This window comes from Pseudomonas sp. R9.37 (assembly GCF_963878885.1).
In the GTDB taxonomy this organism is placed as follows: domain Bacteria; phylum Pseudomonadota; class Gammaproteobacteria; order Pseudomonadales; family Pseudomonadaceae; genus Aquipseudomonas.
In genome coordinates this window covers 684088-740564 of the sequence record NZ_CAWNZA010000022.1, presented here as the reverse complement: position 1 = coordinate 740564, position 56477 = coordinate 684088, and the positions used below count along the sequence as shown (strand labels likewise).

Annotated in this window: 52 protein-coding genes, 7 tRNA genes and 1 riboswitch (2 of these 60 only partly in view); of the genes, 13 read left to right on the top strand and 46 right to left on the bottom strand. The window is 61.1% G+C overall.

What is annotated here, in order from left to right; translation table 11 throughout:
• Positions 1-130, top strand: partial view of an NAD(P)/FAD-dependent oxidoreductase gene (locus AACU78_RS15620; RefSeq protein ID WP_106576691.1) — the 3' end only. It extends 1154 nt beyond the left edge of the window; the window shows 130 of its 1284 coding nt (coding positions 1155-1284); its start codon lies off the left edge, out of view; it ends in the stop codon at positions 128-130.
• Between the two features lie 158 nt (positions 131-288).
• Here the strand turns inward: AACU78_RS15620 and AACU78_RS15615 are convergent.
• The 19 genes from AACU78_RS15615 to leuC form a co-directional block, all read right to left on the bottom strand.
• Positions 289-365 (bottom strand) — tRNA-Asp (locus AACU78_RS15615).
• A gap of 105 nt (positions 366-470) precedes the next feature.
• Positions 471-547 (bottom strand) — tRNA-Asp (locus AACU78_RS15610).
• Between the two features lie 55 nt (positions 548-602).
• Positions 603-678, bottom strand: a tRNA-Val gene (locus tag AACU78_RS15605).
• Positions 679-785: 107 nt separating this feature from the next.
• Positions 786-1550 carry an SDR family oxidoreductase gene (locus tag AACU78_RS15600; protein WP_106576690.1) on the bottom strand — a complete coding sequence of 255 codons (765 nt, stop codon included), beginning with the start codon at positions 1548-1550 and terminating at the stop codon, positions 786-788.
• 11 nt (positions 1551-1561) lie between these two features.
• A complete protein-coding gene (locus tag AACU78_RS15595; protein ID WP_099583998.1) occupies positions 1562-2773 on the bottom strand; it encodes an O-succinylhomoserine sulfhydrylase in 1212 nt (403 codons plus the stop codon).
• A gap of 65 nt (positions 2774-2838) precedes the next feature.
• Positions 2839-4344, bottom strand: a complete 1506-nt coding sequence (gene purF / locus AACU78_RS15590; RefSeq protein ID WP_058426877.1) for an amidophosphoribosyltransferase — start codon at positions 4342-4344, stop codon at positions 2839-2841.
• 41 nt (positions 4345-4385) lie between these two features.
• Positions 4386-4943: a CvpA family protein gene (locus AACU78_RS15585; RefSeq protein ID WP_003192538.1), complete on the bottom strand. Its 558-nt coding sequence runs from the start codon at positions 4941-4943 to the stop codon at positions 4386-4388.
• A 254-nt stretch (positions 4944-5197) separates the two neighbouring features.
• Positions 5198-5875 carry an SPOR domain-containing protein gene (locus AACU78_RS15580; protein WP_106576689.1) on the bottom strand — a complete coding sequence of 226 codons (678 nt, stop codon included), beginning with the start codon at positions 5873-5875 and terminating at the stop codon, positions 5198-5200.
• Positions 5859-7166: a bifunctional tetrahydrofolate synthase/dihydrofolate synthase gene (gene folC / locus AACU78_RS15575; protein ID WP_106576688.1), complete on the bottom strand. Its 1308-nt coding sequence runs from the start codon at positions 7164-7166 to the stop codon at positions 5859-5861. Before folC ends, AACU78_RS15580 begins: the two co-directional genes overlap by 17 nt.
• Positions 7163-8083, bottom strand: coding sequence for an acetyl-CoA carboxylase, carboxyltransferase subunit beta (gene accD, locus AACU78_RS15570; protein ID WP_106576687.1), 921 nt, complete (start codon positions 8081-8083; stop codon positions 7163-7165). The genes folC and accD overlap by 4 nt, the downstream gene beginning before the upstream one ends.
• 243 nt (positions 8084-8326) lie before the next feature.
• A complete protein-coding gene (locus tag AACU78_RS15565) occupies positions 8327-8959 on the bottom strand; it encodes a phosphoribosylanthranilate isomerase (RefSeq protein ID WP_106576686.1) in 633 nt (210 codons plus the stop codon).
• 64 nt (positions 8960-9023) lie between these two features.
• Entirely contained in the window at positions 9024-9848 is an 825-nt protein-coding gene (gene truA / locus AACU78_RS15560; protein ID WP_106576685.1) for a tRNA pseudouridine(38-40) synthase TruA, read from the bottom strand.
• A gap of 234 nt (positions 9849-10082) precedes the next feature.
• On the bottom strand, positions 10083-12677 hold the full coding sequence (locus AACU78_RS15555) for a FimV/HubP family polar landmark protein (protein WP_106576684.1): 2595 nt from the start codon (positions 12675-12677) through the stop codon (positions 10083-10085).
• Positions 12678-12838: 161 nt separating this feature from the next.
• Positions 12839-13849, bottom strand: coding sequence for an aspartate-semialdehyde dehydrogenase (locus AACU78_RS15550; protein WP_106576683.1), 1011 nt, complete (start codon positions 13847-13849; stop codon positions 12839-12841).
• 240 nt (positions 13850-14089) lie between these two features.
• The gene (gene asd, locus AACU78_RS15545; protein WP_058412147.1) at positions 14090-15202 is read right to left on the bottom strand and encodes an aspartate-semialdehyde dehydrogenase; all 1113 of its coding nucleotides are present in this window, start codon (positions 15200-15202) and stop codon (positions 14090-14092) included.
• A gap of 64 nt (positions 15203-15266) precedes the next feature.
• The gene (leuB, locus tag AACU78_RS15540) at positions 15267-16349 is read right to left on the bottom strand and encodes a 3-isopropylmalate dehydrogenase (RefSeq protein ID WP_106576682.1); all 1083 of its coding nucleotides are present in this window, start codon (positions 16347-16349) and stop codon (positions 15267-15269) included.
• Positions 16350-16401: 52 nt separating this feature from the next.
• Entirely contained in the window at positions 16402-17166 is a 765-nt protein-coding gene (locus tag AACU78_RS15535) for a class I SAM-dependent methyltransferase (RefSeq protein WP_106576681.1), read from the bottom strand.
• Positions 17167-17302: 136 nt separating this feature from the next.
• Positions 17303-17947 (bottom strand): 3-isopropylmalate dehydratase small subunit, encoded by a 645-nt coding sequence (leuD, locus tag AACU78_RS15530; RefSeq protein ID WP_106576680.1) that lies wholly within the window; start codon positions 17945-17947, stop codon positions 17303-17305.
• A 10-nt stretch (positions 17948-17957) separates the two neighbouring features.
• Positions 17958-19376: a 3-isopropylmalate dehydratase large subunit gene (gene leuC / locus AACU78_RS15525; protein ID WP_106576679.1), complete on the bottom strand. Its 1419-nt coding sequence runs from the start codon at positions 19374-19376 to the stop codon at positions 17958-17960.
• 148 nt (positions 19377-19524) lie between these two features.
• Here leuC and AACU78_RS15520 point away from each other — a divergent pair, with 148 nt between their 5' ends.
• Positions 19525-20415, top strand: a complete 891-nt coding sequence (locus AACU78_RS15520) for a LysR family transcriptional regulator (RefSeq protein WP_106576678.1) — start codon at positions 19525-19527, stop codon at positions 20413-20415.
• 65 nt (positions 20416-20480) lie between these two features.
• Entirely contained in the window at positions 20481-23759 is a 3279-nt protein-coding gene (locus AACU78_RS15515) for an EAL domain-containing protein (protein WP_106576677.1), read from the top strand.
• 3 nt (positions 23760-23762) lie between these two features.
• On the opposite strand, the gene AACU78_RS15510 is transcribed toward AACU78_RS15515, so the two are convergent.
• The 7 genes from AACU78_RS15510 to AACU78_RS15480 form a co-directional block, all read right to left on the bottom strand.
• Complete coding sequence (locus AACU78_RS15510; protein WP_106576676.1) at positions 23763-25046, bottom strand: hypothetical protein; 1284 nt, start codon at positions 25044-25046, stop codon at positions 23763-23765.
• 98 nt (positions 25047-25144) lie between these two features.
• A complete protein-coding gene (locus AACU78_RS15505) occupies positions 25145-26095 on the bottom strand; it encodes a CsgG/HfaB family protein (RefSeq protein ID WP_256586925.1) in 951 nt (316 codons plus the stop codon).
• 87 nt (positions 26096-26182) lie between these two features.
• Positions 26183-27190, bottom strand: coding sequence for a hypothetical protein (locus tag AACU78_RS15500; RefSeq protein WP_146151415.1), 1008 nt, complete (start codon positions 27188-27190; stop codon positions 26183-26185).
• Between the two features lie 364 nt (positions 27191-27554).
• On the bottom strand, positions 27555-28514 hold the full coding sequence (locus AACU78_RS15495) for a tRNA dihydrouridine synthase (protein WP_106576674.1): 960 nt from the start codon (positions 28512-28514) through the stop codon (positions 27555-27557).
• Between the two features lie 55 nt (positions 28515-28569).
• Entirely contained in the window at positions 28570-29004 is a 435-nt protein-coding gene (locus AACU78_RS15490) for an acyl-CoA thioesterase (RefSeq protein WP_106576673.1), read from the bottom strand.
• A gap of 38 nt (positions 29005-29042) precedes the next feature.
• On the bottom strand, positions 29043-29876 hold the full coding sequence (locus AACU78_RS15485) for an alpha/beta hydrolase (RefSeq protein ID WP_106576672.1): 834 nt from the start codon (positions 29874-29876) through the stop codon (positions 29043-29045).
• Positions 29877-29891: 15 nt separating this feature from the next.
• Entirely contained in the window at positions 29892-30431 is a 540-nt protein-coding gene (locus AACU78_RS15480) for a TetR/AcrR family transcriptional regulator (RefSeq protein ID WP_083357717.1), read from the bottom strand.
• A 160-nt stretch (positions 30432-30591) separates the two neighbouring features.
• Between AACU78_RS15480 and AACU78_RS15475 the strand changes: the two genes are divergently transcribed.
• Entirely contained in the window at positions 30592-31152 is a 561-nt protein-coding gene (locus AACU78_RS15475; protein WP_106576671.1) for a hypothetical protein, read from the top strand.
• Between the two features lie 89 nt (positions 31153-31241).
• On the opposite strand, the gene AACU78_RS15470 is transcribed toward AACU78_RS15475, so the two are convergent.
• From AACU78_RS15470 to uvrB, 6 genes are all read right to left on the bottom strand, one after another.
• Positions 31242-31317: transfer RNA gene (locus AACU78_RS15470), tRNA-Glu, on the bottom strand.
• 79 nt (positions 31318-31396) lie between these two features.
• Positions 31397-31472: transfer RNA gene (locus AACU78_RS15465), tRNA-Ala, on the bottom strand.
• A gap of 50 nt (positions 31473-31522) precedes the next feature.
• A tRNA-Glu gene (locus tag AACU78_RS15460) sits at positions 31523-31598 on the bottom strand.
• A gap of 78 nt (positions 31599-31676) precedes the next feature.
• Positions 31677-31752: transfer RNA gene (locus tag AACU78_RS15455), tRNA-Ala, on the bottom strand.
• 147 nt (positions 31753-31899) lie between these two features.
• Complete coding sequence (gene gltX / locus AACU78_RS15450) at positions 31900-33381, bottom strand: glutamate--tRNA ligase (protein WP_106576670.1); 1482 nt, start codon at positions 33379-33381, stop codon at positions 31900-31902.
• Positions 33382-33567: 186 nt separating this feature from the next.
• A complete protein-coding gene (uvrB, locus tag AACU78_RS15445; RefSeq protein ID WP_106576669.1) occupies positions 33568-35583 on the bottom strand; it encodes an excinuclease ABC subunit UvrB in 2016 nt (671 codons plus the stop codon).
• Between the two features lie 343 nt (positions 35584-35926).
• Between uvrB and AACU78_RS15440 the strand changes: the two genes are divergently transcribed.
• On the top strand, positions 35927-37123 hold the full coding sequence (locus tag AACU78_RS15440; protein WP_106576668.1) for an amino acid aminotransferase: 1197 nt from the start codon (positions 35927-35929) through the stop codon (positions 37121-37123).
• Positions 37124-37418: 295 nt separating this feature from the next.
• Complete coding sequence (locus AACU78_RS15435; RefSeq protein ID WP_106576667.1) at positions 37419-37628, top strand: hypothetical protein; 210 nt, start codon at positions 37419-37421, stop codon at positions 37626-37628.
• A gap of 109 nt (positions 37629-37737) precedes the next feature.
• Here AACU78_RS15435 and ptrR read toward each other — a convergent pair whose 3' ends face one another.
• The gene (gene ptrR, locus AACU78_RS15430) at positions 37738-38610 is read right to left on the bottom strand and encodes a putrescine utilization regulator PtrR (protein WP_106576666.1); all 873 of its coding nucleotides are present in this window, start codon (positions 38608-38610) and stop codon (positions 37738-37740) included.
• Between the two features lie 102 nt (positions 38611-38712).
• On the opposite strand from ptrR, the gene AACU78_RS15425 reads away from it, so the two are divergent.
• A complete protein-coding gene (locus AACU78_RS15425) occupies positions 38713-40104 on the top strand; it encodes an aldehyde dehydrogenase family protein (RefSeq protein ID WP_106576665.1) in 1392 nt (463 codons plus the stop codon).
• 884 nt (positions 40105-40988) lie between these two features.
• Here the strand turns inward: AACU78_RS15425 and AACU78_RS15420 are convergent.
• The 4 genes from AACU78_RS15420 to AACU78_RS15405 all read right to left on the bottom strand — a co-directional run bounded on the left by AACU78_RS15420 (position 40989) and on the right by AACU78_RS15405 (position 44443).
• On the bottom strand, positions 40989-41381 hold the full coding sequence (locus AACU78_RS15420) for a YciI family protein (protein ID WP_106576663.1): 393 nt from the start codon (positions 41379-41381) through the stop codon (positions 40989-40991).
• A 135-nt stretch (positions 41382-41516) separates the two neighbouring features.
• Positions 41517-42536, bottom strand: coding sequence for a sensor histidine kinase (locus tag AACU78_RS15415; RefSeq protein WP_106576662.1), 1020 nt, complete (start codon positions 42534-42536; stop codon positions 41517-41519).
• A gap of 9 nt (positions 42537-42545) precedes the next feature.
• The gene (locus AACU78_RS15410) at positions 42546-44012 is read right to left on the bottom strand and encodes an ATPase domain-containing protein (protein WP_106576661.1); all 1467 of its coding nucleotides are present in this window, start codon (positions 44010-44012) and stop codon (positions 42546-42548) included.
• Complete coding sequence (locus AACU78_RS15405; protein WP_218911082.1) at positions 44009-44443, bottom strand: hypothetical protein; 435 nt, start codon at positions 44441-44443, stop codon at positions 44009-44011. Before AACU78_RS15405 ends, AACU78_RS15410 begins: the two co-directional genes overlap by 4 nt.
• 111 nt (positions 44444-44554) lie before the next feature.
• A riboswitch (cobalamin riboswitch) is annotated at positions 44555-44747 on the top strand.
• A 116-nt stretch (positions 44748-44863) separates the two neighbouring features.
• Between AACU78_RS15405 and AACU78_RS15400 the strand changes: the two genes are divergently transcribed.
• From AACU78_RS15400 to AACU78_RS15390, 3 genes are read left to right on the top strand one after another with little or no spacing between them, the layout of a single operon-like run.
• A complete protein-coding gene (locus tag AACU78_RS15400; RefSeq protein ID WP_106576659.1) occupies positions 44864-45874 on the top strand; it encodes an ABC transporter substrate-binding protein in 1011 nt (336 codons plus the stop codon).
• The gene (locus AACU78_RS15395; RefSeq protein WP_106576658.1) at positions 45871-46875 is read left to right on the top strand and encodes a FecCD family ABC transporter permease; all 1005 of its coding nucleotides are present in this window, start codon (positions 45871-45873) and stop codon (positions 46873-46875) included. The genes AACU78_RS15400 and AACU78_RS15395 overlap by 4 nt, the downstream gene beginning before the upstream one ends.
• Complete coding sequence (locus AACU78_RS15390; protein WP_106576657.1) at positions 46872-47636, top strand: ABC transporter ATP-binding protein; 765 nt, start codon at positions 46872-46874, stop codon at positions 47634-47636. Before AACU78_RS15395 ends, AACU78_RS15390 begins: the two co-directional genes overlap by 4 nt.
• A gap of 1118 nt (positions 47637-48754) precedes the next feature.
• On the opposite strand, the gene AACU78_RS15385 is transcribed toward AACU78_RS15390, so the two are convergent.
• The 6 genes from AACU78_RS15385 to AACU78_RS15360 form a co-directional block, all read right to left on the bottom strand.
• Complete coding sequence (locus AACU78_RS15385) at positions 48755-49252, bottom strand: GNAT family N-acetyltransferase (RefSeq protein WP_106576655.1); 498 nt, start codon at positions 49250-49252, stop codon at positions 48755-48757.
• Positions 49249-49473, bottom strand: a complete 225-nt coding sequence (locus AACU78_RS15380; RefSeq protein WP_106576654.1) for a hypothetical protein — start codon at positions 49471-49473, stop codon at positions 49249-49251. Before AACU78_RS15380 ends, AACU78_RS15385 begins: the two co-directional genes overlap by 4 nt.
• A gap of 85 nt (positions 49474-49558) precedes the next feature.
• Positions 49559-50098 carry a hypothetical protein gene (locus AACU78_RS15375; protein ID WP_106576653.1) on the bottom strand — a complete coding sequence of 180 codons (540 nt, stop codon included), beginning with the start codon at positions 50096-50098 and terminating at the stop codon, positions 49559-49561.
• Positions 50099-50298: 200 nt separating this feature from the next.
• A complete protein-coding gene (locus tag AACU78_RS15370; protein WP_106576652.1) occupies positions 50299-51243 on the bottom strand; it encodes an alpha/beta hydrolase in 945 nt (314 codons plus the stop codon).
• Positions 51243-51683: a tryptophan-rich sensory protein TspO gene (gene tspO / locus AACU78_RS15365; protein ID WP_106576651.1), complete on the bottom strand. Its 441-nt coding sequence runs from the start codon at positions 51681-51683 to the stop codon at positions 51243-51245. Before tspO ends, AACU78_RS15370 begins: the two co-directional genes overlap by 1 nt.
• Positions 51684-51741: 58 nt before the next feature.
• On the bottom strand, positions 51742-52311 hold the full coding sequence (locus tag AACU78_RS15360) for a nucleotidyltransferase family protein (RefSeq protein WP_106576650.1): 570 nt from the start codon (positions 52309-52311) through the stop codon (positions 51742-51744).
• 124 nt (positions 52312-52435) lie between these two features.
• Here AACU78_RS15360 and AACU78_RS15355 point away from each other — a divergent pair, with 124 nt between their 5' ends.
• Both AACU78_RS15355 and AACU78_RS15350 read left to right on the top strand, forming a co-directional pair.
• Positions 52436-53041, top strand: coding sequence for a hypothetical protein (locus AACU78_RS15355; RefSeq protein WP_177410070.1), 606 nt, complete (start codon positions 52436-52438; stop codon positions 53039-53041).
• Positions 53042-53762: 721 nt separating this feature from the next.
• Positions 53763-54002, top strand: a complete 240-nt coding sequence (locus AACU78_RS15350; protein ID WP_145166006.1) for a DUF6124 family protein — start codon at positions 53763-53765, stop codon at positions 54000-54002.
• A 37-nt stretch (positions 54003-54039) separates the two neighbouring features.
• Here AACU78_RS15350 and AACU78_RS15345 read toward each other — a convergent pair whose 3' ends face one another.
• The 3 genes from AACU78_RS15345 to AACU78_RS15335 form a co-directional block, all read right to left on the bottom strand.
• Entirely contained in the window at positions 54040-54339 is a 300-nt protein-coding gene (locus AACU78_RS15345) for a hypothetical protein (protein WP_017136894.1), read from the bottom strand.
• A 75-nt stretch (positions 54340-54414) separates the two neighbouring features.
• Positions 54415-54648, bottom strand: coding sequence for a hypothetical protein (locus AACU78_RS15340; protein WP_106576648.1), 234 nt, complete (start codon positions 54646-54648; stop codon positions 54415-54417).
• A 593-nt stretch (positions 54649-55241) separates the two neighbouring features.
• Positions 55242-55982: a BPL-N domain-containing protein gene (locus AACU78_RS15335; protein ID WP_106576647.1), complete on the bottom strand. Its 741-nt coding sequence runs from the start codon at positions 55980-55982 to the stop codon at positions 55242-55244.
• 125 nt (positions 55983-56107) lie between these two features.
• Between AACU78_RS15335 and AACU78_RS15330 the strand changes: the two genes are divergently transcribed.
• Positions 56108-56477 carry the 5' portion of a VOC family protein gene (locus AACU78_RS15330; protein ID WP_106576646.1) on the top strand. It continues 86 nt past the right edge of the window, so 370 of the gene's 456 nt are visible here — the first part of the coding sequence; its start codon is at positions 56108-56110; the stop codon falls past the right edge of the window.

The window sequence follows — 56477 nt, the reverse complement described above, 5'->3', positions numbered from 1 at the left end:
TCAGGCGGAGCGATTTGATGCGTTTGCCGACCTGCCGCACTACCCGTTCCCGGGCGGGCAACTGTTGCGCACGCCATTTGCGGCGCTGGGCGCCTGGTATTACGGGTTGCGGGACAAACTGGGGTTCTGACCACGCAGCGGGAGCCGGCTTGCCGGCTCTTGCAGCCGAAAGCCAAATCGCAGAAACAAAAAACCCCGGTCTCTCAACCAGGGTCTTTGCTATCGGATCAAAGTCAGCCAAGGGCTTTCTTTGTGCTTCAAGGCGTTCAGTGGACCTTGAGGCAGATATGGCGCAGCGGACGGGACTCGAACCCGCGACCCCCGGCGTGACAGGCCGGTATTCTAACCGACTGAACTACCGCTGCGTATCGCTTGACCGGCTGAGCGTAAACCCTCAACCGTCTTTAAACATCTGATCGATCAGCCTGGGCTGTTCAATCTCAAGCTCGACATGTCGAACCTGGAAAATATGGCGCAGCGGACGGGACTCGAACCCGCGACCCCCGGCGTGACAGGCCGGTATTCTAACCGACTGAACTACCGCTGCGCGTCGGTGTAACCTTTAACGTTGCGTCTTGCCCTAAGGCAAAACTCTCAAGAAGTGGTGGGTGATGACGGGATCGAACCGCCGACCCTCTGCTTGTAAGGCAGATGCTCTCCCAGCTGAGCTAATCACCCTTTGCTTCGTTGAGGCCGCGAAATTTACGCAGGTAGCGGACCTAAGTCAATAGCCTGCTTGAAGTTTTTCTGAAAAAGACAAAATTGCTTCAAGACGGCTATCTGCCCTACTCGCTGTAAATCATCTTCTTGCTCATGCCACCGTCCACCACAAACTCTTGCCCGGTGACAAACCCCGCCTGGCGCGACAGTAACCACGCCACCATCGCCGCCACGTCTTCCACCGTACCCACCCTGCCCGCCGGATGCTGGGCATGGTCGGCATCCGTCAACGGCTCGGCACGCCGGGCCGCCGGATCACGCGCATCGATCCAGCCGGGGCTGACGGCATTGACCCGCACCTCCGGCCCCAGGCTCATGGCCAAGGCATGCGTCAGGGCCAGCAGGCCGCCTTTGCTCGCCGCATAGGCCTCGGTGTCCGGCTCCGACTGACGCGCCCGGGTCGATGCCAGGTTGACGATGGCACCGCCATGGGCACGCAGGTACGGCGCGCAGTGCTTGGCCAACAGCATCGGCCCACTGAGGTTCACCGCAAGCACGCGGTTCCAATACGCCAGGTCGAGGCTTTCCAGGGTGATATTGCGCGGGTCGGCCACCGCCGCGTTGCACACCAACGCGTCCAGCCGCCCGAACTGCCCCAGTACTTCTGCGACACCCTGGGCCACTTGTTTTTCGTCGGCGACGTCCATGGTAATAAACCAGGCATTGTCGCCCAGCACCTTGGACACCTTGGAGCCACGCTCGCGGTCCAGGTCGGTCAACACCACTTGCCAGCCTTCGCTAATCAGCCACGCCGCGATCCCGAGACCAATGCCCCGCGCCGCGCCGGTCACCAGTGCGACGCGGCCGTTACCGACCGCCGCAGCATCCATGGACCACTCGATCACAAGGCCGCCAGCCCGCGGGCCAGGTCAGCCTGCAAGTCGGCCACATCTTCCAGGCCCACCGCGATGCGGATCAGGCTGTCGCGGATGCCGGCCGCTTCGCGCTCTTGCGGCGCCAGGCGACCATGGGAGGTGGTGCTCGGGTGCGTGATCGTGGTCTTGCTGTCGCCCAGGTTGGCGGTGATGGAAATCAAGCGAGTGGCGTCGATGAAGCGCCAGGCGCCCTCTTTGCCGCCCTTCACTTCGAAGCTGACCACGGCGCCGAAACCACGCTGCTGGCGTTGAGCCAATTCGTGTTGCGGGTGGCTCTTGAGGCCGGCGTAATGCACTTTCTCGATGCCATCCTGCTGCTCCAGCCACTCGGCCAGGGCCTGGGCATTGGCGCAATGGGCCTTCATGCGCAGACTGAGGGTTTCCAGGCCCTTGAGGAAGATCCAGGCGTTGAACGGGCTCAGGGTCGGGCCGGCGGTGCGCAAGAAACCCACCACTTCTTTCATCTGCTCGCCACGCCCAGCCACCACGCCGCCCATGCAACGGCCCTGGCCGTCGATGAACTTGGTGGCCGAGTGCACGACGATGTCTGCGCCCAGCTTCAACGGCTGCTGCAATGCAGGCGTGCAGAAGCAGTTGTCGACCACCAGCATCGCGCCTTTGGCGTGCGCCACTTCGGACAATGCGGCGATGTCGACCAACTCGGCCAGCGGGTTGGACGGCGACTCGACGAACAGTAATTTGGTGTTGGCCTTGATCGCCGCGTCCCAACCGGACAGGTCTGCCAGCGGTACGTAGTCCACTTCAATACCGAAGCGCTTGAAGTACTTCTCGAACAGGCTGATGGTCGAACCGAACACACTGCGTGATACCAATACATGGTCGCCAGCGCTGCACAAGCTCATCACCACGGCGAGGATGGCCGCCATGCCGGTCGCCGTGGCCACCGCCTGCTCAGCGCCTTCGAGGGCCGCAATACGCTCCTCGAACGCACGGACGGTCGGGTTGGTGTAGCGCGAGTAGACGTTGCCCGGCACTTCACCGGCAAACCGCGCGGCAGCGTCGGCGGCGGTGCGGAACACATAGCTGGAAGTGAAGAACATCGGGTCACCGTGCTCACCTTCCGGGGTGCGGTGCTGGCCGGCGCGCACAGCCAGGGTATCGAAAGCTACGCCATCGAGGTCGCTGTCCAACCGACCGGCATCCCATTCCTGACTCATGCTGCGACTCCTTACTCAATTCTTTATTTAAGATACAAAACCGGCCCCTCAGGGCCGGTGTTTACTCAATTGTTGTACAGATCGATGATCGCGCTGACCGCCTGGGTCTTGATCTTCGACGAGTCGTTGCGCGCCTGCTCGATCTTGTTCAGGTAGGCCTCGTCGACATCGCCGGTCACGTACTTGCCGTCGAACACGGCGCAATCGAACTGCTCGATCTTGATCTTGCCGCCGCCAACCGCTTCGATCAGGTCCGGCAGGTCCTGGTAGATCAGCCAGTCGGCGCCGATCAGGTCGGCCACGTCCTGGGTCGAACGGTTGTGGGCAATCAGCTCGTGGGCGCTCGGCATGTCGATACCGTACACGTTCGGGTACCGCACAGCAGGCGCAGCGGAGCAGAAGTACACGTTCTTGGCGCCCGCTTCACGGGCCATCTGAATAATCTGCTTGCAGGTGGTGCCACGTACGATGGAGTCGTCCACCAGCATCACGTTCTTGCCGCGAAACTCCAGCTCGATGGCGTTGAGCTTCTGGCGGACCGACTTCTTGCGCGCCGCCTGGCCCGGCATGATGAAGGTACGGCCGATGTAGCGGTTCTTGACGAAGCCTTCGCGGAACTTGACGCCCAAATGGTTGGCCAGCTCCAGCGCAGCGGTACGGCTGGTGTCCGGAATCGGGATCACCACGTCGATGTCGTGCTCAGGACGCTCGCGCAGGATTTTCTCGGCCAGCTTCTCGCCCATGCGCAGACGCGCCTTGTACACCGAAACGCCGTCGATGATCGAATCCGGACGCGCCAGGTAGACGTGTTCGAAGATGCACGGGGTGAGTTTCGGCGCCACGGCGCACTGGCGGGTGTGCAGCTTGCCGTCTTCGGTGATGTAAACCGCTTCGCCCGGGGCCAGGTCGCGGATCAGGGTAAAGCCGAGCACGTCCAGGGACACGCTTTCGGAGGCGATCATGTACTCGACGCCTTCGTCGGTGTGGCGCTGGCCGAACACGATCGGGCGGATGCCGTGCGGGTCGCGGAAACCGACGATGCCGTAACCGGTGACCATGGCCACGACCGCGTAACCACCAACGCAACGGTTGTGCACGTCAGTCACGGCGGCGAACACGTCTTCTTCGGTTGGCTGCAGCTTGCCGCGCTGGGCCAGCTCGTGGGCGAACACGTTGAGCAGCACTTCCGAATCGGAACTGGTGTTGACGTGGCGCAGGTCAGATTCGTAAATCTCCTTGGCCAGTTGCTCAACGTTGGTCAGGTTACCGTTGTGCGCCAGGGTAATGCCGTAAGGCGAGTTGACGTAAAACGGTTGAGCTTCGGCCGAGGTCGAGCTGCCCGCAGTCGGGTAGCGCACATGGCCAATGCCCATGTGCCCGACGAGGCGCTGCATGTGACGTTGATGGAACACGTCACGCACCAGGCCATTGTCCTTGCGCAGGAATAACCGGCCGTCGTGGCTGGTCACAATACCGGCAGCGTCCTGGCCGCGGTGCTGGAGGACGGTTAGCGCGTCATACAGCGCCTGATTCACGTTCGACTTACCGACGATACCGACGATGCCACACATGCGACGCAACCCCTACTTAATGAATCTTGACTGAACACTGCTTACTGAGGCGTTTTGGCCGGCAAGAGGTGTTCCTTGAACGGAAGATCAGCGGGTACGCTGATTCCGCTGGCCAGCCACTGACTGCTCCACCCCAGAATGAGGTTCTTGGACCAATCTGCAACCAATAGAAATTTTGGCACGAGTACCGACTCCTGCCACCACGAATCCTGCTGTACCGGCCCCAGGCTCAACAGCCCGACCGCCACGACCACCAGCAACGCGCCACGCGCAGCGCCGAAGGCCATGCCGAGAAATCGATCGGTCCCGGAGAGGCCGGTGACACGTATCAACTCGCCAATAAGATAATTGACCATTGCCCCCACCAGCAGCGTGGCGATGAACATGATGGCGCAGCCCGCGATGACGCGAGCCGAAGGTGTCTCGATGTAACCGGCCAGATAAACCGACAATGAACCACCGAACATCCAGGCTACGACTCCTGCGATGATCCAGGTCAGCAACGACAGTGCTTCTTTTACGAAGCCGCGGCTTAGACTGATCAAAGCGGAGATGGCGACGATTGCAACGATCGCCCAATCAACCCAGGTAAATGGCACAGTGCAGCCTACGTACGGATAAGGCGGCGCATTTTAGCAGAGCGCCGGGCTGTCGGTAAGCTGTGATTGCGGGTGCTTTGCAAATCAATGGGTTGAGTAGGGCGAAGGCCCCCTCAGGACCACCCAATACAATGTGGGAGGGGGCTTGCCCCCGATAACGATGGGTCATTATCAGAGAGGCTGACTGACCTACCGCCATCGGGGGCAAGCCCCCTCCCACATTGAGTGCATTCCAAGCTGAAACGGGGGTGAAATCAGCCGCGCTCAGGCTGAAAACGCACCACAAAACCATTCAGGTTCTGCTGGCGACCCAGCAGATCACGCAGGCGATCGGCCTCGGCGCGCTCGATCAGCGGCCCGATAAACACGCGATTCTTGCCATCGGCACTGCGGATATAAGCGTTGTAGCCCTGAGTGCGCAGCTTTTTCTGCAAGGCTTCGGCGCTCTCGCGATTGGCCAGGCTGGCGAGCTGGATCGACCAAGTGATCGGCAGACCATTGGGATCGATACGGCTTTGACCAACGTCTGGCTTGCCCGGCGCGGCAGGTTGCGGCGCAACCGGCTTGGGCGCTGGTGCCGGCGCGGCCGGTTTGGCGGCAACCACAGGCGCTGCCGGCGCGGGCGCAGGTGCAGGTGCAGGCTTGACCACCGGCACACTCGGCTGCACCGGTATGCTCGGCGCCTGCTGCGCAGCCACATCCGCATCACTCGGCACAGGCTCCTCAGGCAACGCCTGCGGCTCGGGCACCACCACCGGCTCGACCTGAACTTGCGGTACCGTCGGCGCCTGGGGCGCAGCCGGCGCCTCAACGACTACCTGGCGCTGCTCGTCCTGACGCGAAAACAGCATCGGCAGAAAAATCACCGCCAACGCCACCAACACCAGGGCTCCAACCATTCGCTGCTTGTATGCGCTATCCAGTAATGCCATGTGCAGCTTCCTCCGTGGAGCGCCGGGCCAACCACTCTAGCGCCTCGGCAACACAATAAAATGATCCGAACAACAGAATCTCGTCCTCGGCCGTGGCCACCGCACACTGCGCTTCAAGCGCGGCGGTGACGCTTGCATACGACGCCACTGGCGCACCAAGGTTCTGCAAGGCCGTTTCCAATTCGGCGGCCGGCCGACTGCGCGGCGTATCCAGCGGCGCCACCGCCCAAGCCTGCACATCGCCCAGCAACGGCGCAACCACGCCGCCCAGGTCTTTGTCAGCCAACAGCCCGAATACCGCCAGGCGGCGACCCACCGGTGGCGTACGCGACAGGCGTTGCGCCAGGTACTCGGCGGCATGCGGGTTATGCCCCACATCCAGCAGCAGGTTCAGGCGCTTGCCCTCCCACTCGAATGTGCGACGATCCAGACGCCCGACCACCCGAGTGGCCAGCAATGTCGCGGCAATTTGCTCCGCATGCCACGGCAGATCCAGCAGCAGGTAGGCCTGCAGCGCCAGCGCAGCGTTTTCCATCGGCAGGTTCAGCAGCGGCAGATCATGCAGCTCTACCGCCTGCCCGCGCGCATCACGCCCACGCCATTGCCAATGTTGAGCACCGATGTCGAGATTGAATTCGCGGCCGCGCAGGTAAAACGGACAATCCAACTCGCGCACCTTGTCGAGCAAGGGTTGCGGCGGGTCCAGATCACCACACAGCGCAGGCTTGCCCTGGCGGAAGATCCCGGCCTTTTCATAGGCCACCGACTCGCGGGTATTGCCCAGGTAGTCGGCATGGTCCACGCCAATGCTGGTGACCAGCGCCATGTCCGCATCCACCACGTTGACGGTGTCCAGACGCCCACCCAGGCCGACTTCGAGAACAACCACATCCAATTGCGCGCGCTCAAACAGCCAGAACGCCGCCAGGGTGCCCATTTCGAAGTAGGTCAGGGAAATTTCGCCGCGCCCGGCATCCAGTGCGGCAAAGGCTTCACAGAGCTGCTCATCAGTGGCTTCGACGCCATTGAGCTGCACCCGCTCGTTGTAACGCAGCAGGTGCGGGGAATTGTACACGCCAACTTTAAGCCCTTGGGCTTGCAGCAGCGCCGCGACAAAGGCACAGGTTGAGCCTTTGCCGTTGGTGCCGGTCACCGTGATCACGCGCGGTGCCGGCCGGCCCAACCCGAGGCGGGCCGCTACCTGTTGCGAGCGCTCCAGGCCCATGTCGATGGCTGACGGATGCAACTGCTCAAGGTAGGCGAGCCATTCGCCAAGGGTACGTTGGGTCATAGGTTTGCAGGCACCGGCGGTACAACGATCGGTTCGACTTTAGGCGCGACGTACACAGGCGTCGGCAGGCCCATCATTTGCGCCAGCAGGTTACCCAAGCGTGGACGCAGCTCGCCACGGGCGATGATCATGTCAATCGCGCCGTGCTCCAGCAGGAACTCGCTGCGCTGGAAACCTTCCGGCAGTTTTTCACGAACGGTCTGCTCGATTACGCGCGGGCCGGCAAAGCCGATCAGGGCCTTGGGTTCGCCGACAATCACGTCACCCAGCATCGCCAGGCTGGCAGAAACGCCGCCATAGACCGGGTCAGTCAGCACGGAGATGAACGGAATGCCTTCTTCACGCAGACGCGCCAGTACCGCAGAGGTCTTGGCCATTTGCATCAGGGAAATCAGCGCTTCCTGCATGCGCGCGCCACCGGAGGCGGCGAAGCAGATCATCGGGCAACGGTTTTCCAGCGCGTAGTTGGCGGCACGTACGAAACGCTCACCGACGATGGCACCCATGGAACCGCCCATGAAGGAAAACTCAAACGCCGACACCACCACGGGCATGCCCAGCAACTTGCCGCTGACGGAAATCAGCGCGTCCTTTTCACCGGTCTGCTTTTGCGCGGCGGTGAGGCGATCCTTGTACTTCTTGCCATCGCGGAACTTGAGACGGTCAACCGGCTCCAGGTCAGCGCCCAGCTCGGCACGGCCATCGGCGTCGAGGAAAATGTCGATGCGGGCGCGGGCGCCGATACGCATGTGGTGGTTGCACTTGGGGCAAACGTCCAGGGTCTTTTCCAGCTCCGGGCGATACAGCACCGCGTCGCAGGATGGGCACTTGTGCCACAGACCTTCAGGAACCGAGCTTTTCTTCACCTCGGAACGCATGATCGAAGGGATCAGTTTGTCTACTAACCAGTTGCTCATGCTTTCTTTCTCCAGTACCGGTGGCTTGAACACAGCCCCGCGTATGCCCTTGAGCTAAATTCATATGTGGCGATGACACAGGCGGGACGGGGTCAGACGTTCGACCAGCCATTTCCTGCCTGTATCCTCAGCCTTCCAGACAACCCGCAGCGCGGGTTGCCACTACGTTTCCGGGCCTCCCGCAGGCGGCGCCGATGCTGTTTTACACAGTGGTAGTTATGGACGGCGGCAGACTGCGAGCCGTCACATCACACCATTGCTGTTGCGCACCGCTTGCATGAATGCGCGAATCTTGTGGTGATCCTTGATGCCCTTGCCCTGCTCCACCCCACCGCTGACGTCCACGGCGTACGGCCGAACCTGCTCGATGGCGGCTCCGACATTCGCGGGGTTGAGCCCGCCGGCCAGGATAATCGGCTTGCTCAGCCCCTCGGGAATCAGCGTCCAGTCGAATGCTTCGCCCGTGCCGCCCGGCACGCCTTCGACATAGGTATCCAACAGAATGCCACGAGCGCCAGTATAGGCAGCACACGCGGCGGCGATGTCATCCCCGGCCTTGACGCGCAGCGCCTTGATATACGGGCGTTGGTAGCTTTCACACTCGTCGGGGCTTTCATCGCCGTGAAACTGCAGCATGTCCAGCTGCACGGCATCCAGGGTTTCGTTGAGCTCGCAGCGGCTGGCGTTGACGAACAAGCCGACGGTGGTCACGAACGGCGGTAACGCGGCGATGATTGCACGCGCCTGCAGCACATTCACCGCCCGTGGGCTCTTGGCATAAAACACAAAACCGATGGCATCCGCCCCCGCCTCGACTGCCGCCAGCGCGTCTTCTATGCGGGTGATCCCGCAAATCTTGCTGCGAACGGCTGACATGTCGTAGAAACCTCAGGGGTTGAACCGAGAAAGTCCCGGATGGTAACAAAAGCTATTCCGGGCGTCAGCCGCCAAGTTCGCTGAAACCTGTGAGGAAGTGTGGCCCGATGAAGCGATCCGGCAATTCGAACTCGTCGCGGTACTCCACGTCCACCAGATACAGGCCAAAGGGATGCGCCGTCACCCCACCTGTGCGGCGGATGCGACTTTCCAACACCTCTTTGGCCCACTCCACCGGGCGCTCGCCGGTGCCGATGGTCATCAACACGCCTGCAATATTGCGCACCATATGGTGCAGGAAGGCGCCAGCGCGGATATCCAGCACGATCATCTTGCCGTGACGGGTCACGCGCAAGTGATGGACTTCCTTGATTGGCGACTTGGCCTGGCACTGGCCGGCACGGAACGCGCTGAAATCATGCACACCGACCAAATGCTGCGCAGCCTCGGCCATGCGCTCGGCGTCCAGCGGGCGATGGTTCCAGGTGATTTCCTGGTTGAGGTGCGCCGGACGGATCTGGTCGTTATAGATCACGTAGCGATACCGCCGGGCAATGGCCTTGAAGCGCGCATGAAAATGCGCAGGCATGACCTTGGCCCAAGTGACGCTGACGTCATGGGGCAAGTTGATATTGGCGCCCATCACCCACGCTTTCATCGTGCGCTCGGCCTGGGTGTCAAAGTGCACCACCTGGCCACAGGCATGCACACCGGCGTCGGTTCGCCCGGCGCACATCAGCGACACCGGCGAGTCGGCGACCTTCGACAAGGCGTTTTCGAGGGTTTCCTGCACTGTCAGCACACCCGAGGCCTGGCGCTGCCAGCCGCGATAGCGTGAGCCTTTGTATTCCACGCCCAGGGCGATGCGGTTAAAGCCTGCGGCCGCCATTTCGGCGGCCGCGTTATCTAGATTTGCCAAGAACTGAGAGCCCGATGAGTTGCGCAAAGGCGGCCATTATAAAGGCGGAGCACGCATGAGGGGCGCTTTTGTTGCGAGGCCACGCGCCAAACCGACTGTGGGAGCGGGCCTGTTCGCGAATGCAACGTGCCAGGCGCTCAATCCGCTAACCGACACGTCACGCTCGCGAGCAAGCCCGCTCCCACATTGGCGTTACACCCCTGTTCAGATTTTGCCGAGCATTTCCTTGGCTTCACCGCGCTGGGCTTCATCGCCCTCAGTCAGCACTTCGGACAGAATGTCGCGCGCGCCGTCGGCATCGCCCATGTCGATGTAGGCCTGGGCCAGGTCGAGCTTGGTGGCCACCTCATCGGTGCCAGAGAGGAAATCAAACTCCGGCTCATCAGCGCCCAACGCCGCATCTTCGGCGGTAAAGGAAGGCTCGATGGGCGGATGCTCGAGGCTCTGGGACAGGCGATCGAGCTCAGCGTTGACGTCGTCCAGCTCGGAAGTGAAGGCATCCGGCTTGGCGGCCGGCGGCGCTTGAGGTTCGTCAGCCAGGGACAGGTCGAAGTCTTCCGGCAGGTCGAAATCATCCAGTGCGGCAGGGGTAAGGGTCGGCGGCTCAACGGCCGGCACATCCTTCATCTGATCTTCAAGGCCCGAGAGGAAGTCATCGTCCGATTGCGTGGACGACGGCGCGTCCAGCTGCAGGTCCAGATCGAAGTCCGACACATCATCCGGCGCAGGCTTGGCTTGCGTCTGGCGCTGCAGGACAGACTCGAAACTCGACTCATCCTTGGGGCTGACCACGGCCGGCGAAGCGGCTTCCAGATCGTCCAGGCTCAAGTCGAAATCCGTGTCGAACGCGTCGGGTTCCGGCGCCGGCGCTGCCGGTTTGTCTTCGAGCAAGTTCTTCACGTATTGAGCGTCCAGCGCCGCCGCGGCCACCGCAGCACTGACGCCCGCGGCCAACACGGCCATGGCCGGGAAGCGACTCTTGAGCTGCTCGACCTGGGCGTGGTTTTCGCCCGTGGCCACCAGTTGACGCTCTTGCGTGACGAAGCCGTCCTTATCGCTTTGCAGACCGTAGACTTCCATCAGCTTCAAGCGCAGGTCACTGCGCTTGGGCTCGCGCTTGATCGCCTGCTCCAACACATCGGCGGCCTGATTCAGGTGACCACGGTCGATATGGGATTGGGCTTGTGCGAGCGCATCGCTGGAATTTTCCGGGGCCACGGCGACGGCCAACGGCGCCAGCACGGAAGCCACGCTCGGCACCACGACAGGCTCAACCACCGGGGCAGGTGCAGGCGCGGCCGCCAGCTTGACGTTCGGCGGCGGCACTTCCAGGCCTTCGAAGCTGTCCGGTGGCAGGTCGTGATCCACATTAGGCGAAAACTGTGGTTCTTCAGCCAGCGCCCGCGCCATACGCAGGTGCTTTTCCTCTTCGAGGCGGGCATTGCGGTGACGGGCCCACAGCAGCAGGAGCAACAACACCAGCAAGCCGGCAGCACCGCCGATGACCCCGAGAACAATCGGGTTGGTCAGCAGATCGTTGAATTTACCTTCGGTGCTGCTGGCAGGCGCGGCATCCGGCTTGATCGGCTCGGGCGTAGCTACCACGGCAGCCGGCGTCGCATCGGGCGCCGGCGCAGTCGCTGCAGTCGCCGCGGGCTCACCTGGCAGCTGCGCCGGGATGGCTGCCGTCGCCGGCGCAGTGCCCGGCACTGCCGGGTTACCGCCCTGAGCCTGCAACTTGGCCAGTTGATCGTTTTTCAATTGAATCAGCTTTTGCAGCTTGTCCAACTGGCTTTGCAGGTCGGCCGCGCGGCTTTTCAGCTCGGCATTGTCGCGGCGCGTGGTGTCCAGCTCTTCCTGGGTCATCGCCAGCTTGTCGCTCAATGCACGCCCGTCAGCGGCCCTGCCCTTGGCACCTTTCTTGGCGGACTCGGCCGACACCAGGCTCAAGTTGTCCTTGGCATTGGTGCTCGAGGGCGCATCGCCTGCCTGGGTGCGCCGAGTGGCGTCCAGTTGCTGCTTGCCGGCGGCCTGATTATTGGCCGTGCGACGGCCCTCGCGCCAGGCGGCATTTTGCGCAGTGACTTCGGCAATCGCCTCCGGCTGCGGCAGGCTGGTGGCTTGCTGTCGATCCGGAAGACGCAGCACCTGGCCGGTTTTCAGGCGGTTGATATTGCCGTCGATAAAGGCATCAGGGTTGAGCGCCTGGATCGCCAGCATCGTCTGCTGGACCGACGCGCCGTTGCGGTTCTTCGCGGCAATTTCCCACAAGGTATCGCGAGACGTCGTGGTGTGCTGCGCAGCTTTGCTGACCGTGGGCGCCGTGCTGGCAGGTGCCGACTGGGTCGGCGCACTCAAGCGCGGTGCAGGTGCGCTGGCGGTCGGTGCCGGCTGCTCGAACTTGGCCGGGTCGAGCAGCACACTGTAGTCGCGCATCAGGCGGCCGTTGGGCCATTGCACTTGAAGCAGAAAACGTACGTAGGAATCAGGCAGCGGCTTGCTGGAGGTGACGCGCACCACACTGCGTCCATTGGGGTTGATTACCGGGGTAAACGTCAGGTCATTCAGAAACGCCTGGCGATCCACGCCGGCGTCCACAAACGCCTGGTCAGACGCCAGGCTCGGGGTGATCTCGGAGGCAGTGAGGCCGCCGACATCGAGCAATTCGATTTCCACCGCCAACGGCTGGTTCAACTTCGACTTGAGGGTCATCTCCCCAAGCTGCAGCGCCTGCGCCATACCGGAAGACAGCGCCGAGGCGGCCGCTATTGCTAACACCAGTTTGCGAACTTGAACCATAGCCTCATCCTTTGTTTGAACACTCCCCGGCCTGCGAGAAGGTTGGTAACCGCTGCCATAAGGCATGGCGAGCCGATAGGTTACCGACGCGCTTCTGTTTCGCTTGGGGCCAAGCATAGCGCTTGGCTAGAATCAATCTACAAATTGCCGCCAAGTATCTTTTACACAAGGCCTTTTATCAACAACTGCGCCAGCTGCACGGCGTTCAATGCCGCGCCTTTGCGTACGTTATCTGACGTCAGCCACAGATTTAGTTCCGCCGGGTCGTCCACGCCCGCACGCACTCGGCCAACGTAGACCACATCCTGGCCGACCGCATCCCCAACGGCCGTGGGGTAGTCGCCCTCTTCCACCAACTCGATCCCCGGCGCTGCCTCCAGTGCACGGTTGACAGCGGCCAGGTCGACCGGCGCGCCCAACTGCAATGACACTGTCAGGCTATCGCCAAAAAACACCGGGGCTTGAACGCAGGTTGCGGAAATCTTTAGCAGAGGTGTTTCCAGCACTGCACGCAACTCGTGTACGAGGCGCTTCTCCAGGGCTGTATGACCCTGGGCGTCAGGCGTGCCGACTTGCGCCAGCAGGTTGAAGGCCATCTGCCGATCGAAGAACTTCGGCTCCAGCGGGCGCACGTTCAGCAACTCGGCGGTCTGCCGGGCCAGCTCGCTGACGGCCTCGCGGCCCTGGGCCGAAACGGCCAGGTTGGCAGTGACGCTGACGCGCTGGATCTCCAGCAGGCCGCGCAACGGCGCCAGAACCACCGCCAGGTTGGTGGCCGACGGACTCGGGCTGCCGAGCTGGAAGGGCTTTTTCAGGCCCTTGAGAATATGCGCGTTGGCTTCCGGCACGACCTGAGGTGCCTGATCGGCCGGCAAGGCGCCGGAGAGGTCGATCACCGAGCAACCGGCCGCCGTGGCGCGTGGCGCGAAACTCAGGGTCACCGCCGGGCCTGCCGCGAAGAAGGCCAACTGGGCTTTTTTGAAGTCGAACTCATCAACTTCCTTGACCCGCACGTTCTTGCCGCGAAACGGCACCGAGGCGCCGGCCGAGTTGCTGCCCGCCAGCAGATACAGGGTGCCTACCGGAAAATCCAGCTCTTCGAGAATCTGCACCAGGGTTTCACCCACGGTGCCGGTTGCACCGATCACGGCGATTTCAAAGGTCTGGGTCATGGTGGCTGCCTCGGGCATTGCGGGGGGAGCGGCACTTTACCGGGTGGTGGGGAGTGAGGCAATTGACCTTGGGATCGTGGTATGGCTGCTGGCCTCATCGCGGGCAAGCCCGGCTCCCACATTTTGATATGTGAACACATTCAGAATGTGGGAGCTGGCTTGCCTGCGATGAGGCCCTGAAGGGCAACAAAAAACCCGCGCCTGTCACCAGTCGCGGGTTTTTCGTACAGCTCTATGCGATCAACGCTCCAGCAAAATCCGCAGCATGCGACGCAGCGGTTCAGCCGCGCCCCACAGCAGTTGGTCGCCGACGGTGAACGCGCCCAGGTACTGAGTGCCCATGTTCAGCTTGCGCAGACGGCCAACCGGCACATTCAGGGTACCGGTGACCTTGGTCGGGCTCAGCTCCTGCATGCTGATGTCGCGGTTGTTCGGCACCAGCTTGACCCATGGGTTGTGCTGGCTGATCAGCCCTTCGATATCGGCGATCGGCACATCTTTGTTCAGCTTGATGGTCAGCGCCTGGCTGTGGCAGCGCATGGCGCCGATGCGCACGCAGATGCCGTCCACCGGGATCGGGTTCTTGAAGCGACCGAGGATCTTGTTGGTCTCAGCCTGGGCCTTCCACTCTTCGCGGCTCTGGCCGTTCGGCAATTCCTTGTCGATCCACGGGATCAGGCTACCGGCCAAAGGCACGCCGAAGTTTTCGGTCGGGTAGGCATCGCTGCGCATGGCTTCGGCCACACGACGGTCGATGTCGAGGATCGCGCTGGCAGGGTCAGCCAGTTGATCGGCAACGGCCGCGTGGGTGGCACCCATTTGCTTGATCAGCTCGCGCATGTTCTGCGCGCCGGCGCCGGAGGCCGCCTGATAGGTCATGGCGCTCATCCACTCGACCAGGCCAGCTTCGAAAAGGCCACCCAGGCCCATCAGCATCAGGCTGACGGTGCAGTTGCCGCCCACATAGTTCTTGGTGCCAGCGTCCAACTGCTGGTCAATAACCTTGCGGTTCACCGGGTCGAGGATGATCACGGCGTCGTCCTGCATGCGCAGGCTCGAGGCGGCGTCGATCCAGTAACCCTGCCAGCCGGCTTCGCGCAGTTTGGGGAAGACTTCGCTGGTGTAGTCGCCACCCTGGCAGGTCAAAATCACGTCGAGGGTTTTGAGCTCTTCAATGCTGTAGGCGTCTTTGAGCGGAGCAATATCCTTGCCCACGGACGGCCCTTGGCCACCCACGTTCGACGTGGTGAAAAACACCGGCTCAATAAGATCGAAATCCTGCTCTTCCAGCATCCGCTGCATGAGCACGGAACCGACCATACCGCGCCAACCGATCAGACCTACACGTTTCATCGCAACTACACCTTGTTAAAAAGTGGGCCGCCTTGCAGCAACAACTGCAAGCGGGCCCGAGAGATTACAGATTCCGCAGCGCGGCGACTACTGCGTCGCCCATTTCTTGCGTCCCAACCTTGGTGCAACCCTGCGACCAGATGTCGCCGGTGCGCAAACCCTGGTCCAGTACCAGGCTCACAGCCTTCTCGATTGCATCCGCCGCTTCACTCAGGTTGAAGCTGTAACGCAGCATCATCGACACCGACAAGATGGTCGCCAACGGGTTGGCAATGCCTTGGCCTGCAATGTCCGGTGCCGAACCGTGGCACGGCTCGTACATGCCCTTGTTGTGGGTGTCCAGCGACGCCGACGGCAGCATGCCGATGGAACCGGTCAGCATCGACGCCTGGTCGGACAGGATGTCGCCGAACAGGTTGTCGGTGACGATCACGTCAAACTGCTTGGGTGCACGCACCAGCTGCATGGCGGCGTTGTCGACGTACATGTGGCTCAGTTCGACGTCCGGGTAATCCTTGGCCACTTCTTCGACGATTTCGCGCCACAGTTGGCTGGAGGCCAGTACGTTGGCCTTGTCGACCGAGCAGACCCTCTTGCCACGCACGCGGGCCATGTCGAAACCGACACGGGCGATACGGCGGATCTCGCTCTCGCTGTACGGCAGCGTGTCGTAGGCCTGACGCTCGCCATTTTCAAGGGTGCGCACGCCGCGTGGCGAGCCGAAGTAAATACCGCCGGTCAGCTCACGCACGATCAGGATGTCCAGGCCCGCCACCACTTCCGGCTTGAGGCTCGACGCGTCGGCCAGTTGCGGGTAGAGAATCGCCGGGCGCAGGTTGCCGAACAGGCCCAGTTGCGCGCGAATTTTCAGCAGGCCGCGCTCCGGGCGGATGTCACGCTCGATCTTGTCCCACTTCGGGCCGCCCACGGCGCCGAGCAGTACGGCGTCGGCTGCACGGGCGCGGTCCAGGGTTTCGTCGGCCAGGGGCACGCCGTGCTTGTCGATGGCGGCGCCGCCGATCACGTCGTGGCTCAATTCGAAGCCCAGGCTGTACTTGCTGTTGGCCAATTCCAGGACTTTGACCGCTTCGGCCATGATTTCCGGACCAATACCGTCGCCAGGAAGAATCAGAATCTGCTTGCTCATGCGTTCCTCATTTCATCAAGCGACCCGCCCGTGGGCAGGTCGGGAAAATTAATCAGCGTTCGGCAAAGACCACCAGTACGTCGGTGCTGAAGGTGCCGTCGGCTTGAATCTCGTAGTAATCGCGTACTTCCTGGCCCATCGCCTGCTGCAACTCAAGGATCGCGGCGCGCAATACCTCTGGGGTGCGCATGCGCTCCACCCACGAGGTGTATTCCAGGCGCAGGCGCTGACGGCTGCTGTTGCGTACGTGCAGGCCGGCCTCGCTGAGCTGGCGCATCCATTCGGCGGCGGAGTAATCGCGCACGTGGCTGGTATCGCGCAGCACTTCGACGGTTTGCAGGTAAGTGTCCAACAGCGGGCTGCCCGGTGACAAGACATCGACAAATGCCGCGATACCGCCAGGCTTGAGCACCCGACGAACTTCGCGAAAAGCCAGGCCAAGGTCGCTCCAGTGGTGGGCCGAGTAGCGGCTGAACACGAAGTCGAACTCGCCATCGGCGAATGGCAGGCGCTCAGCGGCGCCATGCACGGTGCGGATGTTGTTCAGGCCACGCTCTGTTGCGGCGGCTGCCACCACGTCGAGCATCTGCTGGGACAGGTCGTAGGCCACCACTTCTTCAACCAGCGGCGCAACGTGGAAGCTCACATGCCCGGCACCGCAACCCAGGTCCAGCAGCCGCGCAGCGCCCTGCCCGGCCAGTTCGGCCTGGAGCAGCGCGAATTCGGTGCCTTGAGCGTGAACTGCGCTGCTCAGGTAGGCCGAGGCCTGTTCGCCGAATTGTTTTTGCACAACTTGGGTGTGGGCGGTGCTGGTCATGGTGGTTTTCCTTGGGTTTTGTGGTGTTGGTACGGCCGCTATCGCAGGCAAGCCAGCTCCCACACTCGACCGTGTTCACAGGTCAACATGTGGGAGCGGGCTTGCCCGCGATGGGGCCCGCACGGCCTACCTCAAATCAAGCGTCACGAAACAACCACGGCTGGCTGGCCCGGTGTTTGGTTTCAAACGCGGCAATCGCATCGCCGTCCTGCAAGGTCAGGCCGATATCGTCCAGGCCATTGATCAGGCAGTGCTTACGGAACGCATCGACTTCAAAGTGATACACCTTGCCGTCCGGGCGGGTCACGGTCTGCGCAGCCAAGTCAACGGTCAGTTGGTAGCCGACATTGGCTTCGACCTGCTTGAACAGCTCGTCCACTTCGGCGTCGCTCAAGATGATGGGCAACAAGCCGTTCTTGAAGCTGTTGTTGAAGAAGATGTCGGCGTAGCTCGGCGCGATGATGCTGCGAAAGCCATATTCTTCCAGGGCCCACGGCGCGTGTTCACGGCTGGAGCCGCAGCCGAAGTTCTCGCGGGCCAGCAATACGCTGGCGCCTTGGTAACGCTCGGCGTTGAGCACGAAGTCCTTGTTCAACGGGCGCTTGGAGTTGTCCTGGTAGGCGTAGCCCACGTCCAGGTAGCGCCACTCATCGAACAGGTTCGGGCCAAAGCCGGTGCGCTTGATCGACTTCAAGAACTGCTTGGGGATGATCTGGTCAGTGTCGACGTTGGCACGGTCCAACGGCGCGACAAGACCGGTGTGTTGGGTAAAAGCTCTCATCGGGTTTTCCTCAGATCAATTCGCGAACGTCGATGAAACGACCGTTGACGGCAGCGGCGGCGGCCATGGCCGGGCTGACCAGGTGGGTACGCCCACCGGCGCCCTGACGCCCCTCGAAGTTACGGTTGGAGGTGGACGCGCAATGCTCGCCCGACTCCAAACGGTCCGGGTTCATCGCCAGGCACATGGAGCAGCCCGGCTCGCGCCATTCAAAACCGGCCTCAAGGAAGATCTTGTCCAGGCCCTCGGCTTCGGCTTGCGCTTTGACCAGGCCCGAACCTGGCACCACGATGGCTTGCTTGATGGTCGAGGCCACTTTGCGGCCCTTGGCGATCACCGCCGCGGCGCGCAGGTCTTCGATCCGCGAGTTGGTGCAGGAACCGATAAACACGCGATCCAACTGGATGTCGGTGATCGCCTGGTTGGCCTTCAAGCCCATGTACTTCAAGGCGCGCTCGATGGAGCCACGCTTGACCAGGTCGGTTTCCTTGGCCGGGTCCGGCACGTTCTGGTCGACGGCCAGGACCATTTCCGGCGAGGTGCCCCAGCTGACTTGCGGCTTGATCTGCGCGGCGTCGAGCTCAACCACGGTGTCGAAGACAGCGTCGGCGTCGGACACCAGGTCTTTCCAGGCTTCTACGGCAGCCTCCCAATCGGCGCCTTGCGGAGCGAAAGGACGGCCTTTGACGTATTCAACGGTTTTTTCGTCCGCCGCGACCATGCCGACACGGGCACCGGCTTCGATGGACATGTTGCAGATGGTCATGCGGCCTTCGATGGACAGGTCGCGGATGGCGCTGCCGGCGAACTCGATGGCATGGCCGTTACCGCCGGCGGTGCCGATCTTGCCAATCACGGCAAGCACGATGTCCTTGGCGGTCACGCCAAATGGCAATGTGCCTTCGACTTTGACCAACATGTTCTTCATCTTTTTGGCGACCAGGCACTGGGTGGCGAACACATGTTCCACCTCGGAGGTGCCGATGCCATGGGCCAGGGCGCCGAATGCGCCGTGGGTGGAGGTGTGAGAGTCACCGCAGACCACGGTCATGCCCGGCAAGGTGGCGCCCTGCTCCGGGCCGATCACGTGCACGATGCCCTGACGCACGTCATTCATCTTGAATTCGGTGATGCCATATTCATCGCAATAGTCGTCGAGGGTTTGCACCTGCAAACGCGACACCTGGTCGGCAATGGCCTCGATGCCGCCTTTGCGCTCCGGGGTGGTCGGTACGTTGTGGTCCGGGGTGGCGATGATCGAGTCGACGCGCCAGGGCTTGCGCCCGGCCAGCCGCAGGCCTTCAAACGCTTGGGGCGAGGTCACTTCATGGATGATGTGACGGTCGATATAGATCAGCGACGAGCCATCGTCGCGCCGTTTCACTTCATGGGAATCCCAAAGCTTGTCGTAAAGCGTTTTGCCGGCCATCAGTCGGTCCTCATCATCGGTCTTTCTATGCCCCGGGCTTTTGAGACATTCAATAACCCTTTGGCTTGTGAGGCTGATGGTATGGCGCTACATTAAATAACTCAAATTCATATTTTTTATGCTTTGGATTACCAACTGGAATACTACAATGGACCTGGCCAACCTTAATGCCTTTATTGCCATCGCCGAGACCGGCAGCTTCTCCGGCGCCGGCGAACGCCTGCACCTGACCCAACCAGCCATCAGCAAGCGCATTGCCGGGCTGGAACAACAATTAAAGGTACGTTTATTCGACCGCCTGGGCCGTGAAGTCGGCCTGACCGAGGCCGGGCGCGCCCTGCTGCCACGTGCGTACCAGATTCTCAATGTGCTGGACGACACCCGCCGCGCGCTCACCAACCTGACCGGCGAAGTCAGCGGCCGCCTGACATTGGCCACCAGCCACCACATCGGCCTGCACCGCCTGCCACCGATTTTGCGCACCTTTACCCGCGAGTACCCGAACGTGGCGCTGGATATTCAGTTCCTCGATTCGGAAGTGGCCTACGAGGAAATCCTCCATGGTCGCGCTGAAGTGGCCGTTATCACCCTGGCGCCCGACCCGCACAACCTGGTACGCGCCACCCCGGTGTGGGACGACCCGTTGGATTTCGTGGTGGCGCCCGAGCACAGCCTGACCGCCAATGGCACGGTCAACCTGGCCGATATCGCCAAACACCCGGCGGTATTCCCCGGTGGCAACACCTTTACCCACCATATTGTCAGCCGCTTGTTTGAAGCCCAGGGCCTGACGCCGAACATCGCCATGAGCACCAACTACCTGGAAACCATCAAGATGATGGTGTCCATCGGCCTGGCCTGGAGCGTGTTGCCGCGCACCATGCTCGATGAACAGGTGGCAAGTATCGCTTTGCCGGGCATACAGCTCAGTCGCCAGCTAGGCTATATCGTGCACACCGAAAGGACGCTGTCGAACGCTGCGCGGGCTTTCATGAGCCTATTGGATGCACAGGTCGATCTGCCAGGGACACCGGCATGAAGCTGTGCGGCCTCAAGGTCTGAATAAACCGCGCCGAACGCCCATTGAGCCAAGGCCCTTTGATAATGCGCAACCCCGTCGATTCCGTGCCACCCCTGCCCCGCATTTACGCCCTTGACCCTCAAGAGGCGGAACAAAGCTGGGACAGCGCCCCGCAGTTGCTGGCAGCCCTCAACGCTGCCCGCCTGGGCGCGTGGTGCTGGGAAATCGACACCGGCCGGATCAGCTGGTCACGCGGCACCCAGGCGCTGTTCGGCTACGATCCGCGCCAGCCGCTACCCAAAGACCTGGATTACCTGGATCTGCTCGCGCCTTCGGATCGCGCGCGTGTGGTGCGGGCCTTTCACGCCGTGCTGGCGGGCGAGCCGTTTGAACAGGCCATGCACCACCACATCCAGTGGCCCGATGGCAGCCACCACTGGCTGGAAATCAACGGCAGCCTGGCACCGGACAAGACCGGCCGGCGCCGCATGATCGGCGTGATTCGCGAAACCACTCGCCAGCGCGAGCGCGAACACGCCCTTATCCACTCGGAAAAACGCTTCGCCACACTGTTTCATCTGTGCCCGAATATGGTCCTGCTGACCCGCCAGGCCGACGGCCTGATCAGCGAAGCCAACCAGTATTTCGAGATGCTTTTCGGCTGGCCCGTGGCCCAGGCCATCGGCCGCACCACGCTGGACCTGGGCCTGTGGCGTGACCCGCAACAGCGCGCCCTGCTGGTCAGGGCCACCCAACGCAAGGGCGAACCCATCAGCATGGAAGTGCAGTTCTGCGCCAGCAACGGCCAGATCCACGACGGCACCTTGAGCGCACAAAAAGTCGAGTTGGAGGGCGAGGCCTACCTGATCAGCACGTTTGTCGACACCACCGAGCGCAAAAACGCCGAGCAGGCGCTCAAGGACAGCCAGGAGCGCCTCGACCTGGCCCTGGATTCGGCACAGCTGGGCACCTGGGACTGGCATATCCCCAGCGGCATGCTGTATGGCTCGGCCCGCGCGGCGCAACTGCACGGCCTGGAGGCGTTGCCGTTTCACGAACCTTTCGATGCGTTTTTTGAAGGCATGTCCGATGAAGAACGCGAGGGCATGCGCAACGCCTATCGCAGCCTGCGTGAAGGCCCGGACGGCAACTACCAGCTGACCTATCGCGTACAGATGGAGGACGGCAGCGCTCGTTACCTGGAAAGCCGCGCGCGGCTGTATCGCGACGAATCGGGCAAACCGTTGCGCATGGCCGGCACCTTGCTGGATATCACCGACCAGGTGGAACGCGAGCAGCGCATCACCGCCTCCGAAGAAAAATTCGCCAGCCTGTTCCAGGCCAGCCCCGACCCAATCTGCGTGACCTACCTGGACAGCGGCGCCTTTATCGAAATCAACCCCGCGTTCACTCAGACCTTTGGCTGGACCGCCGCCGAGGTGATCGACAAAAGCGCCGACCAGATCGGGCTGTGGGATGACTCGAGCAAGCGCCTGCAACGTATCGAACGGGTCATTCGCGAGCAGTCGTTAAACAATGTCGCCATTGTGGTGCATCACAAAAATGGCCAAAGCCTGACCTGCGTGATTTCCAGCCGCCTGATCAAGGTCGGCGATCAACCCTGCATTGTCACGACCCTGCGCGATATCACCCAGCAACAACGCTCCGAGGCCGCCCTTAAGGCCAGCGAGGAAAAATTCGCTAAGGCCTTCCATTCAAGCCCCGATGCCATCTCCATTACCGAACGTGACACCGGCCGTTATGTGGAGGTCAATGACGGCTTCTGCCGCCTCACCGGTTACCGCGCCGAGGAGGCCATCGGGCTGACGCTGTATCAGATCGGCATCTGGGCCGATGAGAATCAGCGCGCGGCGCTGCTGGCCGAACTGCAGATCAAGGGCCGTATTCATCACCTGGAAATGCTGTGGCACAACAAACGTGGCGAATTGTTGGCCGTGGAGGTATCGGTCGAACCGATCACCCTCAATGAAACGCCGTGCCTGCTGCTGACGGCGCGGGACGTGAGCCTGCTGAAAAACGCCCAGGCGCAGATCCGCCACCTGGCCTATCACGACCCGCTGACCAACCTGCCCAATCGTGCGCTGCTGATGGACCGCCTGAGCCAGCAGATCGCCCTGCTCAAACGCCATAACCTGCGGGGCGCCCTGCTGTTTCTCGACCTCGACCATTTCAAGCACATCAACGATTCCCTCGGCCATCCGGTGGGCGACACCGTGCTGAAAATCGTCACCGCACGCCTAGAAGCCAGCGTGCGCATGGAAGATACGGTGGCGCGTCTGGGCGGCGATGAGTTCGTGGTGCTGCTCAGCGGCCTGGAAGGTACACGCGTGGAAGTCAGCGCTCAGGTACAGGAACTGGCAGACACCCTGCGCGAATTGCTCTCGGAACCGATGTTCCTCGATGGCCATCGCCTGCAGGTCACGCCGAGCATTGGCGTGGCGCTGATCCCCGACCATGGCTCGACACCCGCAGACCTGCTCAAGCGTGCCGACATTGCGCTGTATCGGGCCAAGGATTCAGGACGCAACACCACGCAGATGTTTCATAACAGCATGCAGAAAACCGCCAGTGAACGCCTGCGCATGGAGACCGACCTGCGTCTGGCGCTGTCACGCGGTGAGTTCAGCGTGCATTACCAGCCTCAAGTCGATGCGCGCGGCAATCGCATCATCGGTGCCGAAGCGCTGGTGCGCTGGCAGCACCCGCAACTGGGGGCGCAGTCACCCACCGAATTTATCAAAGTGCTGGAAGACAGCGGCCTGATCCTGGAAGTCGGCACCTGGATTCTTGATGAAGCCTGCGGCGCATTTGCCCAATTGATCGCCGATGGCCTGGTGGACCCGTTGAATTTCAGCCTGTGCGTGAATATAAGCCCGCGCCAGTTCCGCCAGAACGACTTCGTGGAGCGGGTGGAGCGCAGCCTCAAGCAGCATCACCTGCCGTATAGCCTGCTGAAACTGGAAATTACCGAAGGCATCGTGATCCAGAATCTGGATGACACTGTGGCCAAGATGCGCCGCCTGAAAAAACTCGGCGTGAGCTTTGCCATGGACGACTTCGGCACCGGCTATTCGTCGCTGACCTACCTCAAGCGCCTGCCGGTGGATGCGTTGAAGATCGATCAGTCCTTTGTGCGCGACGCCACCCACGACCCCAACGATGCCGAAATCATCCGCGCCATCGTCGCCATGGCGCGCAGCTTGAACCTGGATGTGATCGCCGAGGGCGTGGAAACCCCGGAACAACTGGCATTCCTGCAAAAGCTGGGCTGCCATTTGTTCCAGGGGTATTTACACAGCCGGCCTCTGCCCATCGAGGCGTTCAGGAAGCTACTGGGCTGACCCTTACACGAGCTTCAATGCGCGAAACCCGGTGTTCATCCATCGCGATGACGCCAGGTCCTGCTTTTGCCCATAGAAGTCCAGCGCGCCATTGATGACCGCGACCGAGTGGCCCGTGTCCGCCAGCGTGCCGACCGCGCCCCGGGCCAGTTCTTCAACCGTGCTTTCACGCATATAGGCGTACAACCCAAGCCGCCGCAGCGCCTCCCCCGGGTACTCGCCGTCGTTGAGGGTGTGCAGGGCCGCTGCATAGCTCTGTCCGGCGCGCATGTCGTTATTCTCCATGTGCGCGCGCTTGGCGCTGACCGCGTACAAGAAGTTGGCGTAATTGATCAGCTGCGTATGACTGCCGTGGAAGTTTGACGCGACGATGGCCTGGCGCAGTTCATCATGGGTCACCGTCAGCGTGAAGGAGTCCCTCATGACCACCTCAAAACCGTCGGCGGTGACTTGGATGCGCTTATAGATCCCCTGAGGGTCCTGCCAGAACCGGATGATCGCCGCCTTGATCGCCGACACCGTGACGCAATTGCCTTCCACGCCCTGATAAAAACCACCCCAGATCTGTTCGGGCGTCATGCCGGACACCACATCGGACACCTGCCTGGCGTTGTCGGGGGCCGCCGGTTTGTCGTCGAACAACACGTACCCGTAACCCTGCTTGACCGTGCGCCGCTCGTGGTAATGATGGCTTACGCCCTCCATCACCAGCGCCGAGCCAAAGTTGTGGGTCCCCATGACCCCCACCACGCCCTTTGCCTGCATGGCACTTGACGGCACGTACTGGCACAGGCCGAACAGGCCCATGCCCTGCAAACACCGCTGGACGGTCTCGCCCTCCAGTGTTTTTGCCAGCGCGGCTTCAAACGTCGGGTAATTCCCGGTCAGTTGCTTGCGCTTTACGAACGCCGCGAACACAAAATTGGCATCCTTGACTGCCCCGCTATCGTCGCCGCTGAACCTTGAGGCCTGCGTCGCCTGCGCCAACTCGTGGCGAGACAACTGAACCTTGAACTCGTCCTTCATGGTGATGTGGTACCCATCGCCCGTGGCAGTCAGCGCATTGAACATGCCAGCCGGGTGTTGCCCGAAGGTTGTCATCATCAGTTTGATGACGGCTGCGTGGGTGCTGGTGTCAAAGTGCTCGCCAAACTGGCCGTGCGCCGCATTGAATGCACGGATGATCTGCGCAGGTTTTTCTCCCGCACGTTTTGACGAAAACACCGAAGCCGCGTCGTCGTACCCGTTGGCCGGCGAGCCTGGGCCATTACTTGCTGTGATATTCATTCACTGATTCCTGAGACTTACCGAAGCAATAACCTGCAAAACACAATCGGGGCGGCGTTGCGATGGGGTGAGCCGCCCGCATCGCCTGTGCTCGCCCTCTAGAAAAGTGCTATCGCCTGACCGCGGGCAGGCGTGGCGCCCCTGCGTCCCCACAACTCTTCGCGGCCGTTGATCACCGCCACCGAATGCCCGGTGCGATTGCACATGCCCAATTGCCCACGGGCGAGCTCGCGCACAGAGACCGTTTTCATGTGCTTGCGCAGCCCCAGGCGCATGAACCCCTCCCCCGGCCCATGCTCATCCTCACCGTTGTTCAGGCTGCGAATCGCAGCCTGATAACTTCTGCCCGCCGTGTAATCGTTGTTTTCCATCTGTGCACGCTTGGCACTGACCGCAAACAGAAATTGCGCATCCTTGAGCATGCCCTTGTCCTGCCCTCTGAACTTCGCGCCTCGCGCACCTTCGGCCAATTCACGGTCAGTCAGGGTGAGCTGAAAATCATCGCGCATGACTACTCGATAACCGCCGCTGAGGCGGGTGACGTGCTGGTAGATATCCGTGGGGCTCTGGCCAAATCGGTGCATCGCCGCCTTGATCGCCGACACCGTTACGCAATTGCCATCGGGGCCTTGGCGAAACCCACCCCAGATGTTGTCCGGCTTCGCACCGCCGCGCTTGTTTGAAAGGCACGGGATCGCGGCTTCGGAATTGGGCCTGGGGGTGATCGGCTCATGCACCACCGACGGATTGACCGGTGGCGTGGGTATAACGGGGACGGACTTATCTTCATCGGCCGACAAGATTCTCAGTATCTGAGTCAATAAAGAACTCAACAGCGCAGCAAACGATTGAACAGCATCGCGTACATTATCGCCGCGCCCCCGGCGCTCTGAATGACTGACAGAGGGACGACAAATAGTCGCCGCAGTCTTTTGTTCAATCAGGTTCAAGTGAACATCCGCTGGATGATTGGCACTTCTTAAATCACTATTAATCGCCTGCCTGACATCGATGACACGCGCAATATTATTAATTAAACAGTTAGACATATGCCCCCCATGGGCAGGCGCCTCTTTGCAACTTACAGCCAAAGAGGCGCCTGCTTGCTTCAAGAAGTTAAAACGGGTTTGGGACGATCAGGCCTTGAACACTGGCCTGGTATTTAACCGCCAGTTTCTTGGATCAAAATGATCTTCAACCGGGCCTGGGCTGGTTAAGTCCGGAACCGGCGTATCAGGCAAGGGCTTTGGAGTGATGTCCGGCACCACCGAGGGCGTTGGCTCTGGCGTTGGCTCTGGCGTGACCACCGGCGTGACGCTGCCTGGCACCGCCGGTGTGTGGTCTGGCTTGATCTCGGTCTTTGGCGCTGGCGGCACGCCAGGCTTGATACCCGACTCGACCTCAGGCGTGACCGTGCCGGGCACCTCAGGGGCAGGTTCTGGCGTGATGTCAGCCTTCACGTCCGGTGTCACACCCGGCTTGATCCCCGGCTGCGGGGCGGTTTCAGGCAATGGCGACAGATCCAGCACACGCTTTAGTTGGGGCACGTTGTTCACAACCGCCTGCGCATCCGTGCAATGGCAATGACCGGCATTCACATTGACGTGTACGTTGGTCTTGCCGTCATTCGTCACGGTAATCGCCGGCTCGGACGCGGGCTGATGTGGCAGCGCCACTGGCGCCTTGAGTGCCGTGGGCACTAGCACCGCAGCGTCCATCAGCTGCCGCTTTGCTTGCGGCTGCGGCGCCTGCGGTTCGGCCGGCAAGTTGCCCACCTCCGGCGTACTCGGCTGCTTGGCGACATCGGAATTCACCGGCAACGTGCGCGCCTCAGGCTTTGCGTCTGGCACAACGCCTGGGCCGGACAGCAGCGCGGGCGTCAAATCCTTTCCGGAAACCATTTCACGTATAGCCTTGAAAACCTGTTCGAGCATGTCAAATAACCGCGTGAGCGCAGCACCCGGAATCATCAGTTCGTTGGGCGAGAACCGGACGTTGTCAGTGCTCAGTGGCGTGGTGGCAACACGCACTCCGGAAACCTGCACGTCTGTTGTTTCAGCCAACTTAGCGGATGAAATACTGTTGCGATCCAGCACAGACGCATTAACTTTCATGAACGATGGATTATTAACCGACAGAGACATTTAGCAATTCCTTATTTAACAGTGCCTGGCCGATCAGCGGGCCAGAGAAGTGAGCGTGTCAACAGCTGAGAACAACAACGTTGCTTCACAGTCCTTACTTACGTGGAAAGTTAGGCTATCGAGTTCCGCTAATCGCAGCTCATATAAGGAAACCAATGCGCGTTATCAGACTTTGCCGCATGAACTATCGCGACAGGGCCTTGGCGCAAGCCCCTCGCGACGCTAAAGAATCGTCACACCCGTTAATACACTGCGGGCATGCAACTCACCGACAAGATTAAACCGCCTGTTCGCCACTCTTTTGTGCTAGCCCACACACGAAAAAAGGGCGCCAATGGCACCCTTTTTTAGTGAACGTGAACAATCAGGCTGCAACGGGGTGCTGCATGCCCAGCAGGTGGCTGACGTGTTTCAGATCCGTCTCGCGCCGCAATGCGGTAAACAGCGCCACCGCCTCGGGATAATTGCGCGTCAGCATCGCCAGCCATTGCTTCAACCGTCCCGGCGCCTGCTTTTCAGTCAGTTGCGCCACTGATTGGCTCCAGAACGCCTGAAGCATCGGCTGCATCTGCGCCCAGGTCATTTCCACCACCTCTTCGCCCGCCTTGGCTGCCACAATTTGGCGCGCCAGGTCAGGCCGTGCCACCAGGCCACGGCCGAGCATGATGTCTTCGGCGCCGCTGATTTCACGGCAACGCTTCCAGTCTTCGACGCTCCAAATATCCCCATTGGCGAACACCGGCACGTTGACCACCTCCTGCACCCGCGGGATCCACTCCCAGTGGGCCGGCGGCTTGTAGCCGTCGGTCTTGGTACGCGCATGCACCACGATATGTGCCGCGCCGCCTTCAGCCAGCGCCGTGGCGCACACCAGCGCACCGTCCGGACTGTCGAAGCCAAGGCGCATCTTGGCGGTCACGGGGATATGCGCGGGCACGGCACGGCGCACATGTTCAACAATCTGGTTGAGCAGCTCCGGCTCCTTGAGCAGCACGGCGCCGCCGCGCGACTTGTTGACCGTCTTGGCCGGGCAGCCGAAGTTAAGGTCAATCACCTGGGAGCCCAGCTCGCACGCCAGCGCGGCGTTTTCGGCCAGGCACACCGGGTCCGAACCCAGCAACTGCACACGCAGCGGCACGCCCGCTGCGGTGTGGGCACCGTGCAGCAGTTCCGGGGCGAGCTTGTGGAAATAGGCGGGAGTCAGCAGGCGGTCGTTGACGCGGATGAACTCGGTCACGCACCAGTCAATACCGCCCACGCGGGTCAGCACATCACGCAAGATGTTGTCGACCAACCCCTCCATGGGCGCCAAAGCAATTTGCATGGAAAACACTCAACAAAAATCGTGGCGCAGTTTACTGGGTTTCCTGCAAGAAACGTTAACCCCCTGTCAGCGCGGGACCGTAGCCGTCGAGAAATTCGGCCGGCATACGCTTGGGCTTGCCCGTGGAGAGTTCGATGCAGACAAACGTGGTGTGGGCGCGCAGCAAGGTCGCGCCGTCGCGAGGACGGACCAGCTGGAAACGGCGGGTCATTTTCAGGCGCTGGTCCCAGTCGACGATCCAGGTCGCCAGCTGCAGCTCATCACCCTCGTAGCCGGCCGCCAGGTAGTCGATCTCATGGCGCACCACGGCCATGGCGCGGTCGAGTCGGCGGTATTCGGTAAGGTCCAGCCCCAGGCGCTGGGAATGGCGCCAGGCGCAGCGCTCCAGCCAGGACACGTACACCGCATTGTTGGCGTGCCCGAGGCCGTCGATGTCTTCAGCGCCAACCTGCAGATCGATGATGAATGGCGTTGCCAAATCCCAGCCCATGCCTTGCTCCAGTCGATTGATGTCGGCGGGGCAGTGTATCAGGCAGTTTGCCGCGCCTGTAGACGACGGCAGGCCAACAGAGCAAGCACACCCTCGATCACCCGCGGGTCGGCCAGCACTTTCTGGTGCCCGCCTTGTTCCAGTCGCAGCAGGCGGCTGTCGAACCAGGCCTCGTGAATGGCTTGCGCGGCTTTGACCGGCACAAAGGTGTCGTCTTCGGCGTGCACGATCAAACCGGGGATATTCATCTGGTAGTGAGCCACGTCCAGGTGTTTGAGCGGCATGCCGAAGGTCAATTCGACTTCCTGGATAAACGCCGAGCGCGCCCGTGGCGGCAACCCGACCATGCCGGCGAAACCGCGCAGCACATCGAGAAAGCGCGAAGGCGCCGCAATGCTCACCAGCGCCTCGGTGCGCAGGCCCAGTTGCACCGCCAGCATCGCGCTGGCACCGCCCATGGAATGCCCCACCACCGCGTGCAACGGCGGCAACTCAGCGGCGGCGTCGAGCATGGCGCGGGCGAACAGCAGCACATGCGCCTCGCGCCCCGGTGAACGGCCATGGGCCGGGCCGTCCAGGGCAATCACCGAATAACCGTCATCCACCAACGCCGTGATCAGGCTGGCGAACTGCGTGGGGCGCCCTTCCCAGCCGTGCATCAGCAGCACGGCGGGGCCCTGGCCCCAACGCAACGCCGACAAGCCGAAACGCAAGGTGATGCGCTCCGACTGCGCCAACAGCGGCAACTCCCAGTCGCGCGGCGGCAGATTGCGTGGCGTCATGAAGGTACGGCGCAACTTGCTGGCCACCAGGTGCGGCGCCACGCGGCCGACGGTGCCATTAAAGCCTCGAATCCAGGTCAACGCGCCCATCAGGCGACTCCTTTTTCAGCGCACCGCCGATTTGGCCGCGCGCAACACGCGGTCCGACAACTCGCCCGGCCCGAGCGCGCGGGCCAAGGCCAGGCCGCCAATCATCAAGGCCATATCCGCCAGGGCTTTGTCGGTGTCCTCCGGGCTGGCGGCCAACTGCGCGGCCATCAGCTCCGTGTGCTCGTTGAGCGCCTGGCGAAACTCATCCGGCAAGCGGCTCATCTCGCCCACGGTGGCTGGTATCGGGCAGGCCTGGTCCGTGGAGTCACGGTGCTTGCGCGACAAATAAAACGCCGCCACCAGGCCTCTGCGCTCTTCACCGGTGAGTTGCGCGTCCATGTCGTCAATCGACGCGCGTCGCCGGGCGAGCAACTGGGTGAAGGCCTCCAGCATCAACGCGTCCTTGCTTTCAAAGTGCGCGTAGAAACCGCCGACCGTAAGCCCCGCCGCGCCCATGACTTCGCCGACACTCGGTTCGGCCGGGCCGCGCTGGATCAACGCCGCGCTGGCAGCCTGCAAAATGCGTTCGCGGGTTTGCGCTTTTTTATCGCTCATCGTTGCCTCCGTCTCTCATGGGTTGAATATTATTACCATAATAATATTTCGCAAGCCACCCGCATGACCGCTCGTCCGAGCAGCACAGATCACATCAAGGGAATAAACCGCTCGCCCCAGCCGTTCTCATTGCAATGAACTGCACATCGGAGAGAACGACATGGCCTGGCGGCAGCAAAACCAGAACTGCGCGTGGGTAGCCGGAGAAGCCCCCTACGTGTTCGCCAACGAGTACACCGCGAACTTCATCAGCGGCTTTCGCACGGTGCTGATCGCCAAGGTTGAAGGCGAAGGCGTGGGCAACCAGCCGTTTGGCAAATTCTTCAACGACGCCGACGGGCATGCCGAGGCCAACTTCCTGGAGGCCCTGCGCGCCAATGACTGGGTATTCGATGCGGGGTATCAGGAGATCGTGGTGAGCATCAACAACTCACCGTGTCGGCAATGCTGCGTGCTGTTCAAGCAGTTCATGGAAGACATCCTGCTGCGCTTTCCAAACACCCGGCTGGTGATTGAAACCGCGAATATCTACCACCCCAACGACGAAATAGACCAGGGCTGCCTGCGTGCGATTTCACGCTTGCCCGGCATTCGCGTCGAAATGTGGAACGTCGCGCTGGAGAATGCCCAGAACAGAGGCCCACAGGTTGATCAGCAAAAAGAGCTGGCGCGCATCAACAAATCCCTGCGCACCGCCAACGTGGTACGCAGGATGCCGTAAACGGCTGCGTGAAAACCCAAACGCCAGACAAACAAAAGGGCCATTCAATAATTGAATGACCCTTAAAAATCCCGCAGAGCGGGTAATCGTGGCGTCCCCTAGGGGACTCGAACCCCTGTTACCGCCGTGAAAGGGCGGTGTCCTAGGCCACTAGACGAAGGGGACACAAACCTTCTATACAACTGACCAGCGCTGAGAGCTGATCGATTCAAGGACGGTGTGGCCAGACCTTGAACCTGTAAATTGGTGGAGCTAAACGGGATCGAACCGTTGACCTCTTGCATGCCATGCAAGCGCTCTCCCAGCTGAGCTATAGCCCCGGATTTTTCGTCTCGCGACGCAGCAGACCTTTCGAGCTGCTTGTTGAAACTGGCGTCCCCTAGGGGACTCGAACCCCTGTTACCGCCGTGAAAGGGCGGTGTCCTAGGCCACTAGACGAAGGGGACAAAACCTTCTGTACATCTGATCAGCGCTGAGAGCTGATCAATTCAAGGACGGTGTGGCCAGACCTTGAACCTGTAAATTGGTGGAGCTAAACGGGATCGAACCGTTGACCTCTTGCATGCCATGCAAGCGCTCTCCCAGCTGAGCTATAGCCCCTCATCGGTGAGGACGGGGCGAATCTTAATGGCGGTTTGGAAACGTGTCAAATTTATTTTCAACTATTTCCAAAATTTTTTGCCGGGATAACAATCACTTACCGACGAAACCCCGGAAAACCGGGGTTTCGTCGTAACAACAGCCGACTTAAGCGATAGCGCCCAGCAGCTTTTCCCACTCTTTGTTTTCTTTCTTCGACACACCACCAAGCAAATCAAGGGCTTGGCGCAGACGGAAACGCGTCAGGTCCGGGCCGAGAATTTCCATCGCATCCAGTACCGACACCGAACTGGCCTGCCCGGTGATCGCTGCAAACATCAGTGGCATGGCATCGCGCAGTTTCAGCTCAAGGGACTCGACCACCGCCTGAATCGTCGCAGTGATTGCATCCTTCTCCCACTGACGCAGGCTTTCGAGCTTCCACAGGATCAATTGCATCAGTTGGCGAACCTGATCGCCCGAGAGCTTCTTGGACTCAAACAACGTGGCATCCGGGTTCACGCCACCGGCAAAGAAGAAGCTGGCCAACGGAGCAACCTGGCTGAACGTCTCCACCCTGCCCTGCACCAACGGCGCGATCTTCATCATGTACTCGGGGTTCAACGCCCACTGCTGCACACGGCTGGCGAATTCTTCTACCGGCAGGTCACGCAGCCACTGGCCGTTGAGCCACGACAGCTTCTCGATGTCGAAGATCGGCCCGCCCAGGGACACGCGGGACAAGTCGAAGTTGTCGACCATTTCCTGCAGCGAGAACTTCTCGCGCTCGTCCGGCATCGACCAGCCCATGCGGCCCAGGTAGTTGAGCATCGCTTCGGGCATGAAGCCCATGCGCTCGTAGAACGTCACCGAGGTCGGGTTCTTGCGCTTGGACAGCTTGCTCTTGTCCGGGTTACGCAGCAGCGGCATGTAGCACAGTTGCGGCTGTTCCCAGCCGAAGTATTCGTAGAGCAGGATCAGTTTCGGCGCCGACGGCAGCCATTCTTCGCCGCGCAGCACGTGGGTGATGCCCATCAGGTGGTCGTCGACCACGTTGGCCAGAAAGTACGTCGGCAGCCCGTCGGTCTTCATCAGCACCTGCATGTCCATGCGGTCCCACGGAATCTCGACGTCACCGCGCAGCATGTCCGGCACCACGCACACGCCTTCGCTCGGCACTTTCATGCGAATCACGTGAGGCTCACCGGCAGCCAGGCGCTGGGCCACTTCTTCTTTGGACAGCAGCAGCGCACGGCCGTCGTAACGCGGGGTTTCGCCACGGGCCTGTTGCTCGGCACGCATCTGGTCGAGTTCTTCGGCGGTGCAGAAGCACGGGAACGCATGGCCCATGTCGACCAATTGCTGGGTGTACCGCTTGTAGATGTCGCTGCGCTCGCTCTGACGATACGGGCCGTGCGGGCCGCCGACGTCCGGGCCTTCGGCCCAGGTGATGCCCAGCCAGCGCAAGGCATCGAAAATCTGCTGTTCCGACTCACGGGTCGAACGCAGTTGATCGGTGTCTTCGATCCGCAGGATGAATTCACCGCCGTGCTGCTTGGCAAAGCAGTAGTTGAACAGGGCGATGTAAGCAGTGCCGACGTGGGGATCCCCAGTAGGCGATGGCGCAATGCGCGTGCGGACGGTGGTCATGGCAGGTCTCGAATGGGCGATATAACTGAAAATTGAAACAAGGGGCGAATGGTAACAGCCTGGGGGATTTCTGGAAAACCGAGGCGCGGTCATCGGGGGCAAGCCCCCTCCCACATTTGCCGGCGTTCACACGCCAACGTGTGGGAGGGGGCTTGCCCCCGATGAGGCCCGCCCATTCACCGCAAATCAAACAGCCAGCAACCGCTCGCGCAACTTACCGATCTCATCGCGCATCTGCGCCGCCGCTTCAAACTCAAGGTCGCGCGCCAGCTGGTACATCTTCTCTTCCAACTGCCGGATACGCTTGGTGATCTCACTCGGCGAGCGCAATTCGTTCTCGTACTTGGCGCTTTCTTCAGCGGCCTTGGCCATGCCCTTGCGCTTCTTACTGCGCGAGCCGGGTACGGTGGCGCCTTCCATGATGTCGGCGACGTCCTTGAACACGCCTTTGGGGATGATGCCGTTCTCCAGGTTGAACGCGATCTGCTTGTCACGGCGGCGTTCGGTCTCGCCAATCGCGCGCTCCATGGAGCCGGTGATACGGTCCGCGTACAGAATCGCCCGGCCATTGAGGTTACGCGCCGCCCGGCCGATGGTCTGGATCAGCGAGCGCTCGGAGCGCAGGAAGCCTTCCTTGTCGGCGTCCAGAATCGCCACCAGCGACACCTCCGGCATATCCAACCCTTCACGCAACAGGTTGATGCCCACCAGCACATCAAAGGTGCCCAGGCGCAGGTCGCGGATAATCTCGACGCGCTCCACAGTGTCGATGTCCGAGTGCAAATAGCGCACGCGCACGCCATGGTCGGCCAGGTAATCGGTCAAATCTTCGGACATGCGCTTGGTCAGCGTGGTCACCAGCACCCGCTCTTCCAGGGCCACGCGCTTGGTGATTTCCGACAGCAAGTCATCGACCTGGGTCAGCGCCGGGCGGATTTCGATTTGTGGGTCCACAAGGCCTGTCGGGCGCACCAGTTGCTCAATCACGCGGCCCGCGTGTTCGGCCTCGTAGTTACCTGGCGTGGCCGAGACGAAGATCGTCTGCGGGCTGATGCTTTCAAACTCGTCGAAACGCATCGGGCGGTTGTCCAGTGCCGACGGCAGGCGGAAACCGTATTCCACCAGGGTTTCCTTACGCGAGCGGTCACCTTTGTACATCGCGCCCACCTGCGGCACGCTGACGTGGGATTCGTCGATCACCAGCAAGGCGTCATCCGGCAGGTAATCGAACAAGGTGGGCGGCGCCTGCCCGGATTCGCGACCCGAGAGGTAGCGCGAGTAGTTTTCGATGCCGTTGCAGTAACCCAGCTCCAGGATCATTTCCAGGTCGAACCGCGTGCGCTGCTCCAGGCGCTGGGCTTCCACCAGCTTGTTGTTGGCGCGCAGGTAATCCAGGCGCTCCGCCAGTTCGGCCTTGATGCCCTCAATGGCGCCCATCAGCGTTTCGCGCGGCGTTACGTAGTGGCTTTTGGGGTAGAAGGTGAAGCGCGGCAGCTTGCGAATCACCTCACCGGTCAACGGGTCGAAGGCCGACAGGCTTTCGACTTCATCGTCGAACAGCTCGATGCGAATCGCTTCCAGGTCGGATTCGGCCGGGTAGATGTCGATCACATCGCCGCGCACACGGAAGGTGGCGCGGGCAAAGTCCATGTCATTGCGGGTGTACTGCAAGCTCGTCAGGCGCCGCAGCAGCTCGCGCTGGTCGAGTTTGTCGCCGCGATCGACGTGCAACACCATCTTCAAATAGGTTTCCGGGCTGCCCAGGCCGTAGATGCACGACACCGTGGTGACGATGATCGCGTCCTTGCGTTCCAGCAGCGCCTTGGTCGCCGACAACCGCATCTGCTCGATGTGGTCGTTGATCGACGCGTCCTTCTCGATGAAGGTGTCAGAGGATGGCACGTAGGCTTCGGGCTGGTAGTAGTCGTAGTAGGAAACGAAGTACTCCACCGCGTTGTTCGGGAAAAACGCCTTGAACTCGCCATACAGCTGGGCGGCCAGGGTTTTGTTCGGCGCCAGCACCAGGGTCGGGCGATTGGTCTGCGCAATCACATTGGCAATGCTGAAGGTCTTGCCTGAACCGGTCACCCCAAGCAGCGTCTGGTGCGCCAGGCCGGCTTCAATGCCTTCAACCATCAGGCGAATAGCTTCGGGTTGATCGCCGGCGGGTTCAAAGCGGGTGACGAGCTGGAAATCCGACATAACGTACCTCGTGTAGTCACCCCAGACTCGAAACCGCCAGGGACGAAAAAGCTCAGCAACCCGCGAATAGTCAACGCAGGTTGCAGGAAAAAACCATGATAGCTGTAGAAGTGGAGGCGAATGTGACGGGTTTCAAGGCAATCGTCCTACCTGCCGTCGCCGCCCCATGTTGCAATAAGACTAACGGTCGGCAAATAAACCGAAAAACTTGGCCGAAAAGCCGTTTCGGTTGTCGCCCTGAGCCTGGATGGCCTCTATACTAGCTCCCCGTTTGTGCACCGCTCTAGTGCATTCGGCTGGAGCGCGACACGTCCCTCCATTCCCCCATAGAGCTGCCGCAAAAATGAGCCTGTTCTCCGCTGTCGAAATGGCACCACGCGATCCAATCCTGGGCCTCAACGAAGCATTCAACGCCGACACACGAACCACCAAGGTCAACCTTGGCGTGGGCGTTTACTGCAACGAGGAGGGGAAGATTCCACTCTTGCGTGCCGTTGCCGAAGCGGAAGCCATTCGCGTGGCGCAACACGCCGCCCGTGGCTACTTGCCGATCGACGGCATCGTTGCCTACGACCAGGCCGTGCAAAAGCTGCTGTTCGGCGCCGACTCGCCCCTGCTCAGCGCTGGCCGTGTGATCACCGCGCAAGCCGTCGGCGGCACCGGCGCGCTGAAGATCGGCGCCGACTTCCTCAAGCAACTGCTGCCCAACGCCGTGGTTGCCATCAGCGACCCGAGCTGGGAAAACCACCAGGCGCTGTTCGAAAAAGCCGGCTTCCCGGTGCAAACCTACCGCTACTACGACGCCGCCACCCACGACGTCAACCGTGCCGGCCTGCTCGAAGACCTCAACGCCCTGCCGCCACAGTCCATCGTGGTGCTGCACGCCTGCTGCCACAACCCGACCGGCGTCGACCTGAGCCCGGCCGACTGGCAAAACGTGCTGGACGTGGTCAAGGCCAGGAACCTGGTGCCGTTCCTCGACATGGCCTACCAGGGCTTTGGCGATGGCATCCACGAAGACGCCGCAGCCGTGCGCCTGTTTGCTGAGTCGGGCCTGACCTTCTTTGTGTCCAGCTCGTTCTCCAAGTCGTTCTCGCTGTACGGCGAACGCGTAGGTGCGCTGTCGATCGTCAGCGAATCCAAGGAAGAAAGCGCGCGCATCCTGTCCCAGGTCAAGCGCGTGATCCGCACCAACTACTCCAACCCGCCGACCCACGGCGCGGCGATTGTGGCGGCGGTGCTGAACAACCCTGAGCTGCGCGCCCAGTGGGAAGCGGAACTGGCCGAAATGCGCCTGCGCATCCGTGGCATGCGTGAGCAGATGGTGGCTGAACTGGCCAAGGCTGCCCCAGGTCACGACTTCAGCTTCGTTGGCCGCCAGCGTGGGATGTTCTCCTACTCCGGCCTGACCGTGGAGCAAGTCACCCGCCTGCGTACCGAGTTTGGTATCTACGCGCTCGACACCGGCCGCATCTGCGTAGCGGCGCTGAACCAGTCGAACATTGGTGCAGTGACCAAAGCGATTGTTCAGGTGCTGTAAGCCTGCAACGGTTGTGACAAAGGGGAAGTCCTTCAATGGCTTCCCCTTTTTTGTCGCCAGCAGGCTTCCCGTGGCAAACAGGCTTCCTGTGGCGAGCGGGCTTGCCCCGCGTTGGGCTGCGAAGCAGCTCCATAAAGCCCCCCCGTGAACTTACTGAAAGAACCCGGTGCCTGAACAAGGGGCCGCTGCGCAGCCCAACGCGGGGCAAGCCCGCTCGCCACAAGAGGAAAACCTCGCTGCTTGCCGCGACCAGCCCTAGACTGAACCCCAACTGCCCCTTTGCTGTGAGAGCCTTATGAGAAACGACGACCTGGACCTGCGTGCCGACCGCGACGAACTGCATGACTTCACCCCGCGCGCGCCGCACGCCAAGCGCCAGAAAAGCCTGGTGCTGCAAGTGGCACTGGGTGTGTTCCTCGGTGGCCTGGCCCTTTGGTTGGTACAACTGGGCGCCACGGCCATCATGGCAAAACTCGCCATGGGCACCCTGCAATTTGGCGGCTGAAAACACGATCAACCGGTGGGAGCTGGCTGGCCTGCGATGGCGTCAGCCCAGCCTGCACGGCCTTGGCTGATACACCGCCATCGCAGGCAAGCCAGCTCCCACATCAGATCTAAGTGGCTACCAGACCACGTTCCTCCAACAGCTTCACAAAACTGTTCAAGCTCTGCGACACCGTGCCCCGGCGCCAGATCAGCCAGGTATTGAGGATTCGGAACGCGTCGCTCAGCGGCCACACACTCACCGCCGTAAACCCTGGCATGCTCTCCAGCATGCTGCGCGGCATCAGCGCCAGGCCGGCCCCGGCACTGACGCAGGCGAGCATGCCGTGATAAGACTCCATTTCAAAGATCTTGCCCGGCACCGCGCCATCCTGTGAGAACCAGCGCTCGAAGTGATGGCGATACGAGCAGTTCGAGCGAAACGTATAGATGCTCTCCCCCGCCACATCCTGCCCGCGCGTGATCGGCGCATGGTGCAGCGGCGCAATGACCACCATCTCCTCCTCAAACACCGGCACGCCTTCCAGCGTGGCATGCAGCACCGGCCCGTCGACAAACGCGGCCGCCAGGCGTCCCGACAACACGCCCTCGATCATCGTGCCGGACGGCCCGGTGCTCAGGTCCAGCTCGACCTTGGCGTGCTTCTGGTTATACGCCGCGAGCAACGCCGGAATGCGCACCGCCGCCGTGCTCTCCAGCGAACCCAGCGCAAACGCGCCCTGGGGCTCCTCCCCCGCCACCGTGGCGCGGGCTTCCTGCACCAGATCAAGAATGCGCCGCGTGTAGCCGAGGAAATTCCATCCGGCCGGCGACAGGCGCAGGCGGCTCTTCTCACGGATAAACAACTCAACGCCCAGGTCCTGCTCCAGTTGCTTGATGCGCGTGGTCAGGTTCGACGGCACGCGATGAATCAACTGCGCGGCGGCGCTGATGCTGCCTTGCTCGGCAACGGCCTTGAAGATTTCCAGCTGCACCAGGTCCAAGTCATTCTCCAATCGTGAATGTATTGCTTAATATTATTCAGTTTCCAGAAAACATGCAGCCCCGTAGGCTGAACCCATCCACTCATTCAGCCGGACGGTGCCATGAACGCTATCACTCACCAAACTCACGCCTTGTCGATCAACCCCGCCACTGGCGAAACAGTTGGCAGCTACCCTTACGAAACCGAGGCGCAGTTGGACGCGGCGCTTAATCGCGCCACTGAGGCCTTCCGCACCTGGCGCCGCCAACCAGTAAGCCAGCGCGCCGAGTTGTTGCTGGCCCTGGCCGCTGCGTTGCGTGAGCAAGCCGAAGACATGGCGCAGATGATCACCCTGGAAATGGGCAAACCCATCGCCCAGGCCCGCGCCGAAATCGAAAAATGCGCGCAACTCAGCGAATGGTATGCCGCCCACGGCCCGGCCATGCTCGCCCCGGAGCCGACGCTGGTAGACAACGGCAGCGCCCAGATCGAATACCGCCCACTGGGCCCGATCCTCGCCGTCATGCCGTGGAACTTCCCGGTCTGGCAAGTGCTGCGCGGCGCCGTGCCGACCCTGCTCGCCGGCAACACCTACGTGCTCAAACATGCACCCAACGTGATGGGCAGTGCCTACCTGATGAAGGCGGCGTTTCAAAAAGCCGGCTTCGCCGATGGCCTGTTTGAAGTGGCCAACGTGACCAACGACGGCGTGTCCAAGGCCATCGCCGACCCACGCATCGCCGCGGTCACCCTCACCGGCAGCGTGCGCGCCGGCGCCGCCATCGGCTCTCAGGCCGGCGCCGCGCTGAAGAAATGCGTGCTGGAACTGGGCGGCTCCGACCCGTTCATCGTGCTCAACGACGCCGACCTCGACGCCGCCGTCCAGGCCGCCGTGATCGGGCGTTTCCAGAACAGCGGCCAAGTCTGCGCTGCCGCCAAGCGCCTGATCATCGAAGAAGGTGTGGTGCAAGCCTTTACCGCTAAATTCCTCGCCGCCAGCCGCGCCCTGGTGATGGGCGACCCGACCGACACCAGCACCTACGTCGGCCCAATGGCCCGCTTCGACCTGCGCGACGAGCTGCACGGCCAGGTGCAGGCCACGTTGGAAGAAGGCGCAACCCTGCTGCTGGGCGGCAACAAAGTCGCCGGTGCCGGCAACTACTACGAACCGACCGTGCTGGCCGACGTCACCGACCAGATGACCTCGTTCAAACAGGAACTGTTCGGCCCGGTGGCCTCGATCATCACCGCCCGCGATGCCGACCACGCCGTGGCCCTGGCCAACGACAGCGAGTTCGGCCTCACAGCAAGCATCTTCACCACCGACGCGGCGAAGGCACGGGATATCACCAACCAGCTGGATACTGGCGCAGTATTCGTCAACTCGTTCAGCGTGTCCGACCCGCGCGTAGCGTTTGGCGGAGTGAAAAAGAGTGGGTTCGGGCGCGAACTGTCCCACTTTGGCGTACGTGAATTCTGCAACGCGCAGACCGTATGGCTGGATCGCAAATAAAACAGGCAACATCCTTCAACTGTGGGAGCTGGCTTGCCTGCGATAGCGGTGCTTCAGTTGGCAAATTTGTCGACTGACAGACTGCATTCGCGAGCAAGCCAGCTCCCACTCAAGCCAGCTCCCACCTTTGATTTGCGGTGTAGGTGGGTGGGCGTGAATTCTGCAACGCACAAACTGTGTGGCTGGATCGCAAATAAAACAGGCAACCCCCCATCAACTGTGGGAGCTGGCTTGCCTGCGATAGCGGTGGATCAGTGACAACTCTTTGGCTGACACACTGCAATCGCAGGCAAGCCAGCTCCCACCTTTGATCTGCGGAGTGTGTGGCCGTGCGTGAATTCTGCAACGCGCAGACTGTGTGGCTGGATCGCAAATAAAACAGGCAACACCCTTCAACTGTGGGAGCTGGCTTGCTCGCGAAGGCGGTGTATCCGTTGGCAAATTTGTCGACTGACAGACTGCATTCGCGAGCAAGCCCGCTCCCACATTTGATTTGCGGTGTAGATGGGTGGGCATGAATTCTGCAACGCGCAGACTGTGTGGCTGGATCGCAAATAAAACAGGCAACCCTCTTCAACTGTGGGAGCTGGCTTGCCTGCGATAGCGGTGCATCAGTGACAACTCTTTGGCTGACACACTGCAATCGCAGGCAAGCCAGCTCCCACCTTTGATTTGCGGAGTGTGTGGCCGTGCGTAATTCTGCAACGCGCAGACCGTGTGGCTGGATCGCAAATAAAACAGGCAACACCCTCCAACTGTGGGAGCGGGCTTGCTCGCGAAGGCGGTGCTTCAGTTGGCAAATTTGTCGACTGACAGACTGCATTCACGAGCAAGCCCGCTCCCACTCAAACCCGCTCCCACCTTTGATCTGCGGTGTTTGTGGATTAGTCCACAGTGACCTTTCCGGTTGAAAACTCGACCTTCAAGTTAAGCCTCCCTTCATTCACCAACCACGGCCGAATCGAAAACCTGCGCGCACCGCACTGATGCATCGGGTCTTGCGTGGCAATGGCCTTGGCATGCTCAAGCGACGTTGCACGAATCACAAACATGCCGTCGCCGTCCCAATACTGCTCATCCTCACTCCAATGCGGCCCGGCGGCGACGAGGATACCGTCGCGCTCGATCTGGCATTGATGCTCAAGGTGAATCGGCAGGTTCTGCATCACCGGGCCAAGCCCGTCGGTTGGCGTTGAAAACACCACATAGAACTGCTTTTGCAGCATGCCCTTACTCGCTTCCAGCACTTGCTGGCGCGTTACCCGGTTTGTTTGCATGGGTTTACCTGTAGGAATATCGACGTAGTAGCGCAGGCGTGTTGTCACCGCGTGTCGTGGAGCATTCCCTATCCGTCAGGGCAAGCAGTAGGCCGGTCGCAGGCATAAACCTTATGGCGGGCAGGAATACACGAGTCAGCCGTTCAACAACGGCAGCGTCACCACAAACTCACTGCCCTTGCCCTTGCCCGCGCTTTTGGCGGTGACCTTGCCGCCATGTGCTTCAACCAGCTCGCGCACCACCGTAAGCCCGATCCCCAAGCCCGAGCCGTTGAAGCCGATGGCGTGTTCATCCTGCACGTAAGGGTCAAAGATCAGCGGCAGTGCCTTGGCTGAAACGCCGATGCCGTTGTCACAAATGCTGATCCTCAGCGCGTCCGTCGCGGTCACAGACAGCACAATCGAGCCACCCACCGGCGTGTACTTGGCCGCGTTGGCCAGCAGGTTGTGCAGAATCTGCGCAAGGCGCCCGGGGTCTGCGCTCACCATCAGTTGGCCGTCAGGCAGGTGGGCATCAAATTGCTGTCTTTTCGCCCGCATCACCGGTCCGCAGGCATCAATGGCACTTCTGAGGATCTGCAGCATGTCAACATCGCGTCGATCGATGCGCAGCTTGCCGGTGCTGACGCGGGACACGTCCAGCAAGTCGTCGACCAACTGTGAAATATGCTGCACCTGACCTTCAATCAGCGCACGCATGCGCGGCAGCTGGTCGCTGGGCATGCGAACCATGCGCTCGGCGATCATGCTGATCGGCGTCAATGGGTTGCGCAGCTCATGCGCCACCATCGCCAGGATGCTTTTCTGCTGACTCAACGCACGCTCGGCCGTGGCTTGCAGGTCTTGCGCACTGAGGGCCGCGATCACCAGTTGCGCATTCGCCTCGCGAAGCTCCTGGTACAGGCGTTGTTCCTCCATGGGCGGCGGGCTGGCGGCGTCCGACTGCGCAAGGAGGATCGCCAGCACCAACTGCTGGTTAGCTTCAATCACCTGCTCGACGTGCTGGGTATCCACCAGACGGCTGCTGGCGTCAGTCAGTTGCTGCTGCAGCGCCGCGAGCGCCGCACGCGCCTCAACGGTTTTTTGGCCAATGAGGAACAGCTCGTGAGCCGCCGTGGTCAGCTCACTTTCATGCTTGCCGTCGCCGCCACTCATGAGTCGGGCTCACACATGTTTGGTTTTCGCCGAAACCTGCCGGGTCGGGTGCCCACCCAGCAACCCTTCCTGCTCCGGCAGCATGTCGCGAATCTGCAGGCCGTTATCGTCGATGTGGTACTGGCGCAGTTGGTCGGAGTGGGCGCTGGCGCGCACCTTGACCACGGCCATGATGCGCAGTAACCGGCTCTGCACCTCGATATAGCGCTGCACGATGATCGCGTCGGTCAGAAACGCCGTGCCATAAGGGCTGAAGCGCAGGTCGGTGTAACGGTCTTCGAGCTCCGAGGTCATCAACACGCTGACCCCAACGGCAGTCAGCGCCGTCACCATGCGTGACAGCGACTCGCGAAAATCCGCACGGAAGGTAGGCGCCAACGCCAGTTCAAAGCCTGACAGCGAGTCAATCACTACACGGGTGGCGTTCAACCGGCTGATTTCACCGAGCAGCAGCTGCACGATTTCGTCGATGGACAGGTCCGGCGCGCGGCTGTCCACCAGGCCCACTTTCCCGCTCTTGATCAACTCGGCCAATTGCGGGTTCTGCGAATGGTTGGGCCGTTGCTCGAACGCCGCAATCACCCCGGTTTCGCCGTTGCGCGCGCCTTCAGCGAGGAAGGTCGCCGCCAGGATGCTCTTGCCCGAGCCGGACGGGCCGGCCACCAATAGCGAATAACCCCGAGGCAGGCCGCCGCCGAGCATCTCATCGAGCGCCGGCACGCCCATTTTCAGACGGGTGATCGGGAACGTCGACGGCGCTTCAACCAGACGGTTGACGGCGGCCGGCGGGAACACCTTGACCCCCGAGGTGGCAATACGAAAGGTGTGCAGCCCCGGCAACGTCGGTTGGCCGCGCATCTTCATGATTTCCATCTTGCGCACCATCGAATTGCGCTCAACGCTCTGGCGCAGCCAGATCAGGCCATCGGCCACGGTGAAAATCGGGTTGGTGTCGGTCTCGGTGAAGTATTCGCCGATCAGGAAGGTGGTCGCCTGCCACGTGGTCATCAACATGCCCAACTGCTGGATGAACTGCGGCAGGTTGTTGTTCGGGTTGTGCTGCGTCTGGCTGGCCAGCACCACGGAGCGGAACGAATCGACAAACACCAGCGACGGCGAATGCGCCTCGACCTCGCTGACAATGCGCCGCAATACCTCGTCCAGGTCGCCCGCCAGGGTGTCGTCGGCCAGGTTGATATAACGAATCGACCGGTTGATGGCGGCGTCGTCGAAAAAATCGAATTGCTGCTGATAGCGCAGCATCTTCAGCGGCGGCTCACCGAGCACGGTAAAGAACAGGGCCGGGCGCTCCGGCGTGGCCAGGGCGAACATCATCTGGTGTGCGAGGGTGGTTTTGCCGCAGCCTGGCGGGCCGGCGATCAGGTTGAACGAAAACTCCGGCAGGCCACCGCCCAGGACCTCGTCCAGTCCTGGCACACCCGTGGCCAGACGGTTGATAGTCACTTTGGTGCTCATGGCGAAATTTCCTGCGAAGAGGTGTCGCTCGAAGAGGGCTGCCACACGCCAACCAGCAGACGTGCGGTGAGTGAAGGCCCGATCAGCGTGGTCAGAAGCTCGTAGAGGGTAGTCAGCAACACCTCACCGAAAAACAGCGCATCGGTTTCGTTCTGCTCGACGAGTACGGATTTGAGGGCAATCAAGTCCATCGCGGCCGGCACCCTGTCATAGGTGGCGGCCAGGCGTGGATGGGTCGAGACGCACAGATGGAAGCTGCGACGGTACAGCGCGGCAACGCCTTGCTGGCCGATGATGGGCGCCAGTGCTGCGCCCACATCCTGCAAAATCGAAACAACCGCCGCGGCGATGCTTGCAGTGTCAGCCTGCGGACCAACACGGTGCGCCAGAGAAGCTACGATCCGGCGGCTCTCTTCGCTAAGCGTGGGCATGTCTGACTAATATCTGATGAACAGAGACCGATGGTACACCCTATATCCGGAGATAGAGACCCCGGCGGCCTGCCAATTGCGCATGGACAGGCTCCCCCTTGCGGACATGATCGACTACCATAACGCGCCGGTTCCCACACGGGACTAATAGGGAATCCGAAGCGCGTTCATTGCGCCAATCGGAACTGCCCCCGCAACTGTAGGTGCTGAGCCTGCTCCACATCGCCACTGGGCATTGCCCGGGAAGGCCGGAGCGTGGCGACGACGCATCAGTCAGGAGACCTGCCGGCCCAGCAAAATCACTAACCGGCGGGGTGTCCGGGAAGTACCTCCGCGCCCTGCGATGCCCGCAGCGCTACAGGGTGTATTTCCGAGCCGTACCTCCCCAGTTCCACGTACGGTTTACCCGGAGATTGCCCGATGCTGCCACGCGTTACTGCCCTGATCACCGCCCTGGGCTTTTGTGCCCTAGCCCAAGCGGCGCCCACTCACTACCCGCTGACGGTGCAGAACTGCGGCAGCACCCTGACCTTTGAGCAGGCGCCTGCGCGCACGGTGACCATCGGCCAGGCCGCCACCGAAATGCTCTACGCCCTGGGCGTCGGCGACAAAGTGGTCGGCACCTCGCTGTGGTTCAACAACGTATTGCCACAATACAAGGCGCAGAACGACGCCATTGAGCGCCTGGCCAACAACGAACCCAGCTTCGAAGCGGTGATCGCCAAGCGCCCGCAGCTGGTGGCCGCCGAGCTGGAATGGGTGGTGGGCCCGCAAGGTGTGGTCGGCACCCGCGAGCAGTTTCACGAGCTGAAAATCCCCACCTACCTGCTGCCCTCCGACTGCGAAGCCAAGGACAACCTGGTGGGCGCCGACGGCACGCGGCTGGAGCCGTTTCGCGTCGAGACCGTCTATAAAAGCATCAGCCAACTGGCCGAGATTTTCGACGTACAGGCGCGCGGCCAACAATTGAACGACGAACTCAAGGCGCGCTTGGCCAAATCCATCGCCACCGCCCACAGCAAAGGCCTCAAGCAGGCCAGCGCATTGGTGTGGTTCTCCAGCTCGGAAATGGCCAGCGACCCGTACGTGGCCGGCCACAAGGGCGTGCCCGAATTCATGCTCCAAACCCTGGGCCTGCACAATGTGGTGCAGTCCGATGAGGAGTGGCCCGCCGTCGGCTGGGAGACCATCGCCAAGGCCAACCCGACCTTCCTGGTGATTGCGCGCATGGACCGCCGCCGCTACCCGGCCGACGACCATGAAAAGAAACTCGCCTTCCTGCGCAGCGACCCGGTGACCCGCAACATGGACGCGGTGAAAAACAACCGCATCATCATCCTCGACGCTCTGGCATTGCAGGCCAGCGTGCGCACGTTCGATGGCCTGGAACAGCTGGCCGCCGCCATCGACGGCTACGACCTGCGCAAATGACCCGTACCCTACTCGCCCTCGCCGTGTTGCTGATGGCCGTGCTCGCCGGTACTGCCATCGGCGAAACCGCGATCGAACCGCAAGTGGTCCTACAGGTGCTCGCCAATAAACTGTGGGCCGCCGGTTACGTGCTCGACCCGATCGACGAAGGCGTGGTGTGGAACTACCGCCTGACGCGTGCGCTGGTCGCCGCCGCGTGTGGTGCCGGGCTGGCGACCTGCGGGGTGATCCTGCAGTCGCTGCTGCGCAACCCGTTGGCCGATCCATACCTGCTGGGCATCAGCGCAGGCGCCTCGACCGGCGCAGTGTTAGTAGCGTTGATGGGCGTGGGCGGCGGGCTGATTTCGCTGTCGGCGGGCGCGTTTGTCGGTGCCATGGCGGCATTTGCTTTGGTGATTCTATTGGCACGGGCCAGCGGCTCAGTCAGCGGCACGGGCCAGATCATCCTCGCCGGCATCGCCGGCTCGCAGCTGTTCAATGCCCTCACCGCGTTCCTGATCACCAAGTCCGCCAGTTCCGAACAGGCACGCGGCATCATGTTCTGGCTGCTGGGCAATCTCAGCGGCGTGCGCTGGCCCTCGGTGTGGCTGGCAGTGCCGGTGGCGGTCGCAGGCTTGGCGGTGTGTTTGTGGCATCGGCGTGCGCTGGATGCGTTTACCTTCGGCACCGACTCGGCGGCTTCACTGGGTATTCCGGTGCGCCGTGTGCAGTTCGTGCTGGTCGGTTGCGCGGCGTTGGTGACGGCAGTGATGGTGTCGATTGTCGGCTCCATCGGTTTTGTCGGGCTGGTGATTCCCCACGCTGTGCGCCTGCTGCTGGGCACCGGGCATTCGCGGTTGCTGCCCGCCAGTGCGCTGGGCGGCGCGTTGTTTCTGATCGCCGCTGATGTGCTCTCGCGCACCTTGATCAAGGGCCAGGTGATTCCGGTCGGCGTGGTCACGGCGCTGGTCGGCGCGCCGGTCTTTGCGCTGATCCTGATTGGCCGGAGGAATGCGCGATGACGGTACTCAGTTGCACCGGCCTGGGCTTCAAGGTGCGCGACGCCGAGTTACTGCGCGATATTCACCTTGAAGTTCAGTTGGGTGAAACCTTGGGGATTGTCGGGCCGAATGGCTCGGGTAAATCCACCCTGCTCAAATTACTCGCCGGTTTGCGTGTGCCTGGGTCCGGCGAAGTGCTGTTGGGCGGCCAGCGCCTGGGCAGCCTGTCGCGCCGCGCCATCGCGCAGCAATTGGCCGTGGTGGAACAGCAGGCCGACACCGACGACGCCATCCGCGTCTTCGACGCCGTGGCCCTGGGCCGCACGCCCTGGCTGTCGGCGCTGAGCCCGTGGTCTGACGAAGACGACGCCATTGTGGGTCAGGCGCTGCACGACGTAGACGCCACCCATCTGAGCAAACGCGCGTGGCGCAGCCTCTCCGGCGGCGAACGCCAACGCGTGCACATCGCCCGCGCCCTGGCGCAACGGCCGCAGATTCTGTTGCTGGATGAGCCGACCAATCACCTGGATATCCAGCATCAACTGGCGATCTTGAAGGGCGTGCAGGCCCTGCCGGTGACCACCTTGATTGCGCTGCATGACCTCAACCAGGCACTGACCTGCGATCGCCTGGCCGTGCTGGACCGCGGGCGGCTGGTGGCGCTGGGCCCGCCACTGGAGGTGCTGACGCCGCAGCGATTGCAAGAGACATTCGGGGTACAGGCGCACTACCTGACAGACCCGTTTGACGGCGCGCAGATCCTGCGGTTGCGCTCGAACTGATGAGCTGACCGCGGCCCTTAACAACACCACCAATCAACTGGGGGAACTGGCTTGCCTGCGAGGGCGGTGTGTCAGTGGCATGTCAGTCGGCAGACCCGCCGCCTTCGCGGGCAAGCCCGCTCCCACAGTTTGACCGAGTACAGACCGCCACCACCGCACTGCTTTGCTTTTCTGTGGGAGCTGGCTTGCCTGCGATGGCGGTGTGTCAGTGGCATGTCAATCGCCTGACCTGCCGCCTTCGCGGGCAAGCCCGCTCCCACAGTTTGACCGCGTTCATCTGCCAGTGCCGCACTGCTTTGCCTTTCTGTGGGAGCTGGCTTGCCTGCGATGCAGGCGCCTGGGTGTGTCAGGTACACCGGGTTGATGCCATCGCAGGCAAGCCAGCTCCCACCTTTGATTGAGTTCAGCCTTCAAGATCAGGTCGGCTGTCAGGTGTCCTCGAAGCAGCAGAGCACAAGCACATCTGCTTTTCTGTGCGAGCTGGCTTGCCTGCGATGGCGGTGTGTCAGTGACATGTCAGTCGGCTGACCTGCCGCCTTCGCGGGCAAGCCCGCTCCCACAGTTTGACCGCGTTCATCTGCCAGTGCAGCACTGCTTTGCTTTTCTGTGGGAGCTGGCTTGCCTGCGATGCAGGCGCCTGGGTGTGTCAGGTACACCGGGTTGATGCCATCGCAGGCAAGCCAGCTCCCACCTTTGATTGAGTTCAGCGTCCAACATCAAGTCGGCTTTCAGGCCGCCTCGCTTGCGCTTTTGATCTAACCACTCAGGTCGGCTACTAGGCCGCCGTGCTCTGCTTTTGATCTTGATCTGCTTTTGATTTTGATCTTAGGCGCCCCGTTAAACCACGCTGGCCGAACGCAGGTTTTGGAGCGTGGGTAAACCGGCAGGACGCCGGTTTAGCCGTGTTGGGCCATGGATGGCCCATCGCGGCGGCCCACGGTCCAAAGCCTGCGTGAGGGCACACCGAGCCTAAGCGAGGTGCCGAGTGGTGGGGCAAGAGCCCTTTGGTTACTTTGGGGCTTTTCCAAAGTGACCCGCCGTAAGGGCGGAACCCCTCTCAGCCACCCCCCAATCACGGATATCCACTCACCCCCCCCAAAAAAACCCAGCCGCCAGCGCTACAGCGACCGCTGCATATGCGTCGTCCGCCAAACCGGATCCGCCTCGACATCAACAATCTCAAACCCCTGCCGAAGCCAAAAATCAATCGCCCCAGCAAGAAACGGATGAGTATGCAGGTAAACCATCTCCACCCCCTCCCCCCGCGCCTTCGCCTCCAGCGCGCCGTACAACTCACCCGCCAACCCGAATCGGCGCGACGCCGGCGCCACAAACAGGCGTACCACCTCCACCGTCTTGAGGCCCTGGTAATTCAACTGGGAGAAGCGCCCGTTGTAGGGCACATAGCCGATGGCCGCAACAATCCGGCCATCGACGCGGGCGATCAAAAACTGGCCGTCGCCATGAACATACACCGCTTCAAATCGCGCCAGATCATCCGGCATGCCGGCTGCGCTGAGCTTGGGGAAAAGCTCGCTGCGAGCCTCAAGGACAAAGTCCAGCACTGCTGGAATGTCGTCGCAGGTCACATCCTGAATGACCGGTCGCTCGTTCATACAACCCTGATCTGACTGATCCCTACCACCTGCGCCTGCTCCAGAATCTCCTCGGGCGTCGCATCCGCAGGCGGCAGGATCAACCCATTCTCCGCATCGCCAAAATGCAATTGCAGTAAATGCATCGCCGCCTCGTGCAGGGGCAGTTCAGGCTGTTTGAGTTCAAACACGTGGGTGCGGGGCTCATCGTTGAACAGGTAGTTCAGGGTGTATTCGCGCATGGTGAAGTCCTGATGACGGGAAAGGAGCAACTGATTAACCTGACTTATCGATCAGCTTTTAAGTTCCCAACCCACACGCTCAATGTCATTTGGTCTGCACGTAGCACAAAGCAGAGCCCTTCACGCCCGAGGCATGGACGCTGACATGGCGAGTGGAAAAACCTGGCTTCTCGACGAACTGCTTCTCTTGCCAACTCGCATAGACGCCGTACTGATAACCGATGGCGCCATTGGCATACCACGACACGGCGAGCTTATACACGCCCTTCTCATCGGGGGCCTGCCACAGCGTCTTGTCAATGACCGGCTTCGCCTGATTGAACGTGCGCAGGTGGAACGTGCGAGGCCCGCCGTTTGGCTCGGTAGAACTGGACAGAAACAGCGTGTCGTCCTCGGCATCGTCTTCGGCAGCCGCCAGAATCACTGCCGGCACCCACTTCTCGCCCCGGTATTCTTTTTCGATGAACACCGTGCAGTTCAACGTGCCGTCACCTGGGGTCTTCATTTTGAATTGCCGCTCGTACTGCCCATAGGGCACATCAAACGAGAAGTTGTATTCGGCGGCTTGAACACCCGCCACCAGCAAAAATGCCGATAGCCCTACGACTGCATGGGAAATGGTCACGTGTGCGTCCTTGCGAGAGTCTGAAAATCGGGGCGTCAGAGGTTACGCGGTCTGTAGGAGAATCGGAAAGATATCCCCACTCCGTCTTCACTTTTCAGGACTTCACGCTGGAAGGCGTCGTGAGTGAAGACGAGTGTTCATGACCGCAGATCCAGATGTTGACGTCGGAAGATGAAGCGAGCGCCGTGTGGCTTGAATGGCTAATGGCTGTAATCCAATACCGCCTGGATCCTCGCCGATATCCACCCCCGACTGTAAGCAAGTACGCCATCTGCGATCGCCACCGGAAAATGAATAAACCCATGGGCTGATTCCGGCAACAGGTGTGCCTCAACCTGCGCAGCCGCGCCCCAGCGTTCGGCCATCTGCAGCGTGTCGTCCAGCAACGGGTCGAGTTCGCCGACAAACATCAACGCTGGCGGCAACCCAGTAAGGTCGCCATACATCGGCGACAACGGTGGCTGGCGCCGCGCCTCATCACTCAACCCCGGCGTGAGCATGCGCAGCGCCTCAACCATTCCCGGCCCGTCCAGCAACAATGTCTGCGGCCCCGCCGTGCGCACGCTCGGTGTGCCGGTCAAGTCGTACACGCCGTAGTACAACACCGCACCGCTCACACGCTTGAGCAAATCCGGCCATTGCTTAAGTGCCAGCAAGGTCGCCGCCGCTAAATGCCCACCGGCTGACTCACCCACGACAAACACCGGCAAGTCGGCAAACTCGTCACTGCTGAGCAGCCAACGCGCAGCATTCAGACAGTCCTCCATCAGCCCCTCAACCGGCGTGTCGATCGCCAGCCGATAGTCCACCGACACCACCGCCACGCCACACGCCTGCACCATGCCCAGGTTCAGGTCGTCGTCCATCTGCGCATTGCCGATCACCCAGCCGCCGCCGTGAATATCCAGTACCACGCCTTTGGCTTTGCCTGCCGGCCGCAGAATACGCACGGGCACTGCGCCCAACGTGCGGGTTTCTGCCGGCGGCGCTTTCTTGAGCGTTTGGCTGACCCGCAACAGCGCCTGAATCACACGCGGCGTGACGCGGTTGCGGATTTTAAAGCGCGGCATCCAGGCAAGCTTCTTGTTGAAGTCGCGCATCTGCGCCAGCTCTGGCTCGCTGGCAGGCCACGGTGTGTAGGCCATCAGCGGTTATTTCGCAAAATCGAGAAATTCAACGCCGCCGCCACGCTCAGCCACGCCAGGTAGGGGAACAGAATCAACCCGGTGATCAAGTCCAACCGCAACGCCATCACCACCAACGCCGCCACCACCAGCCACAGCAGCACAATCACCACCATCCCGGCGAAGAGGTTATGTGCGCCGAAAAACACCGGCGTCCACAGCGTGTTCAGCGCAATCTGCGCCGCCCACAAGCCCAGGGCCAATTGGCTGCCGGGGATCATCGTCAGGCGATAGCCCGCCCAGGCGAGCAGCAGATAGATGACCGTCCAGGCCACCGGAAACAGCCAGTTGGGTGGGGTGAAGCTGGGTTTTACCAGGCTTTCGTACCACTGGCCGGGCTTGAAAATAACACCGGTACTGGCGGCCGCGCCGCAGGCGATGAGGAAAATCAGGAAGATCATGGGCTATCCACTCTCAGGGTTCATTTGAAGATAGGACGTATGGGGAGTCGGTAAAAGTTCACAAATCATCCGGCGCAACGATCTTCAGCCAAGGCCAGCGCGCCTGATAACTGCGGGCCTTGGCGGCGAACAGTTCAGGCTCGCGGTGCAGCGGGTTAATCCGCAACACGCCCTGCTCCACATCCGCTAAGCCATAGGGCGCATACACTTCGCCCGTGTCGATCTCCAGCCCGATGCAGGTGCCGGCCACCAGGTAACGGTCCACGCCCTGTTTAGCCGAGTGCAACTGTGGATAAGGCCGACCAAAGCGCTCGCCGTACCAAAGGTGCACCCGCGCCTGGTTCTTGACCTCGACGTTAACGCCCAAATCCTCAAATAAACGTTCGGCGGCGCGGATCACTTTGTCCTCAGCTTCGTAGGACAGATCCGTGTCGAAGTAAAAGACGTCGTAGTCCTTTACGCCCTGAGCCGCAGGCAAGTTTGACTGATGGTTCCATACGGCCTGGAACAGGCAGCCCGCCGTGAGCATGCACTGCTCCACACCGAGGTCGGGCAGGCGCGCGGTGATCTGGGTGTTGATGGGGTTGGCCATGGCCAGTTCGAGCAGGGTATTGACGGTCAATGTCATGGTTAATCCTTGGCTGTTCAGTGCGGCTCAAGCCACCGACCCTACACGACTGGCGGGAGGGTTTCGTGACAGCAATATTTCTATACACTTTGCCCGCCCGCTACCAATCGTCAAGGATAAAACGATGCGAATCAGAGAAATGGCCCTCATCACCGCCGCCGCGTTGCTGCTCACCGCGTGCAGCGACAGCCCATCGGACGCCGACATTCAAGCCGCGCTGCAACCCAGGCTGGAAGGGGCTTCCTGCGTAAAGGCGGCGATGTTCAACAGCTTCCCGGTGACCTTGAGTGACAGCGTCATGAGCGGCACCTCCAGCGCCAACCAGCCGGCCTTCGATGCATTGACCAACGCCGGCCTGCTGGCCAAAAGCGACAAAACCTACACCCTCACCGAGGCCGGCCGCGCCGCCTACGTGCAGCAGGAATCCGGGTTCTGCTACGCCCAGGGCTATGAAATTGCCAAAGTCCAGAACATTGCGGCCAACACCAACCCCATGGGCGCCGCCGTGGACAAATCCTGGGTGGTGACCGTCGACATCCGCCAGAAAACCATCGCCGACTGGGCCAACACCCCGGCGATTGAAAAACTGGCCCGCAACCCGGAAAACCTCTCCGAAGTGCCAAAGACCTACCACGTGGTAGTCGGGCGCTTGAAGGGCGAGCAAACGCTGAAGCTGATCGACCCACGGTTTGCGATCATGCGTGGGGTTGGGGTGAACCAGGCGTTCTAACCCGGCGCGGCGGTGGCAAGCAGGCTTGTTATGGGTTGAAGGCCTTTTGTGGCTTGAAGACTTCTTGTGGCTTGAAGGCCTGTTATGGCTTGAAGACTTGTTGTGGCTTGAAAGCCTGTTGTGGATTAAAGACTTGCTGTGGCTGAAGGCCTGTTGTGGCTTGAAAACCTGTTGTGGATTGAAGACTTACTGTGGCTGAAGGCCTGTTGTGGCTTGAAGACCTGTTGTGGCTTGAAGACTTCCTGTGGCGAGCAGGCTTGCCCTGCGTTGGAGTGCGCAGCGCTCCCAACCCAGCCGCCGCTGGTCCAACAGTAAAACTCGGTCGCCTGTTTGGAGGGGCCGCTTCGCACCCCAACGCAGGGCAAGCCTGCTCGCCACAAAGCAGTTTCCTCAGCCTGGAGAGTTGCGAACCGCCCGCAGCACCTTGCCCCATTGCCTACGCGTGCGTCAGAATCCGCCGGCTTGTGCGCTGGGGTGGCCGTCTCTAAGGTGGCTCGGTCGCTGAATGTTCAGTGATCGGGTTTAGTAGCCCACGGTTTAACCTAACAAGTGCACAAGCTTCATCTGTCAGGCGTTCTCGTCTGTGCTTGATGGTGGCTGTGCGTAGGGCACCCTCGGGTGCGCCGGTTTTGTTAGGTTCCACCGGTCTACTAACCTGCGTACAGCCACCGCCTTTTCGTTTAGTAGCGATGAGGTTGTAGCCCAAGCAAGGAACTTAACAATGGCTAATGTCACAACAGACTCAACCACCCTCTTCACCGTCGTCCCCGACGCCAGCACCGAAACCCTCATCACCAACAGCTACGAAACCTTCACCAGCGTCAGCACCCTGCTGCTCGACCTGTCCGAAGACCTGTGCGGCAAACACCGCGACATCGCCCTGGCCATTCACCAACTGAGCGAACTGGGCGTGCTGCTCACCGCCAAATTGCTCGACCGCGAAGCGCCTTGCCCTGGCTGACCAACAGCCCACGGCAGCGCCGCTGAGGGCGCTGCCTTCAATTAACCCCAGGGAACGAATCAACGTACTGAATGGTGAAGTCTGGAAAGGAGTCAACAATCTGGATCTTGTAGTCGGGGAAACTCTCGACTGTTTTCCACTTGCCGGCCGAATCGGGAAAACTGCTTACCTGTTTTACCTTAAGGTCAGGGAAACTGTTTACCACCTTGACCTTATAGTCCGGGAAGCTACTGACAAACTTGATGTTGCCGTAAATCTTTGACACATCAACAGTCGTATCCGCTTGAGCGCCGAAGGCACACGCCAGCAGCAGTGACGCAAGAGCAACTTTGAACATGACAGCCTCATCCTGAGAAATAAAAAGGCGCCCAGTTTAACGACCTGCGCGCGCAACGTCCTGCATTGCCGGTTGTTAACCCTTCAACTCACCCGCGCGGTTACTCGCCGCATCGTCGTAAGCCACATACAACGACTCGGCGATCTGGCTTTTGATGGCTTTGGTGGCTTCCAGCCCCAACACAAACCCTTCAGCCTTGCCGCCAGCGCGGTTGAGTTCTTCGTGGGTGGAAGCGCCGGTGATGGCATCGAGCAGCTTGATGGCGTGAGGGCCAACGCCTTTGGGGAGGGAGATTTGGTCGATGGACATGACGATACCTTGAGAAAAAATGATCGGGAGCGCATGGACCACTGCCGGGGGATGCCATGGTAGACCGGTTAGCGTGGAAAGGGGCTGCTTTCGGCCAAAAGCGGACGTTGTCACTGCACCCAGCGTCTAGTAAAAAGGTCATCTCCAGTTCCGGGCACTGAAACGAATTTATGAGTACTGACTATGGTCAACGTGTTTGTAATCGATGCGGCGAATCAATTACTGCTTACTGTCCATCAATTGAAACGCTAGCGATCATCGGGGTTTTCCACGAGAAGGGTGATCAGGCAGTAGTAGATGAGATAGTCCGCCGAGAAAATATTGATCCGAATGTTGTCTGGGAATATTTCCGCCATCGGATGAGGCCTCTGTGCGAGCAAAAAATTACCCGTTGCTCATTCTGCGGAGGGCTGTTGAGGACTTGGCGTGCGCGTCAATGCATGCACTGTTTTAGGGAGTGGCACTGATGCACAGTGATTATCGAGCTGAATTTTCAGATTCTGAACTGCATTCTTAAGACTTCTGACTGACCGCTTTTGGCCGAAAACTGCCCTTTCCAACAACCCGCTACCGAACAAACGTAGATAAATACATCATTTCCCCACCCTCCCCACCAACACCCCAAACAACTCCCCCCGCGGCATCTCACTCAACTCAATCCCCGCATTCTCAAACCACGCCTTCCCCGCCTCCGGATGCGGCCCGCTCAGCACCACTACGCCCTTCTCATACCGATACCGCGCCGCCGCCACATCCCCATTGCGATAAGTCGCAATCACCGTATACGGCGCGTGCCCATCAACCTCGGGAAAATACGGCCCGTCCTGATAGAACACACTGTCCGGCTTGCCATCCCACATCACCCGCACCGCCGCATCCTCAATGCCCGCCACTTCAAACCCCGGCCGCCCGGCTTCGGAGTCGAGGTCCTGGGGTATCAACCCAAAGTTGCTGTTGTCCGCCAGATAAGCCCCCATGCATAACCCCAGATAGCGCCCGCCCTTGGCCACGTATTCACGAATGGCGTCCACGCGTGCGTCACCAAAGCTGTCGAGCGCAGCGGGAATGTCCTGTCCGCCGCCCGGCTGAACATAGAGGTCGTAACGCGCAAGGTTTTGCGGGGTGATGTCGATGGCTTCGTCCGCACCCACAAAGTCGATCTGGTAGTTGGGGCTGAGCCGCGCCAAGGCGTTTTTGACGTTCTCGGAACAGTCATCACACCCCGCCGGGCCACGGTAGAGGGCGACATGGGTGATGGGCGTCGCGCCTTGCGCCCATGGCGAGTGCACGGTGGCGAGGGCAAAAAACGTGACAGCGATGGCAGGCAGTTGCATGGCGGCAGGCTCAGCGAACAGTGGGTCGGGGCTGTTCAAAGCCTATATCGAACGTTTCTGTGAATACGTAAACAGTTGTAAATCGGCTAGTGTCGCCTGAACCCACATCCGCTAGAGGGCATGCAATGGAGCTGACATTCAGCCACGTCGATGTATTGGTCGAGGACCTCGAACAGGCGTGCGCGTATTACGCCAAGATTTTCAACGCCAACCTCTCCACCACTCAAGTGTGGAATCGCGGCGGCTTTCATGTGCGGTATGCGGTTGTGCTGATGGGCCAGGAGCGTTTCATGCTGGTGCAGCCGCTGACGGGTAATTTGCGCGAGCTGTTGGACGCACACGGCGAAGGGATGATTTACCGGCACTGCTACACCACGCCGGACATCGAGGTGGCCTATGCCGAGTTGGTCGCCAAGGGCGTGCAACCGGAGGATGAGAACGGCCGGCCATTGGCCCTGGAGGATCTGCAGTCGCCATCCGGCACGCGCATCATTT

Excerpts from the sequence above, each read along its gene's own strand:
- AACU78_RS15600 (WP_106576690.1), bottom strand. The coding sequence starts at position 1,550 with ATGGATGCTGCGGCGGTCGGTAACGGCCGCGTCGCACTGGTGACCGGC.
- AACU78_RS15595 (WP_099583998.1), bottom strand. The coding sequence starts at position 2,773 with ATGAGTCAGGAATGGGATGCCGGTCGGTTGGACAGCGACCTCGATGGC.
- purF (WP_058426877.1), bottom strand. The coding sequence starts at position 4,344 with ATGTGTGGCATCGTCGGTATCGTCGGTAAGTCGAACGTGAATCAGGCG.
- AACU78_RS15580 (WP_106576689.1), bottom strand. The coding sequence starts at position 5,875 with ATGGCATTACTGGATAGCGCATACAAGCAGCGAATGGTTGGAGCCCTG.
- folC (WP_106576688.1), bottom strand. The coding sequence starts at position 7,166 with ATGACCCAACGTACCCTTGGCGAATGGCTCGCCTACCTTGAGCAGTTG.
- accD (WP_106576687.1), bottom strand. The coding sequence starts at position 8,083 with ATGAGCAACTGGTTAGTAGACAAACTGATCCCTTCGATCATGCGTTCC.
- AACU78_RS15565 (WP_106576686.1), bottom strand. The coding sequence starts at position 8,959 with ATGTCAGCCGTTCGCAGCAAGATTTGCGGGATCACCCGCATAGAAGAC.
- truA (WP_106576685.1), bottom strand. The coding sequence starts at position 9,848 with ATGGCGGCCGCAGGCTTTAACCGCATCGCCCTGGGCGTGGAATACAAA.
- AACU78_RS15555 (WP_106576684.1), bottom strand. The coding sequence starts at position 12,677 with ATGGTTCAAGTTCGCAAACTGGTGTTAGCAATAGCGGCCGCCTCGGCG.
- AACU78_RS15550 (WP_106576683.1), bottom strand. The coding sequence starts at position 13,849 with ATGACCCAGACCTTTGAAATCGCCGTGATCGGTGCAACCGGCACCGTG.
- asd (WP_058412147.1), bottom strand. The coding sequence starts at position 15,202 with ATGAAACGTGTAGGTCTGATCGGTTGGCGCGGTATGGTCGGTTCCGTG.
- leuB (WP_106576682.1), bottom strand. The coding sequence starts at position 16,349 with ATGAGCAAGCAGATTCTGATTCTTCCTGGCGACGGTATTGGTCCGGAA.
- AACU78_RS15535 (WP_106576681.1), bottom strand. The coding sequence starts at position 17,166 with ATGACCAGCACCGCCCACACCCAAGTTGTGCAAAAACAATTCGGCGAA.
- leuD (WP_106576680.1), bottom strand. The coding sequence starts at position 17,947 with ATGAGAGCTTTTACCCAACACACCGGTCTTGTCGCGCCGTTGGACCGT.
- leuC (WP_106576679.1), bottom strand. The coding sequence starts at position 19,376 with ATGGCCGGCAAAACGCTTTACGACAAGCTTTGGGATTCCCATGAAGTG.
- AACU78_RS15520 (WP_106576678.1), top strand. The coding sequence starts at position 19,525 with ATGGACCTGGCCAACCTTAATGCCTTTATTGCCATCGCCGAGACCGGC.
- AACU78_RS15515 (WP_106576677.1), top strand. The coding sequence starts at position 20,481 with ATGCGCAACCCCGTCGATTCCGTGCCACCCCTGCCCCGCATTTACGCC.
- AACU78_RS15510 (WP_106576676.1), bottom strand. The coding sequence starts at position 25,046 with ATGAATATCACAGCAAGTAATGGCCCAGGCTCGCCGGCCAACGGGTAC.
- AACU78_RS15505 (WP_256586925.1), bottom strand. The coding sequence starts at position 26,095 with ATGTCTAACTGTTTAATTAATAATATTGCGCGTGTCATCGATGTCAGG.
- AACU78_RS15500 (WP_146151415.1), bottom strand. The coding sequence starts at position 27,190 with ATGTCTCTGTCGGTTAATAATCCATCGTTCATGAAAGTTAATGCGTCT.
- AACU78_RS15495 (WP_106576674.1), bottom strand. The coding sequence starts at position 28,514 with ATGCAAATTGCTTTGGCGCCCATGGAGGGGTTGGTCGACAACATCTTG.
- AACU78_RS15490 (WP_106576673.1), bottom strand. The coding sequence starts at position 29,004 with ATGGGCTGGGATTTGGCAACGCCATTCATCATCGATCTGCAGGTTGGC.
- AACU78_RS15485 (WP_106576672.1), bottom strand. The coding sequence starts at position 29,876 with ATGGGCGCGTTGACCTGGATTCGAGGCTTTAATGGCACCGTCGGCCGC.
- AACU78_RS15480 (WP_083357717.1), bottom strand. The coding sequence starts at position 30,431 with ATGAGCGATAAAAAAGCGCAAACCCGCGAACGCATTTTGCAGGCTGCC.
- AACU78_RS15475 (WP_106576671.1), top strand. The coding sequence starts at position 30,592 with ATGGCCTGGCGGCAGCAAAACCAGAACTGCGCGTGGGTAGCCGGAGAA.
- gltX (WP_106576670.1), bottom strand. The coding sequence starts at position 33,381 with ATGACCACCGTCCGCACGCGCATTGCGCCATCGCCTACTGGGGATCCC.
- uvrB (WP_106576669.1), bottom strand. The coding sequence starts at position 35,583 with ATGTCGGATTTCCAGCTCGTCACCCGCTTTGAACCCGCCGGCGATCAA.
- AACU78_RS15440 (WP_106576668.1), top strand. The coding sequence starts at position 35,927 with ATGAGCCTGTTCTCCGCTGTCGAAATGGCACCACGCGATCCAATCCTG.
- AACU78_RS15435 (WP_106576667.1), top strand. The coding sequence starts at position 37,419 with ATGAGAAACGACGACCTGGACCTGCGTGCCGACCGCGACGAACTGCAT.
- AACU78_RS15425 (WP_106576665.1), top strand. The coding sequence starts at position 38,713 with ATGAACGCTATCACTCACCAAACTCACGCCTTGTCGATCAACCCCGCC.
- AACU78_RS15420 (WP_106576663.1), bottom strand. The coding sequence starts at position 41,381 with ATGCAAACAAACCGGGTAACGCGCCAGCAAGTGCTGGAAGCGAGTAAG.
- AACU78_RS15415 (WP_106576662.1), bottom strand. The coding sequence starts at position 42,536 with ATGAGTGGCGGCGACGGCAAGCATGAAAGTGAGCTGACCACGGCGGCT.
- AACU78_RS15410 (WP_106576661.1), bottom strand. The coding sequence starts at position 44,012 with ATGAGCACCAAAGTGACTATCAACCGTCTGGCCACGGGTGTGCCAGGA.
- AACU78_RS15405 (WP_218911082.1), bottom strand. The coding sequence starts at position 44,443 with ATGCCCACGCTTAGCGAAGAGAGCCGCCGGATCGTAGCTTCTCTGGCG.
- AACU78_RS15400 (WP_106576659.1), top strand. The coding sequence starts at position 44,864 with ATGCTGCCACGCGTTACTGCCCTGATCACCGCCCTGGGCTTTTGTGCC.
- AACU78_RS15395 (WP_106576658.1), top strand. The coding sequence starts at position 45,871 with ATGACCCGTACCCTACTCGCCCTCGCCGTGTTGCTGATGGCCGTGCTC.
- AACU78_RS15390 (WP_106576657.1), top strand. The coding sequence starts at position 46,872 with ATGACGGTACTCAGTTGCACCGGCCTGGGCTTCAAGGTGCGCGACGCC.
- AACU78_RS15385 (WP_106576655.1), bottom strand. The coding sequence starts at position 49,252 with ATGAACGAGCGACCGGTCATTCAGGATGTGACCTGCGACGACATTCCA.
- AACU78_RS15380 (WP_106576654.1), bottom strand. The coding sequence starts at position 49,473 with ATGCGCGAATACACCCTGAACTACCTGTTCAACGATGAGCCCCGCACC.
- AACU78_RS15370 (WP_106576652.1), bottom strand. The coding sequence starts at position 51,243 with ATGGCCTACACACCGTGGCCTGCCAGCGAGCCAGAGCTGGCGCAGATG.
- tspO (WP_106576651.1), bottom strand. The coding sequence starts at position 51,683 with ATGATCTTCCTGATTTTCCTCATCGCCTGCGGCGCGGCCGCCAGTACC.
- AACU78_RS15360 (WP_106576650.1), bottom strand. The coding sequence starts at position 52,311 with ATGACATTGACCGTCAATACCCTGCTCGAACTGGCCATGGCCAACCCC.
- AACU78_RS15355 (WP_177410070.1), top strand. The coding sequence starts at position 52,436 with ATGCGAATCAGAGAAATGGCCCTCATCACCGCCGCCGCGTTGCTGCTC.
- AACU78_RS15350 (WP_145166006.1), top strand. The coding sequence starts at position 53,763 with ATGGCTAATGTCACAACAGACTCAACCACCCTCTTCACCGTCGTCCCC.
- AACU78_RS15345 (WP_017136894.1), bottom strand. The coding sequence starts at position 54,339 with ATGTTCAAAGTTGCTCTTGCGTCACTGCTGCTGGCGTGTGCCTTCGGC.
- AACU78_RS15340 (WP_106576648.1), bottom strand. The coding sequence starts at position 54,648 with ATGTCCATCGACCAAATCTCCCTCCCCAAAGGCGTTGGCCCTCACGCC.
- AACU78_RS15335 (WP_106576647.1), bottom strand. The coding sequence starts at position 55,982 with ATGCAACTGCCTGCCATCGCTGTCACGTTTTTTGCCCTCGCCACCGTG.